Here is a 57,671-nt window from a genome sequence, read left to right on the forward strand (position 1 = left end):
CCGACAGCAGCGTGCTCATCAGCTCCTCTCGCTACCTGAATGATGCGCGCGTCCGGGATTGGGTGGCGACACATTTGTTACGGCGGAACGGGCCTGATGTGCCGACCCCTTCGGATTCCATCCAGCTCGTCCAGATTCTGCGCGAGGTGCAGGACATCGACCATATCAACGCCCTGTTCGCGGCGGAGAGGCAGAAGAATCCGGCCCTCGACGCATGGTTCCGTGAAGGCTTCGTCTCAACCTTTGGGCGGGACGACCTCAAACATTATGAGCCGGACACGGTAGGCGGCATCTTCTACGCGCAACTGACGGGCAATGACCTTCAGGTCGATATCGTACCGCCATTTACCCCACGCAATGATTTCGAATATTTCCAGCTACGCGCCGGGCAGACCCACGATTTCGAACATATATTGGGCGGCGGGGGTTTCGATTTCATCGGAGAGCTGGTGCCTTATTATATGCGGCTCACCAATTTGTTCATGCACATGAGTCCGGAGTTGGCGGGCGAGCTTTCGGTATTCTCCATTCTCGGTTCGACGCGCATTATTACGCGCGCGGTTCTCCATTATCCTCAGACCTGGTTGGTGGTGCAGAATGCTGTGGAACGAGGCGCCAAGGTTGGCCGCGAGTCGGAGCCGATCTACATGATGCACTACGAAGATGTATTGGCGTTGACGCCCGACCAAGCCCGAAGGAAATTGGGGATTAACGGCGTACAAATCGCTGATACTGCGGAAGCGTCAATGCAGTGGCAATGAAATCACGGGATTATCGATCAGCAGCCCGTTCCGCCTGGCGGTCAGCGTTGAGGGGGCGGACGGGCCGCCCCCAAGCTTGAGCCTCAATAGGTGGATAATTTTATGCGAAGGAGCGCGGGCTCTTCGTTGAAATTGAAGCCGTAGGAAATCTGGTCGCCGTTCCAGCGCCGCCGTGCTTCCCACTGGCCGTTCACGAACGTCCCTTCTTCCGCGCTGAGGACCTGCCCGTTGACAGCCGAATCCGTCGGCGTGAACTGGAACCGGCTATATTGTCCCGCGACCAAAAATTCGTTGGGAGCCAACTGAGCAACGACCCCTCCGCCGACCGGTTCCTTGGCCCAGGGCGGCGGTTCCATGCCTGGCCAGGCGGGCACGTCGAAGTTGTTGTGACCGTAGGTCACCGAAATCTTCCAGCTGCCCATAGTGGTGGAGTCTTCGCCCGCGCTATTCTTCGCAGTGCCCCAAGTGGACCTTTTGCTGGCGATCGCCGCCCAATCGCTCGCGATTGGACGGAACAGGCGATAGGGCGCGGCAAAGGCTTCGATCGTGGCTGCGTCCAGCTTCCGTGCACCCAGCGGATAGTTTGAATAGCTGGTCGCATCCATGCCGAACGGCGCGTAGCCAATAGCTCCACGACCTAGTGCCGACCAGAAGTAGCGCGCTGCCCAAGTCGCGTTGCTCGTTTCCGGAACGAATAGTGCATTGTCAGGGCGGGTATAACGATCCAGCAGGCCTAGATAGGTCTTCTCCAAGGGCAGATAGAGATCAGGACCTATGAGGTCTAGCGCGGGCGCAACGGTTTTCCATATGGGCAACACATTCCAATTGGGGCCTCCGCTCGCAACCTGAGCCGCCATGGCCGTCCCCGTGGCGTCGAACACTGCTGCGTTCGTGTAGAGGGGAAGGTTCTTCTCGGCCTTGCCCGCGACGGCAACCTGCTGGACGAAGCGCGCATAGGTCCATGCCGCAAATGCCTGATCCGCCTCCTTGCCGAAGGCTTCCGCCCAAGTGCCCGCAGGCTTGCCGGACGCGACGCGGACATCTTCAGGCACTGGCTGCGCGAACAGTTGCTCTGCTGCGGCCGAATAGTCACGCGCGACCCCATGGCTGCCGATCTCATTTTCGACCTGGACCATGATCACAGTGTGCTTGGCGTCCGCCTCACGCAAGTGCCGCATCAGTGCCGTGAAGGCCTTGCGATCCGCCTTGAGCGTCTCTTCGCCCAACGGCGACAAGGTCATTGTCGGGCGGCCATCGCGGCGCATCAGGCGGGGGAAGCGCTTGGTATCGTTCTTCACCCATTCCGGCGTGTAGGTCGATTCTCCATTCTTCCAGCTGCCAAACCATAGCAGCACGACGCGCATGTCGTTCTGGCGGGCCTGGGTCAGCAGCGTATCGACCCAGCTATAATCGAATTTGCCTTCGGTCGGTTCGAACTGTTCCCAGGCGACCGGAATCTCGATCGTGTTGGCGCTCAACGCCTGCATCACCGGCCACACCTGCGGGAGTACCGAAGGATAATTGCTGGAATTATGAACCTGCGCGCCCAGCATCAGATAGGGCTTGCCGTCAACCATCAGCGCATGGCGGCCATTTTCCGTGCGCAGGCGCGGTATTTCACCAGCGGTAGCCTGTCCAGCGAGCGTAACGCCGCAAAGCATGAGCGTCAGATAACGGAAGGGGTGGCGCACGTGATCTCCTCGTCGACTTTCATTAGGCCCGTTTCAGGCAAGACCATTCGTAGGCCTTGCTACTTACCACGGGGCCAGGCGTGACAGGCCTTGTCCGGTCGTCGGCATGGCGAGCGCAGCCCTGTAAGCTACATCATTAGGGGCGGTTTTAGTGTGCGAGGTCGATAATGTAAACAACTACGTTTCATTTATGAACGCGAGTCACATGTCCTCGTTCTGGCTACCCGATAGAATGATCATCCCTCTCCCGGCCTGATCGCCGTTGCAGAGGGCTATGATGCGCGGAGCATATTGCCGCAGGGGCTGGGCAATGGGTGGTGGGGAAGGGGCGTGGCATTCGGGAAGAATGCGCCGCCATCGGGAAGGAAACCGCGGTCCTTATGCTCATCCCCTTTGGGAGGAGATGTTGCCGCCATCGACGACAATTTCCGACGCGGTGATATAGCTTGCCTCATCGGACAAAAGGAAGCGTACAACCCGCGCCACTTCCTCTGGATCGCCAAGACGATTGAGCAGGATGCGCTTTTCAAAATGTCCGTGGGGCAGGGCTTCGACTGCGGGACGCATCATGGGCGTCATGATCTGGCCCGGTGATACCGAATTGATGCGGACGCCATCTTGGGCCAGCCGATCGGCCAGTGATCTTACGAGCGACAATATTCCGCCTTTCGCCGCGCTATAGATCGGGTTCATGGCATTGCCGAGAGTTGCGTTGATGGAAGCTATCGCCACGATTGCGGAGCCCGGCTGCGCCGCCAGATCCTGATGGAGCGCCTGAACGATGAAAGCGAGGGAACGGAGATGAATCGCGATCCCGCTGTCCCAGCTTTCCGCCGTCAGCCCGTCCAGCGATGCTGTATCAACAACGCCAGCAGCATGGACCAGTCCGCCCGGCCTGCCGATCGCTTTCCGCGTCGCCGCCAAGGCAGCTTCGATGCCACCAAGTTCACGCAGATCAATCGCAATGCCCGTGGACGCCGTGCCATGTTCCGCCACGATGGCGCGGGCCGCTGCCGACGCCTTGTCGCCGTCGATGTCCCACAGAGCAACAGGGCGGCCAATGACGGCCAGCGCATGAGCGGACGCAAGACCTATTCCCGATGCGCCACCGGTGATGATGACGGGAGAGGAAGGGGAGGCAATGGCGGGGGCGAGTGACATGCAAGAGAATTCCTTTAACCGAGCGACGAACCTGGTTTGTCTAAAAAGCTGACGAGACGGACGTTGCTAATTCGCAGCGGGCCGTCCGGCAGTGGATGGTTCCATATGCCGGTGAGTCCATAATGAGAGATGGATAGTTGTTCGCAACCAACGTTGCCGACAAGCTCCATCGGAAACACTGCCAATGTCGAAAATTTTTCACAGATTGAATTGGCATTTCATCGACGGCGCCCGCATGTCTAACGTGAAGTTACCATATGGGCTCACCAATTGATCCGACACGGAAAATGGCGATGGAGCTTTTGTTGGCACCAGCCTGGGTGCGGCATCGCTATTTTTGGCGCAACGTCCCCATGAATGGTGAGACGAAGCCCTCGGTGAGGTTCAGCGGGGGATGATCCTGGGCGGATCGCCAAATGACTTCGGGGAATGTCATTGACCAATTACACACTAATGTGTAATATATTCTCATCGAGTCCGAAAGCGGGCGCATATGAGGAGAAACGGGATGCACGAACGGGTGCTGGACATGAATGCCAGGGTCGATGCCGCGATCGATGCGCTGGACCCCACCATGGCGCTGATGGCGTTGATCCAGATGACCGGCAATCGGACGCTGCTGAACCACTATTGGGATGCGATCGACGGCCGCCAGGAAGAGCTGGTCGAGACGTTCGTCGATATCCATGCGCATGAAGAACGGCCTGCCATCGATCCGGCCGTGGTCGCCGAGATCCGCGATCGCCTGCGCGTGGCGGTAAAGGCCGGGAAGCCTCCGGTCATGCCGCAACTGGACCGGCCGATGTTCAAGCGGATGAGCCGTTTGCTGCTGGGTCAGGACCTTCCCGAAATGTCGGTGGATGTCGCGTTCCAGCATGCCGGGTTCACCACCGACACGCGCATTCGCAAGGCGGCCGATGTCCCGCCCGCCGATTTCAAGGTGCTGGTTGTGGGCGCGGGCATGATGGGCATCAACGCGGCCATCAAATTGCAGCAGGCGGGATTTGACTTCACCGTGCTGGAGGCGATGGACACGGTTGGCGGCAACTGGCTGACCAACACCTATCCGGGCGCGGCGGTCGATACGCCGAGCCGCATCTATTCCTTCTCCTTCGAGCCCAATGCTTCCTGGACGCAATTCTACCCGCGCGGCCAGGAATTCCTGTCCTATTTGGATCGCGTCACCGACAAATATGGCCTTCGCGACCGGATCCGGTTCGGCACCTGGGTCGAGGGTGCGGAATGGGACGAGAAGCGCAAGATCTGGACGGTGAAGGCGATCCGGAACGGCAAGCCGGAAAGCCATGAGTGCAACGTCCTCATCATGGCGGTGGGACCCAACAACAATCCCAATTATCCCAAGGTGAAGCATCTCGACAGCTTCAAGGGGCCGGTCATTCATTCGGCCGCCTGGGACCATTCGGTCGATCTGACGGGCAAGAAGGTCGTCCTGGTCGGCACGGGCTGTTCGGGCGTACAGGTGGCGACGGCCATTGCCGACAAGGTCGGCGAGCTGGTGATCGTGCAGCGCCAGCCGGAACATATCATCCCCAATCCGCAGGCCCATGCGCCGGTGGCGGAACTCGAGCGCTGGGCGATGGAATATGTGCCCTTCGTCGCGCAGTGGAAGCGGCTGCAAAGCCTGCACAGCCAGATGCGCGACATGCACGGCATGATCATGAAGGATGAGGACTATGCCGCGAAGACGGGCGGTTTTGGCCCGATCAACGACGGCATGCGCATGATGTGCGAAGGCTATCTGAAGAGTCATTTCCCGGACGATCCGGAGATGGTGGAATTGCTGACACCCAACTTCCCGGTGTTCGCCAAGCGGCCGATCCTGGATTGCGGCTTTTACGACACGCTCAAAAAGCCCAATGTGTCGATCGTGCGCGGCGAATTGGCCGAGGCCGAGCAGGACGCGGTGATCCTGGCCGATGGCACGCGGATCGAATGCGATGTGCTGCTGCTGTCGACCGGCTATAATCTGCATTTCGGGCGGCAGTTCGACATTCGCGGCGTCGGCGGCGAAACTTTGACGGACGCGTTCGACCCGCATCCCTTCTCCTATGAAGGCATGCTGATCACCGGCTTCCCCAACTTCGTCTTCATGGGCGCGCCCTACAGCTATCTGGTCGCCAACCATGCGGTGGTGAGCGAGCAGCAGGTCCATTATATCATCGAACTGCTGCAATGGATGGTGGACGATCATCTGTCATCCTTCGATGTGTCGCCAGAGGCGACGCAGGCGTTCATCGACGATGTCGATGCGAACCTGGCCAAGACCGCCTGGGTCCAGTGCGGCAGCGCCCATGGCTATTATCGCGACAAGGGCGCCGACGGGCAGAAGAAGGTCATCCTCGCCATCCCGCGCCACAACTCGCGCATCTGGCATGTCCTGCGCTCGCCCCGCGAAGAAGACTTCAACGTCACGCGCGCCGATGACGCCGCCAAGCCCGCACCGCGCGAAATGGAAATGCTGACCATCTGATCAGGGACAGTGGCGGACTCAAACAAGGAGAGATGTAATGGAACTTCCTTTCGGTGCGGAGCAAGATATCGACTTCATGTTCACGAAGTTGATCGTTCACGACATAGAAAAGTCTGACGCCTTCTATAAATCCGTGTTCGGGCTCGTCGAAATGAACCGAATGGAAGCGAATATCGCTGGTCGGGCGGTTGTGGAGATCGTCTACCAGCCGACTTACAAGGGCGGCCCGCTGCTCATTCTGGCGAGCTTTCCCGACGACACGCAACCTGCTCGCAATGAATCGATCATCGGCTTTGCGAGCGGAGATTTCGACGCTTGCTTGCAGCGCATCGAGAAGGCTGGCGGAACCGTGTTGGAAGATCGATCGATTCCTGACGTGGGGCGTCACGCTTTTGTGAAGGATCTTGAAGGGCATCTCCTTCAGATCAGTCAGCGGCACGGCTGAGTGGTTATGCAGGGAAATATGCTGATGCACCGTAGATCGCTGCCTGATCGCAAGCTGTTCGACCAATTGCACCGGACGGTTGCGCCGGGCGATCATTATGGTCTTGCATTCCCCATCTCTCCAGAAATGCTGGCGGAATTCGGTGCGGCGTTTCTGACAGAGGCCTTCCGGGCTTCGGGGGTCATGTCCGCCGACAATGAAGTCACGGCAATAGTCGCGCTGAATCCGATCAGTGTTCCGGGAGCATCCGAGCGAGCGCTTCTTACCGTAGCCTATGCGCGGGACGAAGAAGGATTGCACACCGAACTGTTCGCCAAGTTTCCACCGGCGGATGCTGATCATAAATTTGGCCTAATCCGCCTGGGTAGCGGCGAGATCGACATGCAGCGCCTTGCGCTTGAAGTTGATCTTCCGGTCACGACGGCGAAATATTATTTCGGTGACTATTCTGGCAGCACGACCAATTATATCCTGATTACAGAGCGTATCGCCTTCGGCGTGGCGCCGATCGAGCCGGCTCACCGCAAAGGATATGATCACGAGATCCGCAATGTCGAGGATCATTATGTGCTGCTCGCACGATCGTTGGCACATTTGGTGGCGGCGCAAAAACGCGGCGCGCTCGGGTCGGACATCGAGAAAATATTTCCCTTTGGAGAAGCCGCGCGCGACTTCGACCCGATACCGGATGTCACTGCCAAGATCGCAACGCTCGAGAAATTCGTCACACGCACCGCGCCACATCTATTTATAGATGAGGTGTCCGATCCAGACTTCATGGCACGTTGGCGAGAGGATGTGCTGTTCGGGCTGGAGCATAAGGACGCGGTTATTGCTTACCTGCACGAGGACCGCGATTATACTGGCCTTTGCCATCCAAATCTGAACGTGGATAACGCTTGGTATTGGCGCGAACCATCGGGAGAGCTCAAGGTTGGGTTGCTCGATTGGGGAGGCGCGGGCCAAATGAGCATCGCGCAGGCGTTGAGCGGCATGATGATGATGCCGGAGCCGGAAAGATACCGGGAACTGGTCGACCTGGTCTTTCGGACCTTCACGGCTGAACTGGAGGAAAAGTCCGGAGTCCTGTTGGATCCCGTCGAACTACGCCTGCAATATAAGGCCTCGCTCTATTCTACAGCGATCTGCACGATCCTGGACATAATCGCCGGTGTCCTTGATCAGGTTCCGGCAGATGTCTGGGCATCCATGCATAACCGTTCGGATCAGGCATTGAGGGATAGTGGACTGCTACCCGCGATAATCTGGGTCGACAATATTCTGCGCGAATGGTGCGAAGACATCACTCCTGGAGATGCATGCCGTCAGATCGTTGCGCCGCTCCAATCCGCGAAGACTTCATCCGGTCAAGGTTGCTGACGGCATCGACCTTGATCTGTCTGTAGGCCCGAGCCTGAGCTGCTGTATATGGGCGGGCATGGAGGATGCCGGTCAACCGACGGCACAAGAAGCCATGACGGTCGGAGCCGACTGCATCGGGCTTTGATCCCGGTGCAGCGTGGAGAGTTTACTTGTGATGATGGTTCGAAAGGACATAAGGGGCATAGAGTTTAAGCTTTGGGTGGAACATGCCGCTTACGGGAAAGACGACAGAAAAGGCGGATTCCGCTGAGGCAAAGGCCGCCGATCGGCTGACGCCCAATCGCCGAACCGGTCGACCGCCTAATAAAAAGGCGGGCCAGATCGATGAGGCGATCTTGAGCGCGGCGCGGGATCTGTTCTTGTCGGTCGGATATGAGGCGACGACCATGGAGGCGGTAGCGCAGGGGGCAGGGGTTTCCAAAAGAACCCTGTATGCGCGCCATTCGACCAAGGAAGCGCTCATGAAAGCGGTTGTGGAAGACCGTGTGCGTAGATGGTCGAATGAAGCAAGCGCCAATAATGTCGATCTTCCGCAGGAATTTTCCGAACGCCTGAAACATCATGTCCGGACTGCGATGGCTTCATTGGGAAACCCGGAAATTCAGCAGTTCGATCGACTGATCCTGGCAACAGCTTCGCGGTTTCCCGAAATCGCCGAAACCTTTTACAAGATCGGATATTGTTACGAACTTCAGTTCCTGACCGACGAAATTACCGAGGGAACGAAGAACGACCCGGTTCCCGCCGCAAATCCACAGCGCGTCGCCCGGCAATTGCTGAGCATGATCCAGGGATGGCGCCGGACGGAGGAAACGATACGGGTCTTGAGCCTGGAAGAAGCAGCGAGTTTCGCTGACGATGCCGTCGATGTCCTGTTACGGGGGCGGGATAGCTGGTAATCGTCTACCCACAGCGGGAGCGCTCAGAACTGGATGATAATGAACTGGCCGGGGCTGATAATCCCGGCCAGTAGCATTTTCCGTCTTATTTCTTTGGGAGCTTTGCCAGATCTGAGTCAATGTCGGCGAGAACCTTGTCCGTGATCGCATCAGGCGAATATTGCTGAATATCCTTGAGGGTCATCGCGCGGGCCATGTCGATCTGATCGCTGGTCGTCATTTCGGGAATGTGCTTTGCCAGCACTGCCTTGGCTGCGGGATCATCGAGCAAGGTGCCGATTTCCGTCGTAGAGGAGGAATAGGCCGTCTGCGCCAAGGCAGGCATAGGCGACATGGCAATCAAGGCGGCGACGATCATCCAATTCTTCATCATACTCTCCGTTTGTAAGCCACTTGGGGGTAATGCACCTTTGTAAAAATGCAACGCATATGTTTACTTCGCCACGGATATACGGGTATGCCTTGCTCGCTGCTGAACAACCAGGCCCCACGGATGTATACCGGCCTGACCGATGTCGCGGCGGCGCGGCTGATTGGCCAGATCATGTTTCGAGACGTCCGGCGTTGATATTTAAAAGGGGGGAGAGAAGTTGATGGCGAGGGGCAAGAGCATGGCGATGCGCGTCCTCAAATGGCTGGTGGCGTTCATCGTCCTGGCGGTGATCGCGCTGGCGGTCATGTTCACGATGGCAGTGGGGCCGGGCAATGCGGGCCGCCTCGTCTTCGGCATTGGCGCGAGCTATGACAAGACCCCGCCGCAGCTGCCTGCCAAGCTTTCCGGCAACGCCATCCTCATCTTTTCGAAGACGAACGGCTTTCGCGACGACGAGCAGATCGTTGCTGCAAATCGCGCGTTGGAGGAGATTGCCCAGGCGCGTGGCTGGACCAGCTACACGACGGAAAATGCCGCCATATTCAATCCGGCGCAGCTCGCCCGGTTCAAGGCGGTGGTGTGGAACAGCGTCAGCGGTGACGTGCTGACGCCGGAGCAGCGCAGCGCCTTTCGCGCGTGGTTGGAAAAGGGCGGCGGCTTCGTTGGTTTGCATGGGGCAGGTGGCGATCCGCAATATGCGTGGCGCTGGTATGTCGATGATTTGATCGGCGCGCAGTTTATCGGCCATATCATGGACCCGCAATTTCAGGCGGCGAACCTGAATGTCGAGGATCGCGATCATCCCGCGACCCGCGATTTGCCCAAGGTCTGGCGACGGACGGACGAATGGTATTCCTTCGCGTCAAATCCTCGGGACAAGGGCTACCGCATCCTCGTCACCATCGACGAGAAAAGCTACAGCCCGTTTGAAAAGCTGCTCCCCTTCACCAAGCCCAAGGATATCCGTATGGGCGCCGACCATCCGATGGTGTGGACTCATTGCGTGGGCGATGGACGCGCATTCTATTCCGCGCTGGGTCATGCCGCGTCCACCTATGGCGAGCCGCTACATCGCAAGATGATCGGCGGAGCTATCGCCTGGGCGGCGGGGCTGGAAGGACCGCGCTGTGTGGGTGGCGAGCTTTCGAAATAAGGGGTCAGGCGGCGTGTAGACGTCGCAATTCGGAAGAAAAACGGCGCAGGGTTTCGCTCGCTTCAACCCGTCCACTGCTTGCCGGGTCGATCAATATCCCGATCTTGCGACGTTGATCGAAGCCGGAAAGCGCGGGCATCGCTATGCCGGGTTGCAGGAAACAACGGGGCATGACGGTGATGCCGAGCCCGGCGCGGAGGAAGGCGATCGCGCGGTCGTCGCTAACCGTGCGGGCGGTGAAGAAGGGGCGGACGCCGCGCTGTGTGAAGAAGCGGCTGACTGCGGCAAGCGCTTCGCAATTGCGGCGGACGATCATGTCCATGCCTGCGACCTCATCCGCGTCCAGCCTTTCTCGATCGGCCAGTGGATGCCTGCCCGACAGGGCGAGGGCGTAGCCTTCCTCGAACAGGGTTTCTCGGGCGCGCGCATCATTGTCCAGCACGCCAATGACGGCATCGATCCGGCCACGTTCAAGGCGCGGCAGCAATTCCCGCATGCGTCCTTCGACGATTTCCAGCCTTTCGCCTTTCGCCTCACAGGCGTGCCGAGTGGCTTGTTCGATCCAATGGGACGGCAATGTCGATATTATGCCGAGGCGAATGAGCTTGCTGCTGTCATTTTCCGCCATTGCCTGCTGGGCGCGGGCGAACTCTGCTTCTATGCGGCGGGCATGAGCGGCAAACCGGCTGCCTGCTGGAGTCAGTTCCACGCGGCGATTGGTGCGATGGAACAGGACGTGCCCGATCTGCGCTTCCAGCTTGGCGATGCCCACGGACAAGGTGGGTTGCGACACGCCGCATTGTTGGGCCGCGCGGGAGAAGTTGCCGTGATCCACCACTGCCAGAAAATAGTGGATGAGGTAGCGTTCAATCATAGACCGTATCTATGATATCATTAGTGTCTGGTCAATTTTCCAGCCGTCCGAGGGCATGATAAAAGGGCGCAAGATATTCAGGAGAGGCCATGACGCCCGATTTCGATTTCGCTCTGGGTGACAATGCCCAGATGATCCGGGAAACGACCCACCGCTTCGCGACGGATTTGATCGCGCCACTGGCCGTGCGGATCGATGCGGAGGATTGGTTTCCGCGCGACGAACTGTGGCCCGCGATGGGCGCGCTTGGCCTGCACGGCATTACCGTTGCGGAAGAAGATGGGGGCCTTGGCCTCGGCTATCTGGAGCATGTGGTCGCGCAGGAGGAAGTGGCGCGGGCCTCTGCCTCCATCGGGCTCAGCTATGGCGCGCATTCCAACCTGTGCGTCAATCAAATCCGCCGCTGGGGCAATGCGGAGCAGAAAGCGCGCTATCTGCCCAAGCTGATATCCGGCGAGCATGTCGGCAGCCTGGCCATGTCGGAAGCGGGTGCGGGATCAGATGTCATTTCGATGAAGCTGAAGGCGGAAAGGAAGGGCGACCGCTATATCCTGAATGGCACCAAATATTGGATCACCAACGCGACCTATGCCGATACGCTGGTTGTTTATGCCAGGACGGGAGAGGGGTCGAAGGGGATAACGACCTTCCTGATCGAAAAGGGCTTCAAGGGCTTTTCGATCGGGCAGAAGATCGACAAGGTCGGCATGCGTGGTTCACCAACGGCGGAGCTGGTGTTCGAGGATTGCGAAGTCCCGGAAGAGAATGTCATGGGTCCGCTGAATGGCGGCGCTGGCGTGCTGATGTCGGGTCTGGATTATGAGCGCACTGTGCTGGCGGGCATCCAGCTTGGGATCATGCAGGCATGCCTCGACACGGTGGTGCCCTATGTTCGGGAGCGCCAGCAGTTCGGCAAGCCGATCGGCGCGTTCCAGTTGATGCAGGCGAAGGTGGCAGACATGTATGTCGCGCTCAATTCGGCGCGTGCCTATGTCTATGCGGTGGCGCGGGCATGTGACGCGGGCAGGACGACGCGGTTCGACGCAGCGGGTGCCATATTGCTGGCGAGCGAGAATGCGGTGCGGGTATCGCTGGAGGCGGTGCAGGCGCTAGGCGGTGCGGGCTATACGAAGGATTGGCCGGTGGAGCGCTATATGCGCGACGCCAAGCTGCTGGATATTGGCGCTGGAACCAATGAGATTCGCCGCATGCTGATCGGCCGGGAGCTGATCGGGGCATGAGCGGGCCAGCGCTCGACACCAAGCTGTCATCGCAGGCGGATGGGTTTCGCACCAATGCTGCCCATAATCGGGCGTTGGTGGAGGAGTTGCGGGCGAAAGTTGCCGCTGCGGCAATCGGTGGACCGGCCAAGGCCCGGGACAAGCATGTCGGGCGCGGCAAGCTGTTGCCCCGCGAACGGGTGGAGCGGCTGCTGGACCCCGGCAGTCCTTTTCTGGAGATCGGGCAACTCGCGGCCAATGGTATGTATCATGGCGAGGTGCCGGGCGCTGGGCTTATCACTGGGATAGGCCGCGTCGAGGGGCGGCAGGTGATGATCGTCTGCAATGATGCGACGGTGAAGGGCGGCACCTATTTTCCTCTGACGGTCAAGAAGCATCTGCGCGCGCAGGAGATCGCGCTCGAAAACCGGCTGCCCTGCGTCTATCTGGTCGATAGCGGCGGCGCGAACCTGCCCAATCAGGCCGAAGTATTTCCCGACCGGGAGCATTTTGGGCGCATCTTCTACAATCAGGCGCAGATGTCCGCACGGGGCATTCCGCAAATTGCCTGCGTCATGGGCAGCTGTACGGCGGGTGGGGCCTATGTTCCCGCAATGTCGGATGAGACGGTGATCGTGCGCAATCAGGGGACGATCTTCCTTGCCGGGCCGCCGCTGGTGCAAGCCGCGACGGGAGAGGTCATCAGCGCGGAGGATCTGGGTGGCGGCGACCTGCATGGCCGCAAGTCCGGTGTGGTGGATCATGTCGCGGAAAATGACGAGCATGCGCTGAGCATCGTGCGGGACATCGTATCGACGCTTCAGCCCGCACCCGCGATCGACGTTAACATGCGCGAGCCGGTGCCGCCGAGATTTGATCCGCAGGAACTCTACGGCATCGTGCCGCAGGACGTCCGCGCGCCCTATGATGTGCGCGAGGTCATCGCGCGCATCGTTGATGGCAGCGAATTTCATGAGTTCAAGGCGCTGTATGGGACGACGCTGGTCTGCGGCTTTGCGCATATCTGGGGCATGCCGGTTGCCATCCTTGCCAATAATGGCGTGCTGTTCAGCGAGAGCGCGGTCAAGGGCGCGCATTTCATCGAACTGGCGTGCCAGCGGCGGATACCGCTGCTGTTCCTGCAAAATATCTCCGGCTTCATGGTGGGTGGGAAATATGAGGCTGAGGGCATCGCCAAAAATGGCGCGAAGCTGGTGACGGCGGTTGCCACCGCGAGCGTGCCGAAAATCACCCTGTTGATCGGCGGCAGCTTTGGCGCGGGCAATTATGGCATGTGCGGCAGGGCCTATAGCCCTCGCTTCCTGTTCACCTGGCCCAACAGTCGAATATCGGTGATGGGCGGCGAGCAGGCGGCCAGCGTGCTGGCGACGGTGCATCGGGATGCGGAGAAATGGACGGCGGAGGAGGCGGAAGCCTTCAAGGCGCCGATCCGCCAGAAATATGAGGATGAAGGCAATCCCTATCACGCAACCGCGCGGCTGTGGGATGATGGCGTCATCGATCCGGCGCAGACGCGCGATGTGCTGGGCCTCGCCTTTGCGGCGACGCTGAACGCTCCTGTAGCCGAGCGCCCGTCGTTCGGCGTTTTCCGGATGTGATGACGATGATCCAGTCCCTTCTCATCGCCAATCGTGGCGAGATCGCATGCCGGATCATCCGTACCGCGCGGCGGCTCGGTATTCGTACCGTCGCCGTCTATTCGGACGCGGATGCCGATGCGCTGCACGTCCGTTCTGCTGATGAGGCGGTGCATATTGGTGCGTCGCCGGTGCGCGAAAGCTATCTGTTGGCGGAGCGCATTATCGATGCGGCTCGGCAGACGGGTGCGCAGGCCATTCACCCCGGCTATGGCTTCCTGTCGGAAAATGCCGAGTTCGCGCAGGCTGTGATCGACGCTGGGTTGATCTGGGTCGGGCCGAATCCCGCTAGCATCACGGCCATGGGTCTCAAGGATGCAGCCAAGAAGCTGATGAGCCAAGCCGGGGTGCCGACGACGCCGGGCTATTTGGGTGAGGATCAGAGCCCCGACCGGCTGCAAGCGGAGGCGGACGCTATCGGCTATCCCGTGCTGATCAAGGCAGTCGCTGGCGGTGGCGGCAAGGGGATGCGCAAGGTCGATAGCGCGGCGGACTTTGCCGATGCGCTACTGTCCTGCCAGCGTGAGGCGGCGTCTTCCTTTGGCAATGATCAGGTGCTGCTGGAAAAATGGGTAACGAACCCGCGCCATATCGAGGTGCAGATATTCGGCGATCGCCACGGCAATGTAGTCCACCTGTTCGAACGCGACTGCTCGCTTCAGCGGCGGCATCAGAAGGTTATCGAGGAAGCGCCCGCGCCGGGCATGGATGAACGGACGCGGGAGGCGATCTGCCAGGCGGCGGTGCGCGCTGCCAAGGCGGTGGATTATGTCGGGGCGGGGACGATCGAGTTCATCGCGGACGGCTCCGAAGGGCTTAGGGCCGACCGCATCTGGTTCATGGAAATGAACACCCGCCTTCAGGTCGAGCATCCGGTGACGGAGGAGATTACCGGGCAGGACCTGGTCGAATGGCAGTTGCGGGTGGCGTCGGGCGAGCCTTTGCCCAAGGCGCAGGATGAACTGTCGATCAGCGGTTGGGCGATGGAAGCGCGCCTTTATGCCGAGGACCCGGCGAAGGGCTTCCTGCCTTCGATCGGCAGGCTCGACCGCTTCGATGTCGGACCATGTTATCGTGTCGATACCGGAGTGGAGCAGGGGGCGGAGATATCGTCCTTCTACGATCCGATGATCGCGAAGCTGATCGCCTGGGGTTCAGATCGCGACGCCGCGCGGCTGGGCTTGTCGCAAACGCTGGAGGAGACGGTCATATGGCCGCTCAAGACCAATGCTGGCTTTCTGGCGAAGGCGCTCCAACATCCCGATTTCGCTGACGGCCGGGTAGATACCGGACTGATCGGGCGTGAGGGGGAGGCGCTGTTGCCGTCTGCCTTGCCCTCAACGGCGGCTTTGGAAGATGCGGCGTTCAAGCTCGCGGCGCCGGGGCCGATGGCTGGCTTTCGCCTGAATGCGGAGGCGCGGCGCGACGGCTGGTTCCTGCTGGATGGAGCGCCGGTGAAGGTTGCGCTGGCGGTTTCGAGCGGGGCCAGGACTGGACGTAGCGTGATCGTCGCGGAGGGCGGCCAGAGTTGGCAGCTGACGCCTTGGCGAACTGGCGGGCTGGGAGGCGGTGAGGCGTCCGATGGCGCGATCCTCTCGCCGATGCCGGGGCGGATCATTTCCGTGTCCGTCGCGGCGGGAGACAAGGTGACGAAGGGGCAGAAGCTGTTGACGTTGGAGGCCATGAAGATGGAACATGGCCTTGTCGCGCCGTTCGATGGGGAAGTCGTTGAACTGCACGGCGTCGAAGGCGGACAGGTGAGTGAAGGCACGCTGCTCGTCAAAATAGCAAAAGCGGAGGCAGGTTGATGGCGGGGAAGTTTTTCGAACAATGGGAAGTGGGGCAGACCCTTGTTCACGAAATCCGGCGGACGGTTACGGAAACCGATAACCTGCTTTTTTCGACGATGACGCATAATCCGCAGCCGCTGCATCTGGATGTCGAAGCGGCCAAGGCGAGCGAATTTGGCCAGATACTGGTCAACGGCACCTTCACCTTTGCATTGATGATCGGCCTGTCCGTGGGCGACACGACGCTGGGGACGCTGATCGCCAATCTGGGCTATGACAAGCTCGTCATGCCCAAGCCCGTATTCCTGGGCGACACGTTGCGCGCCGAAACCGAAGTCATGGAGTTGCGACCGAGCAAATCCCGGCCGGGTTCGGGCGTCGTCACCTTTTCGCACCGGCTGCTGAACCAGCGGGACGAGCTGGTATGCCAGTGTTTGCGCATGACGTTGATCAAGGGCGGCGGTGCATGATCATAGGCGCGCACCTATATGATTTTATCTGCAGTAGCGGCGTTGTGCCAACCCTAGCTGGCTTTTGAAGGAAGTTGTCATGCAGAATGATCCTGTTGTCATCGCCGGTTATGCCCGCACGCCCATGGGTGGGTTTCAGGGGATATTCTCCCCTTTAAAGGCGACCGATCTGGGCGCGGCTGCGGTCAAGGCGGCGGTCGAGCGCGCGGGTGCGCCTGTGGATGCGATCGACCGTATCTACATGGGCTGCGTCCTGCCAGCGGGCTTGGGGCAGGCGCCCGCGCGGCAGGCGGCGTTGGGCGCGGGCCTTGGCCTCAACACGCAGGCGACCACCGTGAACAAGATGTGTGGTTCGGGCATGCAGGCCGCCATCATGGCGCAGGAGGCGTTGCAGGCGGGCGCGGCCGACTTGATCGTGGCGGGTGGCATGGAAAGCATGACGAACGCGCCCTATGCGCTGCCCAAGCACCGGTCCGGCGCACGCATTGGTCACGACCGGATCATTGACACGATGATGATGGACGGGCTGGAAGATGCCTATCAGCCCGGCAAGGCAATGGGTGTCTTTGCTGAAGAGGCGGTGCGTGATTATCAGTTCACGCGCGCGGAGCAGGACGGCTATGCGGTGCGATCGCTGGAGCGGGCGCAGGCGGCCATCGCGAGCGGCGCTTTCCGGCGCGAAATCGCGGGCGTGACGGTGCCCGGGCGTGGCGGCGATACGCTGGTGGATACTGACGAGCAGCCGGGTAAGGCCCGTCCGGACAAGATACCCTCGCTAAGGCCCGCTTTCGTCCCCGATGGCACCATCACGGCGGCGAACAGTTCGTCCATCTCCGATGGCGCAGCGGCACTGGTTATGACGCGGCGCAGTGTGGCGGAACGTCTGGGCCTGCCGGTGATTGCCACAGTGGTGGCCAGCGCCGCGCACGCCCATGAACCGGCGCGCTTTACCACAGCGCCCGTTCCGGCGATGCGCAAGTTATTGGCCAAGGCTGGCTGGTCTGTGGCTGACGTCGATCTGTTTGAGGTGAACGAAGCCTTCGCCGTCGTTGCGATGATCGCGGCCAAGGATCTTGGCATCCCCGCCGACAAGTTGAACGTGAACGGGGGCGCGACTGCGCTGGGGCATCCTATCGGGGCTTCGGGCGCGCGGATCATTGCCACTCTGCTGGGTGCGCTGGAGGAGCGCGGTCTCAAGCGCGGCGTGGCGAGCCTGTGCATCGGCGGTGGCGAAGCGACAGCGATGGCGTTTGAGCTCGCCTGACGCATTGGCACCTTTCCTTTTCAGCCGGGCAACAATAAGCCTCTCGCCCTGAGATCAACTATCGAGAGGCAGGCGCTGGATGAAGGCGGTGGGATTCAAAGAGGGCGGCCCGCTGGAGCGGGAGGACTCGCTGATCGACATTGAGGTCGCCGATCCGTCGCCTGGCCCTCGCGATCTGCTCGTTCGTGTGCGTGCTGTGTCCGTCAATCCGGTCGACACGAAAGTGCGCGGCGGCGCCAAGCCCGCTGAGGAGCCGATGGTTCTGGGCTATGACGCGGCGGGCGTGGTGGAAGCCGTCGGCGCTGACGTCACGCTTTTCGCGCCGGGTGACGAAGTCTTCTATGCTGGCACCATCAAGCGGCCGGGGACCAATTCGGAACTGCACGTCGTCGATGAGCGGATTGTCGGTCCAAAGCCGCGTTCCTTCGATTTCGCGCAGGCGGCCGCGCTCCCGCTGACCGGGCTTACGGCATGGGAGCTGTTGTTCGATCGTCTGCGCGTGCCGCGGGGCGGGGGTGAAGGACAGGCGATCCTGATCGTCAACGGCGCTGGCGGCGTCGGATCGATGCTGGTGCAGTTCGCGCGGCAGCTGACCAAGCTGCGCGTGATCGCTACCGCTTCGCGCCCGGAAACCATCGCCTGGGTGAAGCAGATGGGCGCGCATGATGTGATCGACCACCGAAAGCCCTTGAACGAAGGGCTAGCCGCGATCGGCGTCAAGGCGGTCAACTTCGTGGCAAGTCTGGCTGGGAGCGAACAGCATCTGCCAGCCTATGCCCGCATCATCGCGCCTCAAGGAAGCCTGGCGGTTATCGACGACGTAAAGAGTTTCGACATCGTGGCCCTCCGGCAAAAGTCGATCACGGTCGCGTGGGAGGGTGTTTTCACGCGCTCCATCTACGAAACCCCGGACATGATCGAACAGCATCGCATATTGTCCGAGATTGCGCGGCTGGTGGATGAAGGGGTTTTGCAGGGGACGATGACGCGCGATCTAGGATTGATGAGTGCCGCCACCCTTAAGGCCGCGCATGAGCTGGTCGAAACGGGCGCATCCATCGGGAAGGTCGTTCTGCGGGCGTAGGTTTTTTCACGGGCTGCTTCAGCCATGCTGCCGCAGCCTTGACCTTCCCCTCCCAAGATATGCAGAGACGCAAGACGATCAAGCAGAAGAAAAAAGCATGGGACGAGGGGATGAGGGGTTGAGCCACGAACAGTCTGCCGCTGCGGGCGGCAGGGCCGCTCTGCGGCAAGGCCATGTTGCGCTCGGCATATTTCTCGTCGCCTACATCCTTTCCTTCGTCGACCGGCAGATATTGAGCCTGATGGTCGAGCCGATCAAACAGGATCTGGGCCTTAGCGATTTGCAGGTCGGGTTGCTTCAGGGATTGGCCTTTGCCCTGCTCTATGCAGTGGTCGGCATTCCCATCGGAATGCTGGCCGATCGGATCAGCCGCCGCCGGATCATCGCCGTGGGCGTCCTGTTCTGGAGCGCCTGCACCGCACTTTGCGGCTTTGCGGGCAGCTATGCGCATCTGTTCGTCGCGCGCATGGGCGTCGGTTTGGGGGAGGCATCGCTATCCCCTTCGGCTCACAGCTGGCTAAGTGATGCCTACCCGCCAGCCCAGCTTTCGCGGGCGATGGCGATCTATAATCTGGGCATCACCATTGGTGGTGGGCTGGCGCTGCTGGTCGGGGGCGCTGTTGTCGATATGGTCGCGGCGCAGGGTGCGCTGGTGCTGCCCGGCATCGGGCCGATGCCTACCTGGCGGGCGGCATTCCTGCTGGTGGCTTTACCCGGCCTGTTGGTGACGGCGCTGGTTTTCGTGGCCCGTGAACCGGCACGCCGCGCGGGGTGGGTGAAGGCGGGTATGCCGTTTCGCGCGGCGCTCTCGCACCTGCGCGCGCATTGGCGGACATTCGCGGCGATCTATGCCAATTCCACATTGCTGGGGACCATGGGTTATGGCCTGTCGGCATGGTATCCGACATTACTCATCCGGACCTTCGACATGACGCCCGGGCAGGCTTCGCTCCGTCTGGGATTGATCTATCTGCTGCTTGGGAGCTTGGGTTCCTTGGCGGGCGGTTTCGCGGCGGAGAGGCTTTCGCTGAAAGGCGTGCGCGATGCCAATTTGAGGATGGCGATGATCCTCGCCTTTCTGTGCGTTATTCCGGCGACGCTTGCGCCGGTCATGCCTTCCTCAACGCTGCTGCTGTTGCTCTTTTCAATCCTGACCTTCTGCTTCAATGGCTATTTCGGTTGCTCGCTGGCTGCGATCCAACTCGCGACGCCGCCCAGCATGCGGGCAACCGGAGCCGCGCTGTTCCTTTTGGCGAACAGTCTCGTAGGCTTGTCGCTCGGAACAGCGATCGTGCCGTTGATCGACAACGCCTTGTTCGATGGCCGTGGTCAGATCGGCCCCGCGCTGGCGACCGTGGGCCTATGCGCATCGCTAACCGCTGCCCTCGCCGCATGGTCCGGATTGCGCAGCTATGCCGCGACCAATCAGGCGGTGGCACGCGGCTGAGCGCAGAAAAGGTCAGCGAACGGCATGATATTTCTGATTATAGCGTTTGTTATACCTTGCGTGAAACGCCCGAGTTTTCGGGACAATTCAAAGGTGTGGAACCAATGCGGAAGTTTTGCGGGCGGTTCGCAGCCGGAACCGTAGCCTGCAAAGCTGGTTAGCTGAGAGCAGGTTATCCTGCAGTGCGACCCAAACTGCCCTGCCTTCTTTTTCGGAGGTGGGGCTTTTTGCGGTTGAGATCAGATGCTTTGGTTCAGGCGACTGGCCGCAGATATTCCGGTAGTTCATCGGCAGCATGATTACGGCACTCGATCCGTGGTGACGAACTGTAGGTGCTGAAGTGTTCAAGGGGCATGGCCGATCCGCAGAAACTGCATTCGGCGGTCATGCGCCCTATGATCCAATGTTGCCTGTCACATCCGGGACAATGATTGGGCTCATCCTCCCGATATAGTGGGGAGTAGCTGTAGGTTGCCGACCAGCCCGTCGCGCTTTCCGTCCGCATTGAATTGCCTCACTTTTTTACGACCTATCCTTGTTAACGGAAGGCGAGGCGTTCAGTTTCATCGGCATCGGCATCGCCGCTTGGCTTGGCGGCTGCGTGACTTACATGCTGATCAGGACAGGAATTTGATGATCGAGGAGAAATCCTGACTAGTTTCGCCCTTATTGGCCAGCAACTGATAAAGGCTTTCCGCCTGCGCGCCCATGGGTACGCTGGCGTTGACGGAAGCCGCCGCTTCCAGCGCGAGTTTCAGGTCCTTCAGCATCAGGGCAACGGCAAAGCCGCCGCTATAGCCGTTGTCCGCAGGGGATTGCGGACCAACGCCGGGCACGGGGCAGTAGCTTGTCATGGACCAGCTTTGTCCCGACGAAACGCTGGAAATGTCGTAGAAGGTCTGGGCGTCGAGCCCGATCTTCTCCGCCATGGCAAAGGCTTCGCACGTTGCGACCATGGTCGCGCCCAGCAGCATGTTGTTGCAGATCTTGGCCGCCTGGCCGTTGCCGTCACTACCGGCGTGGATTACGGCCTTGCCCATGGCGGACAGGATGGGCTTTGCCTTGGCGAAGGCTTCATCGTCGCCGCCCACCATGAAGGTTAGCGATCCCCCATTTGCAGCGGCGATTCCCCCAGAAACCGGCGCGTCGGCCATCAGGAAACCCTTCGCCTTCGCCGCAGCGATGACGCGGCGAGCGGTCGCGACGTCGATGGTCGAACAGTCGAGGAACAGCGCTCCTGCCTTTGCCGTGCCGAAAACCTCATCATTATAGACCGCTTCGACATGCTTGCCAGCTGGTAGCATCGTCACCACTGCATCGGCCCCCGCGACGGCTTCGGCCGCGCTGCTGACGCGGGTCGCGCCAGCCGCCTCGGCCTTGGCGAGGGCCGCGTCGGAAAGATCGAAGGCGCGCACGGCAAAGCCGTTCTTGACGAGATTGGCGGCCATTCCGCCACCCATGTTGCCCAAGCCGATGAAGGCGATAGTCTCAGTCATGCCGACTTCCTTCTGTTGATTGTCTGGCCGCCTTCATGGACGCAGCAGGTCGCGCGCGACGATCATGCGCATCACCTGGTTCGTGCCTTCCAGGATCGAATGCACGCGTAGGTCGCGCCAGAAGCGTTCGATCGGATAGTCCATCAGATAACCATAGCCGCCATGCAGTTGCAGCGCGCGGTCGGCGATAGCGGACCCAGCGTCGGTGGCGAGGCGCTTTGCCATGGCGGCGAAGCGGGTCTTGTCGGGCGCGTTCTCGGTCACCTTGACCGCCGCCATGTAGAGCAGCGCGCGCGCCGCCTGAAGTTCGGTTTCCATGTCGGCAAGGGTGAACTGCGTGTTCTGGAAATCAGCGATGGCCTGGCCGAACTGCTTGCGATCCTTGCTATAGGCGACTGCTTCATCGAGGCAGCGCTGCGCCCCGCCAAGCGAGCAGGCGCCGATGTTGAGCCGTCCGCCGTCAAGGCCCATCATCGCGATGCGAAAGCCTTCGCCCTCTGCTCCCACAAGATTTTCCGCAGGCACGCGGACATTGTCGAAATTGACCTGTGCGGTCGGTTGCGAATGCCAGCCAAGCTTGCGCTCCTGCGCGCCGAAGCTGACGCCGGGCATATCCTTTTCGATGACGAGGCAGCTTATGCCCTTGGGGCCATCCTCGCCCGTGCGGACCATGGTGACATAGATATCGTTTTCGCCGCCGCCGGAGATGAACTGCTTCGATCCGGTTACGAGATAGTCGCTGCCGTTCTTCACGGCGCGTGTCTTGAGCGCGGCGGCGTCTGATCCCGATCCCGCCTCGGTCAGGCAATAGCTGCCCATCCGCTCCATCGGCACCATCGAGGGCAGATATTTGTCCTTGACCGGATGCGCGCCGAAACGGTCGATCATCCAGGCGGCCATGTTGTGGATCGATATGAACGCGCTGGTCGATGGGCAGCCATAGGCCATGGCCTCCATGATCAGCGCGGCTTCCAGACGGCCAAGGCCGATGCCGCCCGACTCTTCCGACACATAGATGCCGCCAAAGCCCAGCTCCGCCGCCGCGCGGATCGTGTCGCGCGGGAAGATATGCTTTTCATCCCACTCGGCCGCGTGCGGCGTGATCGCATCGGCGGTGAAGCGCCGCGCCATGTCCTGAATCTGGCGTTGGTCGTCGGTAAGGTCGAACTGGGTCATCATGCATCCTGTTGCGGCGATGGCGTGCCGCTGGCGTGTGAGGGAGAGCATGCGCTCTCCCCTCGCGGCTGTCACCCCATGGTGGGGATGACGAAGGCGCTGTCGCCGGACGCGCCGCCATCGGGCCAGCGCTGGGTGATGGTCTTCACCTTCGTCCAGAATTTGATGCCTTCCATGCCGTGCTGGTTCGTGTCGCCAAAGGCAGACCGCTTCCAGCCGCCGAATGTGTGATACGCTACAGGCACCGGGATCGGCACGTTGATGCCGACCATGCCGACATTCACCCGCGCGGCAAATTCCCGTGCGGCGTGGCCGTTACGAGTGAAGATCGCGACGCCATTGCCATATTGATGCTGGCTGGGCAGGGCGAGCGCGTCCTCGAAGCTTTCGGCACGCACCATTTGCAGAACGGGGCCGAAAATCTCTTCCTGATAAGTCCGCATGCTGGGCTTGACCTGATCAAACAGTGTCGGGCCGACGAAGAAGCCCTGCTCATGCCCTTGCAGGGTGAAGCCTCGGCCATCGACGACCAACTCGGCACCTTCATCGATACCCATCTGGATATAGTTTTCGATCTTCGCCTTGTGCGCGGCGGTGACAACCGGGCCATAATGCGCTTCGGGATCGGTCGAAACGCCGACGCGCAGCGCTTGAATGGCGGGGATCAGCTTTTCGCGCAGGGCGAGGGCAGTCTTCTCGCCCACCGGCACCACGACGGGCAGCGCCATGCAGCGTTCGCCAGCCGAACCGAACGCCGCGCCAGACAAATCGTTGACGACCTGATCGAGATCGGCATCCGGCATGACGATGCCGTGGTTCTTCGCGCCGCCCATCGCCTGGACGCGCTTGCCGTTGTCGACGCCGCGCTTGTAGACATAATGGGCGATGTCCGACGAGCCGACGAAGCTGATCGCGCCAATGTCCGGGTGATCGAGGATGGCATCGACCATCTCCTTGTCACCCTGCACGACCTGCAAAATGCCTGCGGGTAGACCGGCTTCGAGGAAAAGTTCGGCGAGGCGCACGGGAACGGAAGGATCGCGTTCGGAAGGCTTCATGATGAACGCATTGCCCGTCGCGATCGCCACGCCTGACATCCACAGCGGGATCATGGCGGGGAAGTTGAAGGGCGTGATACCCGCGCCGATGCCGATCGGTTGACGCATGGAATAGACGTCGATGCCCGGACCTGCGCCCTGCGTATATTCGCCCTTCAGCGCATGGGGGATGCCGCAGCAAAATTCGATGACTTCCAGCCCGCGCTGGATATCGCCGCGCGAATCCGCGATCACCTTGCCATGTTCGGACGAAAGCAGATGCGCCAGCTCGTCCATATTCTTCTCGACCAGTGTCTTGAAGTTGAACATGACGCGGGCGCGCCGCTGCGGATTGACTGCCGCCCAAGCGGGCTGCGCCGCCTTCGCCGCCTCTACCGCACGGTCGAGCAGGGCACGGTCGCCCAGGGCCACACGGGCCTGAACCTGACCGTCATTGGGATTGAACACATCACTGTAGCGCGGCGCTTCGCTGTCATAAGCAAAGGCGAGCTTGTGGAAAATTTCGCGCATGGCATCCTCTCGATGAGATTTGCCTTATCATGCCGAAAGGCGATAATGCATTCAATTCCCCTTTGTTGCAGAGTTGATCTGCATTTTTGCATGGATGGCGCCTGATGTTCGATTGGGATGATTTGCGAATATTCTTGACGGTTGCGCGGCTGAAGAAGGTGGCTCCGGCGGCGCGGGCGCTCGGCATTGATGCGACGACGATTTCCCGGCGTTTGGGGCGATTGTCGCAGGCGTTAGACGCGCAACTGTTCGAGCAGACTGGCGCGGAGAGGGCGCTGACGGAACATGGCGCCGCCTTGCTCCGCCATGCCGAAAGCATCGAAAGCGCGGCGATGTCGGCGATCGTCGATGTGAAGGGGGAAAGGCACAGTCTGAACGGGCAAGTGCGGCTGTCGGTTGCCGAGGGTTTTGGCCGGTGGATATTGGCCCCTGCGATCCCCGAATTTCACGCCTGCCATCCGGGTATCCGACTGGACGTGATTACCGCGTCGGGATTCCTAAATCCGTCGAAACGGGAAGCGGACATGGCGGTCATGTTGGCGCGGCCGCAGCGGGGGCATTTGGCGGTGCGAAAGCTGGCTGATTACAAGCTGCACCTTTATGCGTCGCCCGGCTATCTCGCGGCGCGGGGTGCTCCAGTGTCGCGCGAGCGGCTGCATGAGCATGTGCTGATCGGCTACGTGCCTGAGTTTCTCTTTTCGCCGGAACTCGACTATCTGGACGAGGTCTATGCGGGACTGGAAGCGTCGCTCCGGTCGAGCAGCATCGGCATGCAGCGCCAGCTGATACTGGATGGCGCCGGGATTGGCGTGCTGCCGGACTTCATCGTCGCCGATGATGAGAAGCTGGTGCGGCTTTTCCCGGAAGAGGTGGAGATTGCGCGATCCTTCTGGCTGGTGACGCATCCGGAAATGACGAAGCTCGCCCGCATCCTCGCCGTGTCCGACATGCTGCGGGAAAGATCGGAAGAGCTGCTAGGCGGGGGCGCTCCGATCAGTTGAACGCCCCCGATCCAGTCGAGGACGTCAGGCGACCAGTCGTGGCTCGACCGGGTCCTGCGGCACGCCCTTGGGCGTTCCCACATCATAAACTCGGGTCAGCAGGCGAATGAAATTGGTGTCGTGCAGCGGATCGCTCGGCATCTCGAAGATCTCGCCCCGCGCGCGCAGGTCCTTCACGAATATCTCGAACGCCATGTCGGTCGTGATGTCGTCGCTATGGTCGCGCGAAATTCGCAGGTCGTTGAGGTCGGTGTAAACCTGCGCATTCCAATGGAGTAGCAGGCGAAATTCCTGCTCGGAGATCTTGGCCACGACATCGTCGCCGGTCATGATCCGCCATCCGGCAGCCACATCGGGATCGGCCGACATGGTCGAATTGATCGCGAGGCCCGCAGGTTTGCGCTGATCGACCGGTCCGCAGCCCTGCGCGGTGTGGAACATCATTTCATTTTCGACCACGACGCCGCGTCCCCACATCGGCGCTTCGAGGCAGACCGGATCATTTTGCGGCCCGTTCGGCCAATAGTGGAAGCCGCCGCCGATCGAACCCTGATAGTACCAGGCGATGACCTGCGCCTTTTTCGCCTGCCAGCGCCGGAACAGCCCGGACTTGGCCATGATGTTCAGCAGCCAGATCGGGCAGTTGACTTCGTATAGTCCGCGAAAATGCGTGCCATCGACATGTGGCGATCCGCCGGCCGAGCTTGGACCCTGAAGGTTGAACATTAGCTGGTCACATTCGACATAGGGCGTGTTCCAATAAGCGCGCGCCATGTCGAGGAACTTCTTGTTATAGAAGCAATCGTCCAGTTCCGGATAGCGATTGACGCCATTGTCGGCGAGGTAGCCCCGGAAAACCGGGTTCATGAACATCTCCCAGGTCGGCGTGAAGCCTTCTGGAATGGAGCCGGTGGATGTCGCGATCACCTCCTCGGGCGAAGCGAAATATTGCGCCAGGATCAGCGACCAGGGGCCTTCCCGGCGGACGACGTCCAGAACCCGCTGATGTTGGTCTTCGGTATAAAGATTGTCGACGATCCTGGGCGGCGCGACGGGCAGGAAAGTGGAAGCGACATCGGCGGGCATAGGCTCTCTCCAGCAAGCAATTTCCCGGCGCGAACGGCAGGGTCTGAAGACGGGAATATCCCATCACCGCTTCGCTGGCAATAATTTCCGAAAATATGTTCGACTATTCGCCGCGCCGTGCGGCCACTCCGTCGAGCGCCAGCGCCAATGTGGTGCGCCAGCGGGGGAGGGCGGTGTCGGCATAACGGTCAGGATGCGCGGCGATGACCGGTACGTCTTCCGCCGAACGCTGCCTGATCGAGGAGCGCACGGCTTCGCGATATTCCGCTTCGCCGCCCGCAACCGCGCGGGCATAGGAGGAGAGGAACGCGCCCCCGAGCACGATCAGGTCGATGGAGCGCAGCAGGTCCAGCGCCTCGGGCAGGTCGAACCCGCGTGCTAGCATGGCTTGCAGCCATTGTTCGGAACTGTCGATCTCGACCGCTGGTCCCAAATTGCCGCTGACGAGGGTGGAGACGAGCTGCCCTTCCTCTACCAGCTTGTGCAGCGCTTCGGCATATTGGGTGGCATATTCGCGCCAGGATTGGCCCTCATCCTCCGGGAAGGTGGCGGCCCCCGAAGCACGCTGCGCTGCAAGTCGCACCAATTCCTTGCGGCCGGTGACATAGGTGTACAGCACCGCCGGGCGGACGCCGAGCCGATCGGCGAGCGTCGCGATCCTGAGGCCATCGAGCCCCATGTCGATCGCGGCGTCGAGGATTTGAGCCAAGGTCAACCGGCGCGGCCGCCCGACAGTGCGGGGAGTGGGTGGCGGCCCCTCCACCTCAACAGAGGAAGATTCAAGATTGTCGCTGCTCATGGCCCGACCCATAGCGTTGGAAGGATCAGCCGTCGATCCGGCTCCCTGAGGCAACACAGCCGACGAGGACGATCGATCCGCATAATTATGCGCGTTTCACGACATAAAATGGGGCTGATGACGCACCGGCGCATAGGGTAGGAATCGGTGGGCATGCGCATCTAACGTCGATGCTACGGGCGATGACTTCAATGGCCTCCAATTCTTATCGACATCTTCTTTCCCCCGGCCGGATCGACGGCATGGAATTGCGCAACCGCATCGTCGTGACGGCCATGGGCGCGAGCCTTGCCGAAGCCGATGGCCACTGCGGTGAGCGGATCATTCGCTATCATGAGGAGCAGGCGAAGGGCGGCGTTGGCCTCATCATCACCGGCGTCGCGGGCGTGGCTTGGCCGGTGGGCGGCAATCAGGTCAACCAGATCGCGATTTCCGATGATCGTTTCCTGCCGGGACTGACTGCGCTCGCGGAGGCGGTCCACAAACATGGGGCCAAGATCGCCCCGCAAATCCACCATGGCGGCCTTGTTGCGATGGAGGACATGCTTAACGGACGCCCGGTCTGGTGCCCGTCGCTGCCCGAGGCGCCGGAAGGCGACTTTACCGAGGCGTTCCTTCTTGAAGAACTCGCCGTCGCGCCGTTCAGCAAGATCCAGGGCGTCAGCTTCAAGGAAATGACGCTTGAGGACGTTCAGACGGTCGTTGACCAGTTCGCCGCTGCGGCAGACCGGGCGAAGCGCGCCGGGTTCGATGGCGTCGAAATCCATGGCGGGCATGGCTATCTTCTGTCCTCCTTCATCTCGCCCAAATCGAACCGGCGGACGGACGCCTATGGCGGACCGCTGGAACACCGAGTCCGCATCCTGATCGAGGTCATTCAGGCGGTGCGGCAGGCCGTGGGTCCCGACTTCCCCGTCTGGTGCAAGCTGGATTCACGCGAGGTCGGGAAGAAGGGCGGTTTGACGATCGAAGACGCGGCCCAGGTCGCGCGCATGGCCGAAGCGGCGGGCGCCGACGCGATTACGGTGACGGCCTATCACGACACGGCGCAGGGTAAGCTCCATTCAGGATCGCATACGCCGCACGAACCGGCGGTGAACCTTCCCTATGCCGCGCAGATCAAGGCTGCGGTCGGCATTCCGGTCATCGCGTCCGGCCGGATCGAGCCTGAGGTCGGCGACAAGGCGATCGCGAACCGGCAGATCGACTTTGTCTCCATGGGCCGCAAGTTGCTGGCTGATCCGCATCTGCCGCGCAAGCTGAAGGAAGGGCGGGCGGCAGATGTTCTACCGTGCGTCTATTGCTATACCTGCATCAGCGCCATCTATGTGTGCGATCCGCTGCGTTGCGCGGTCAATCCCGAGACGGGCTTTGAATATCTGCGTTCAGACGCGCCATCGTCTGGTGGCAAGCGCGTCGTCGTTATCGGCGGCGGTCCGGGCGGCATGGAAGCGGCGCGCAGGCTGGACGCCTTGGGACATCAGGTTATCCTGCTCGAACAAGGCGAATTGCTGGGCGGAACGTTGCGTTTCGCGGCGCTGGCCTATCCGGCGAATGAGCGGTTGCTCGATTGGCTGCAACGGCAGATCGCCTCGTCCAAGGTCGATGTGCGGTTGAGTACGCAGGCGACGCTGGAGCTGTTGAAAACGCTTCAGCCTGATGCGGTCGTCGTGGCCACGGGGGCGGTGCGCGGCATGCCGGACATTCCTGGCAATGATCTGAGCCATGTCTTCTCCGGCGATGACATGCGGCGGATGGTGCTTGGCCAAAGTTCCGATGAACTCAAGCGCAAGACCGGGTTGCTGACCCGAGCGGCGACGAAGCTCGGCTCCATAACGGGCATGACCGCCAATCTCGATTTCGTGCGCAAGGCGACGCACCAATGGATGCCGCTCGGCAAGCGGGTGGTGATCATCGGCGGCGAACTGGTCGGTCTGGAGCTGGCAGAGTTTCTGAATGAACGTGGACGCCAGGTGGTAGTGGTGGACGATGCGCCGCGATTTGGCGCGGGTCTGACGATCGTTCGCCGAATGCGGTTGCTTGCAGAAATGAAGGAACATGGCGTTCAGCTCTATCCGGCGTCGAGCGCCATCCGGATCGAGCGCGACGCTGTCCGTTTCATGAACAAGGGCGGAGCGGAGCAGGCTGTCGCCGCCGACCATGTGATCGTCGCGAAAGGCGCGACGGGTGACCTGACGCTCGCCGATCAGTTGCAGGCGCAGGGCTTTACTGTTCACGTCGTCGGCGATGCCAAAGGGGTTGGTTATATCGAAGGCGCAATGCGCGGCGCTGCACAGGCGGTGGAGGCGATAGCCGGGTGAAGGCCGGTCTGTTTTCAAACGGAGCCAGCGGAGGGATGCGCGCTGTGGTCCGCAAACATCGATGATCGAGGCCATATGAACCAGACTGATACACGCTTTTCCTTTCAGGATGCAGAGCCTGCCTTGTCAGGCGGCGGCAACGGGACGCGCGGGAAGAAGCGCCGCCGTGGATGGCGTCGCACTGTCCTAATGGCTGCTGGCGCCATCGCGATCCTGGGCGGGGGATATTGGGCCTATAGCGGGAACCTGTTCCGCCCTGCGCCAGCGATCGATTATTCCGGGCCGACGGCGGGCTGGAGCTTTTATGGCGGGGACGCGGGCGGGACGCGCTACTCGCCGCTGACGCAGATCACGCCTGACAATGTCTGGGCGCTGAAGCCTGCCTGGACCTATCATATCGGCATGGTCACGGCGCCGGAGCCGCTTTCCCCGACATTCCAGGCGACGCCGATCATTGCGGAAAACCGGCTTTATCTCTGCTCCGGCAATGGCCGCATCGCGGCGGTAGACCCGGAAACCGGCAAGCAAATCTGGGTGAAGCAGCCAAGCTCGGACAATTTCAGCACCTACCTGCTGAATTGCCGTGGCGTCACCTATGCGCGTGACGAGAGCGTGCCAGCAGGCGCTGAATGCGCGGGACGGATTTTTGCCGGGACGCTGGACGGGCGGCTGGTGGCGCTCGATTCTGCCACGGGTCGCGAGTGCCGCTCCTTCGGGCACAATTCCGTGGTCGATCTGAAGCCGGGTCTGGGCAAGATAGAGCGGGGCGACTTATCGATCTCTTCACCGCCCGTCGTGATCGGCAATGCCATCGTCGTGAATGGACGGCTTACCGACAATATGCGGGTCGACATGCCGGCTGGAGCGATCCGGGCGTTCGACATTCATTCTGGCAAACCGCTCTGGTCCTGGAATGGCCTGCCCCCGGGGATGAGCGATGCGCAGAACGCGCCGAAGGGCGAGCAATTCGTGCGGAGGACGCCCAATAGCTGGGCGCCGATGGCGGTCGATCCCAAGCTTAACCTTGTCTATGTGCCCATGGGCAACGCGCCGCCCGACCACTATGCCGCCAACCGGGCGGGCCTCGATTATTATGCAAGTTCGGTCGTGGCGCTCGATGGGACGACAGGTCAGGTCAAGTGGCGGTTCCAGACGGTTCATAACGACGTGTGGGATTATGACATTCCCGCGCAGCCGGTGTTGTTCGACCTGCCCACGGCGGACGGGCCTGTCCCCGCGCTCGCGCAGACCACGAAGGTCGGGCATATCTTCATCCTTGACCGGCGCACGGGCAAGCCGATCTTCCCCGTGGTCGAACGCCCTGTGCCGCAGGAAGGCAAGGTGCCGGGCGAAAAGCTGTCGCCCACACAACCATTCCCCGCCAATCCGGCGTTCATCATCCGCGATCCGGACCTGCGCGAAGAAGATATGTGGGGCTTTACCCCCTATGACAAATATAAGTGCCGGGAACTGTTCCGCTCCGTGAACTATAAGGGGGTCTTTACGCCGCCTTCGACACGGGGATGGCTGCAATGGCCAAGTTTTGAGGGCGCGTCCAACTGGGGTGGCGTGACCGTCGATCCGCAGCGCGGCATCTTGATCGCCAATACCACGCAGGTGGGCGCGATCATGAAGCTGATCCCGCAGGCCGAAATCGCGTCCCGCACCGCGGTCGGAGAAGCCATCCTGCCGACCAAGGGCGCGCCCTATGGCCTGCAGATGAAGCCCATGCTGTCTCCCTTTGGCGCGCCATGCAACCGGCCGCCTTGGGGCCGCCTGACCGCGATCGACCTGAAGGCTGGCAAGACGCTGTGGAACGTGCCGCTTGGCACCACGCGCGACCAGGCGCCGCCGCCCATGTGGCTGAAGCTTGGCGTGCCGAACCTTGGCGGCAGCGTCGCCACGGCTTCGGGACTGGTGTTCCTTGGCGCGACCACGGACAATTATCTGCGGGCCTATGACATTAGGTCCGGCAAGGTCGTCTGGCGCGTTCGTCTGCCTGCGGGCGGGCAGGCCACGCCCATGACCTACCGCCTGAAGAAGGATGGCCGCCAATATGTCGTGATTGCCGCTGGCGGGCATAAATTCCTCGGTACGAAGCTGGGCGATTCCCTCGTCGCCTACGCTTTGCCGAAATAAGCTCGGGCGGGCGGCGGCCGATCAATCTTGTCGCCGCCGCCGCGTCTTTCCCATAAGAGAGGGGGAAGACTCGCCACGCATATGGCGCGGCGCATGGAGAGCGCAGCAGTGCACGAATATGTCACCTGGACAGAGGAGCGTCTTGCCACGTCTCGCATTCCGGGGGTCGTCGTTCGGCTGAACCTTCCGCACGGGGGGAGTTTTCCACAGCATCTCGCAGGACGGGAGCCTACTCATCAGGTCGGCATGTGGACGTCGAGCATCTACAGGCCGCGCGGCCGATTTCGCTACGCCACCCAGTCCCACTATCAGGAATTGAAGCAGGCCACCTTTGTCCCCGCCGATATCGACTGGATCGCCGAAGTCGAAAATTCCGGTCCCCTGAAGCCCGCAATCTTCTGCGATTTCGAAAAGGAATATTTCAACGAGACCACGGGTATAGAGCCGCTCAACCATGTTGAGCAGCTGCTATATTGCGAGAATGGGAATGTCTCTCAACAGGCGTTGAAGCTTCTTGCAGATGAGCTTCGCGCGCCCGGTTTTTCCCATGCCGTGAAGGTGGATTCCCTGTGCCGGTTGATCCTCGTGGAATTGGTGCGGCAGCTTGACGATACGCACACCAATGCGCGCGCTGGCGAGGGTGGTAAGCTCGCCTCATGGCAGCTGCGCCGGATCCGCGATATTGTGGAAACCGTCGAAGGACGGCCGATCACCGTCCGCCAATTGGCCGACGAATGCGGTATCAGCGCGCCGCATTTGCGTCGCCTGTTCAAGGCCAGCACGGGAACTTCCGTCAGCGCCTATGTCGATGGCATTCGGCTCGAAAGGGCAAAGATGCTCCTCGCCGACCGATCGCTTCCCTTGAAAGGGATAGCGCACCGTCTGGGCTTCGCGAATGCCAGTGCCTTTTCAGCGGCATTCAAGCGTGAGGCCGGAAGCAGTCCGAACCGATATCGTCAACAGATCGCGTCCTGACGTCGCCAGTTGTCGAACGGCCTGTCGGCGCCGTCAGCGCAACGGGTCCAAAAATGCTGTGCAGCCTCCCGTGGTAAGAAGGAACGCCTGGACCGAAGGCGCGTTTGCGTCCTGAATTTCAGGGAGAATGAAAATGGCGCGTATCACGTCGATGGTCCTGGCCGCAGGATTGACGCTGGCGGCCTGTAATCAGGCGAGTGAGCAGCGCAATGCCGACGCATTGAATGCGGCGAAGAACGTTGCTGAAAATGCTGGCGACAGGGTCGAGAAGGCGGCGGAGAACGCAATCGATGCATTGAAACCAACCCCTGATGCGCAGGATTTCGTGAACCTCGCAGCCAGGAGCGATGCGTTCGAGATTGCGGCTGCGAAGCTGGCTTCCGCCAACGCCACGTCCGCTGAGGTAAAGGCCTTCGCCGTTCAGATGATCAAGGCCCATTCAGAGTCCACCGCGAAGATCAAGTTGGCAGCGGGCAAGGCACGGCCTGCCGTTATACCGAACCCTGACCTTACCGCTGGGCAGAAGAAGGATTTGGACGAACTGCGTCGGAAGAAGGGCGCGGCGTTTGACGAGGAATATATCGATGGCCAGGTCGATGCGCATGAAGACGCTCTTGCGCTGATGCGTTCCTACGTGTCGGGCGGGACGGACGCGGCGTTGAAGGCGGCAGCGGGCGAGATCGCTCCGGTGGTAGAGGGGCATCTGAAAATGGCACGGGCGCTGGAGAGCAAGACTGATAAGTGATCGCCGCTATTGGTTAAGGCGCAGCCTTCGTTCAAACCACGATCATCAGTAAACAGGGGCGGACTGTTGCCCGCCCCTTGCACTTTAGAGTCCATCGAGGCCTTTGCTGACGAGCACATTGACCGCGACGCGGCGGTTCTGCGCCTTGCCTTCGGCCGTGTCGTTGCTGCTGAGCGGGTCTGCTTCGGCCATGCCGGTGGGGGTCAGCATGCGATAGGGCTTCCAACCGCAGGTCTGCTGCAGATAGTTGACGACCCGACTGGCCCGCTTTTCGCTAAGCTCCTGATTGAAGTCGTCGCTGCCGGTGGAATCGGTATAGCCAACGACGAGCAACAGGGCGTTGTTCATGCCATCGGCCGCTGACGCAGTTGCGCACAGGTCGCTCTTCGCCTGATCGGACAATACCGCCTTGCCGATGTCGAAGTTCACGTTGGTCGTGCTTTTGACATTATATTTATCGATGTCGCCGACGCGGCTGCGCAAGGCTTCGGTCGCGGCGGTCTGTTCGGCAAACCCCTGGGCAGTGCCGCTGCGGATCATCGACGCGGTCTTCAGATCCTTGCTCTTTAGATCTATCTGACTGGCGATCAGGTCAGCACCCGACTGAAGCGTCTTGATGGAAACCGGCAGGCCGTTCAGCAGCGAGGCTGTGGCAAGCTTGCTGCGGCTAAGGCCAAGGAAACCGCCGCTGGACTTGACACGGGTCGCGTCATTGATGGTGACGACAGTGTTGGTGCCGTCGGCCGCGGTAACCTGCAATTTATCGCCGGTGCGCGCGGAAATAAGGCCTTCGACCTCAGGCCCTTCGGCCAGTTGCGCCGCTTCGGGCGCAGGGGCGCTGTAGGTCGCCGACAGATTGGCGTCAGGCGCCTCCTGCTGCGCTTCCTGCGCGAAACCGGCTGAAGCGGTCCCGGCCGCCACGGACAACAGTAAGAAAAGTTTCGGGCTTTTTAAAATGTTACTCATTGCGCTACTCCTTCAAACTCGATCGGGCGGGCCTGCGTGATCGCAGCTTCTCGTCCGACCGCCGCATCCGTGATGTCGTAACGGCTGTCAGAACCCCCTCCATGTAGTCTCATTATGACGCGCGGTATTCGGCCGCACCTGAACAGCATGGGCGTCCTGCCTGTTCAGCCCAACCTTTCGCGGAGATGAACGCGTCCGGTCGCGCTCCGCTGCTGGGGCTGGTAAGACTGCTTCATGCGACGAACCGATGTCGGCGGAGTAAGTTTATTAACCCGAAAGTTAAGATTAAGCAATTTCCCCTCGATGCCGTGGTCGCCGCGAGGATCAGCCGCGTGACTCGGACGGCTAGAATGCCACTGGAGCTGCCAAGGATTTTCGGGCATGCTGGCGCATGCTGACGTAGGGGGCTTACGCGGTTGAAATATCTTGATTTCATCTCGTCTGTTCCTCCGCCTGCATTGCCGATCGGTGCTTAGGGCTATCTTCTGATGGTTTCCGATTCCAGTGCGCCCAAGATCCACAGGGTGGAATGGAATCACCCAGCCGCTGAACAGGGGGAATAAACCATGTCCGAACGGCAGTTGAAAGCGTGGCAGGACGCAGGGCTGATCGACGCCGATGTTGCCGAACGTATCCGCGCGTGGGAGTTGGCCCATAGTCGGCCTGTTGGATTGTGGGCGATCGTCGGCCTGGGTGCGTTGACGATCGGGTTGGGGATCATCTCCGTCGTCGCCGCGAATTGGGACGCGATACCCGGTGAGACGCGTCTGGCGATCCACTTCGCCCTGATGACCGGCTTTGCGGGGCTGCTATGGTGGTATCTGCCGAGGGCAGCGGCGAAGAACAATTATTTCAGCGATGGATTACTGTTCGTGGCTGCGGTTCTGGGTCTCGCCTTCTTTGGCCATGTCGGGCAGGTGTATCAGACCTCCTCGCCGCTCTGGCAGCCGCTGCTGGCATGGCTGGTTATTTTTTCGCCGCTGCTGCTCCTGTTTGGAAGAGGCTGGCCGATCGCGGGCCTTTGGCTGGCAGCGGTAGTCGGCACGGCATGGTCTCACGCCGACGAATATGGTCATGCGTGGGCATGGGGGCAGCATGTGCCCCAACCCGCCTTTCCAACACTCTATTGGGGCCTGATCGTTTGCCCGCCCATGGTAGTGGCTGCCTTCGCCGCGTTCATGCGGGACCGGAGCGACCGGCCCGCCTTCTGGCGCTTGCTGGAACAATTGGCGATCAGCGTGATCCTTGCGGGCATCAGCATCGCCATCATAGCGGGCGGCTGGGGCAGCCGAACCCACGCTGCCCTCGGCAGCATCGCCATACAGAGTCTGGCCCTGATCGGTGCCGCCGCGATCATATTCCGCGTCACGCCCACACGATCCGGAACAGCGACGGCGGGGATATTGGCCGCTGGGGCGCTGCTGCATTTGGCGCAGGCCTTGCTGGTCGATCTGCACGGCCCGATCCGCAGCCCTTGGATCGGAGCGTCATTCTTCGTCATGCTGTGGGGTGCCGTGGCCGCAGCGGCCATCTTCGCCCACTGGCGGCGGCTGTTCCAGGGGGCGATCGCGCTGGTAGCCTTGCGCATCATCATCCTTAGCTTCGAACTTAATGACAGCCTGCTTGAAAGCGGGGCGGGCCTTATATTTTCCGGGGCTTTCGCCATTGCGGTGGCGTGGTCGACTGTCCGTATCTCGAAACGCTATGCACCGGCGGGAGGGATGGCGGCATGAAAAGGCTTGCGGCATCGCCCCGCCTTCTGCTCGCTGCCGCCCTGCTGCTGCCGATCATGGCCTTGGCTTACAGTTGGATCGCGACCTATCGCCTTGCGCAGCAAGGGCAAGAATGGCTCATTCCTATTCGGGGTTATGATCCAAGGGATTTGCTGCGCGGGCATTATATTCAATATCAATATGACTGGCCCGTGGATACTTCGCGCGACGGTCACAACGGCGACAAGGCTTCCTTTGATGCATCGCTTGCACCTGAATTATGCATTCAGGGCACCGCGCCGCATATTGCCAGGGTTCGCCAATTAAATCCCATTCCAGGTCGTCCCGATGCTCAGCAAATAACGGGGTGCGCGATTATCGTTCGTGCTTCGATTGGCACGCGGCGCGAGGTGCGGGGATTGGATTCCGGCATATTGTTCACGTCGCAAGCTAATGTGATGTCTTTGTCGCGCCGATTGGCGGACGCGGACGCGCAAGGTCTGGTGCGCGTCAGGATCAGGCCGGATGGGGTCATGCGGCCGGTAAGTCTGGAATTCGGAAAGCGTCAGCACCCAGATTGATCATTCTTCCTGCAATAGTGACAAAAGTGCATCACAATTGTGCATTGCTCAATTGCGTAGTTTGTTTCCATATTCTACTCTGAAGATCGACCGCCTGAACAAAGGCGGCGAACTAAAATAGGAGGGGATTTTGAAGAAGCATTCCGCACTGCTTTTCAACAGCGTAGCATCATGCGCGGTTCTGATAGCCACACCTGCCTTGGCGCAGGACGCGTCAGGCACCCAACTCGGTGCAACCGCCGACATCATCGTGACGGCTCAACGCCGCGCCGAACGTGCGCAGGATGTGCCCATCGCGATTACGGCTTTTTCGCCCGAACGCCTTCAGCAACAAAACATCACCCAGTCGCAGGATCTGAACGCCAGCGTCCCGTCGCTGGTCGTCGGGTCCGCAGGGCAGGGTTCACGCGACTCCCAAACATTTACGCTGCGCGGTCAGGGGGCCACGTTCCAGGCGTCGCCAGGCGTCGTCCTTTACCTGAACGAAGTGCCGCTACCTGCGCCGATCACACTCAGCCAGCAGGGCGGACCCGGCAACTTCGTCGATCTTGAAAATCTTCAGGTGCTCGCCGGCCCGCAGGGCACGTTGTTCGGCCGTAACACGACTGGTGGCGCGATCCTTCTCGTGCCGCACAAGCCGACGAACGACTTTTCCGGCTCGCTGCTTGCGAAATATGGTAATTACGACGCCAAGGAGATTGAGGGCGTTATCAACGTGCCCGTGGTCGAGGACAAGCTGCTCGTTCGCGTCGTCGGCGCCTATCATGATCGCGACGGCTATACCCATGACGTGATCTGGAACAAGGATCGCGACGATACGCATTGGTATTCGGGACGCATCGGTATCACCTTCCGCCCGACCGAGCGCATCGAAAATTACCTGATGGCCTATGGCTCCCACTCGCGCTTCAACGGCACGGGGCTTATCCATAAAGGATTCAATATCGACGGCACCGCCGGTCTGGCTCAGTTGCAGCTCTGCTCCAACACGCCGATCGCGACAAGCGGGCCATTTTCGTGCGACGTCTATCGCGCGGCCACGGCTCAGGCCGACGCGCTCGGCCCTCGCCAGACCGCACACGGCATTGATGATTATCAGAAGACCAAGACTTGGGGCATCACGGATACCCTGTCCTTCGACCTCAACGACGAACTCGTCCTGCGCAACATCGTCAGCTATCAGAAGTTCAAGAGCTTCTACCGTTATGACGGCGACGGCACCGTCTTGCAGCAATATGATGTCGATCCCTACAAGCTGCCCGCGCCGGGACAGGTTACGCTTCCGGGCGTAGGCACGCCGGTCGTCTATAATAATACGTCGCCTGTCACGCTCCCGCGGGACAGCTACAAGCAGTTTACCGAAGAATTCCAGATCCAGGGCACCTACCTGGACAACAAGCTGACCTTCACGGCGGGCGGCTTCTACTACAGCCAGAAGCCTGACGGCGATCAGGCAGGCAGCGCCATCAACTATTGTCCGGCGGGTCTGACTGGCACCCCTCTTCCGGGTATCCCGCCCGCCTGCGTAGCCAACGCAACACCGGGCTATGTCGCGACGACCTCAAAGGCGCTCTATGCGCAGGGCACGTTCGATTTCGGGGCGATGACGCCGTCTCTTGACAGCCTGCGGCTTACCGGCGGTTTCCGCTATACCTGGGACAAGATCAAAGGCTTCTCGCAAAGCTATACTCCGACGCTCACCGGACAGTTTATCTGCTCGGCGGACTCGACGTTGGTGGACGCGATTTCGGATTGCAACTTCACCGCTTCGCTGAAGAGCAAGGCGGCCACCTGGCTCGTCGGGCTGGATTACAAGCCGGTTCGCGACCTGATGGTGTTTGCCAAGGTCAGCCGTGGCTACAAGGCAGGCGGGTTCAATCCTTACGCGGTTCGCGAGACCACCCGTACCTTCGAACCGGAAAAGGTCACTTCCTATGAGGCGGGGTTCAAATCGGACTTTCGGATCGCCAGCGTGCCTGCCCGGTTGAATGCTTCCTATTATTACCTGAATTACCAGAATATCCAGAAGGCAACCGGGGATTTCAATCCCGTAACCTTGGCCAGCGGCGCGCGGATCAACGCGGCGAAGGCCCATGTTTCAGGTGTCGAGGTCGACGCGTCCATCCGGCCGTGGAAGCCGATCGAGATCGGTGGCAATTTCAGCTATACGCGCTTTAAATATACCGAATATACTTTGCCATCGAACGGCTTCCTGGCGGATTGTTCCGGCACGGCGCTGCCGCCCGGGACGCCCACGGACCTGACCTGCCTGCCCGGTCAGTATGTCGTGCCCTACATCTACAGCTTCCACGTGGCGGTGAACCTGCCCATCGCGGAAAGGCTGGGAGACCTCTCGTTCTTCGTGAACTATGCGCATAATTCGTCGCAACATACCGAAGCAACGGTCGTTGCGCCGCAGCAGCCGGGCGAGAAGCTGGACGCCTTCGGCTTGCTGAACATGTCGCTGGATTGGAACAACATCGCAGGTTCCGGCCTGGATGCAGGCTTGTACGTCACCAATGCCACGAACAAGCTCTACCGGATCAGCAACACGGACGTCTACCAGGGCGGCTCGTTGCTGTCCTGGGCAACGATCTACGGTGAGCCGCGCATGTATGGCCTCAAGCTTCGCTATCGTTTCGGCGGAGAATAAGGCTTAAAAAATGGGACGGCGGCCATGACGGCCGCCCCCATTCAGTATCCCCGGCCGGTTCAACAGCGTTTGCGTTGGACCGGCCGATCTGTTCCGGCAACAGTTGCCTTAGGGGATGTGGCCCATGGCGCCGGAAGCCCCGATCAGTGTTCGCTAGCGGCGAAGGCGCCGATGCCGGTCTCGGCCCGTACACGCTGCGCCGCATAGCCAGCCCTGTCGATCGCCCCGCGTGATGAACGATCGAAGTGCGAGATCAGCCAGATAGCAAGGAAGCCGGCCGGCACGGAAAATATCGCAGCAGAGCTGTACGGGAAAGGAGCCGGACCAAGGTTGAAGGTGCTTGTCCAGACCGTCGGCGACAGCAACGTGAGGATGAAAGCGGTAAGCAGGCCAATCGTGCCGCCCATTGCCGCACCACGCGTGGTGCAGCCATTCCAGAGAAGGGAAAGGATCAGGACGGGGAAATTACCCGACGCGGCCAATGCGAAGGCCAGGCTGACCATGAAGGCCACATTCTGCTTTTCGAACAGGAGACCGAGCAACACCGCCAACGCGCCCAGCGCGAGCGTGGTCAAACGCGACACGCGCAATTCGTCAGCCGGGTTCGCCTCGCCATATTTCAGCACGGTTGCATATAGGTCATGGCTGATCGCGGAGGCAGCCGACAGGGTCAGCCCCGCGACCACCGCAAGAATAGTCGCAAAGGCGACCGCAGATATGAAGCCGAGGAAGAGATTCCCGCCGATCGCATGGCCAAGATGGATCGCCGCCATATTGCCTCCACCCCGCAGCGCGCCTCCGGCATCCAGATAGGCAGGCTGCGTCCCGACTAGCACGATCGCACCAAAGCCGATGATGAAGGTGAGGATATAGAAATATCCGATCCAGCCGGTCGCCCACAGCACGGATTTGCGCGCTTCCTTTGCATCAGGCACTGTGAAGAAGCGCATCAATATGTGAGGCAAGCCCGCCGTTCCCAGCATCAGCGCGAGGCCGAAGGAAATCGCGGACACTGGGTCCTTGATGAAGTTGCCCGGCGCCATGATCGAACGCCCTTTATCAGCAGCATCGGCAGCGCTGACGCCCGCATCGAATGCCCCAGTCGTCTTGACCTCAACGGCCCTAGCGAAGAGCGCCTCCAACGAGAAGCCGAACCGCGCCAGCACCATCACGGCCATGAAGGTGGCGCCGCCCAGCAGCAGCACGGCCTTGATTATCTGGACCCAGGTGGTCGCGCGCATGCCACCGAACAGGACGTAGAGCATCATCAGCGTGCCAACGATCACCACTGCAACCGCATAAGGCAGGCCGAACAGCAATTTGATGAGCTGTCCTGCCCCCACCATCTGTGCGATCAGGTAGAAGCTGACGACGAGAAGCGTGCTGACCGCTGCAAAGCTGCGCACCGGCGGCTGGGCAAAGCGGTAGGAGGCTACATCGGCGAAGGTAAAGCGTCCGAGGTTGCGCAGCCGCTCCGCCATCAGGAACAACAGGATCGGCCAGCCCACCAGAAAGCCGGTGGAATAGATGAGCCCGTCATATCCGTCCAAGTAGATCTGTGCTGAAATGCCGAGGAAGGACGCGGCCGACATATAATCGCCCGCCATCGCGAGGCCGTTCTGAAAGCCGCTAATGCCTCCGCCCGCCGTGTAGAAGTCCGAAGCTGTGCGTGTGCGCGCAGCCGCCACCTTCGTGATCCACAACGTCAGCCCGACGAAGGCGACGAACATGCAGATCGCGATCCAGTTGACGGGTTGGCGTTGAGCCTGTCCTTCCAGCGCGGCCGCAAAAGCGGGGAGCGGGGCCAGCGTTATCGAAGCCAGGGCGATCGCTAACAAACTCCCCATCACGCGCTATGGTCCTTTCGGCGGTGTTCCTGAAGAATTGCAGCCATTTGTTCGTCATGATGACGATTGGCGTACGCGACGTAGATTCCGGTAAGCGCGATCGCCAGAAGGATGAGGCCAAGGCCGACGGGTATTCCGACCGACGTCACGCCACCAGCAATCGGTGCGCCAAGCGCTGCCTTGTCGAAGGCGATCAGCAGCAGATAGCCGACAAACGCAAGGAAGATGATGGCGGACAGCCACCAGCCAAGACGCGAGCGCCTTGCTACCAGGTCAACATAACGCTGATCGGCCGCCACACTGGCGACCAAGGCATCCTCTCGCGCATTCATCACACTGCTCCCCCCTGCAATATCATCATGCTAGGCGCGGCGTCCATGATTGCAATAGCGTCTGCCCAATTTGGAAGACCTTCACGAAGCGCGGGAGTCCGCCGCTTGGAGCGTGAAAGCAGCCTCACCCGTCATCTGCTAGCTGGAGCAATTTGCGGCGGAATTCGGTTGGGGCCATGCCAGTCCATTCGCGACAGGCACGACGCAGCGCGTTGGAATCGCACAGGTCGAGCCGTTCGGCGATGTCCTCTATCGACAAGCGGCTGTTGGTCAGCATGTCGACGGCCATTTCGTGACGCAGTTCGTCCCGGATCGCACGGAAGGAGGTGCCAGCGCTATGCAGCCTGCGCCGCAGCGTCATCGCCCCCACGGCCAGGTGCCGCGCCAGTTCTTCGAGTGAGGGGAGCTTGCGCCTTTCCCGCAATGACATCGCCATGAAGTGACGCGAACGGCGAACGATTTCCAGCGGATCCTCACCCGACCGCAACCCGAACAGGAAATTGAGCGTCGGCAACGCTTCGCAATCGGCCATTGTGCGGATAACCGGCTGATCGAGGAGGGAAGCCGCAAAGCGCATTTCCAGCTGGTCTGCGTCCAGCAGCAGATCGAACGGCAGTAGTTGGCCGTCCAGATGCCGTCGGGCGAATTCAGGGAAATCGAGAGCCAGTGTGCCTTCCAACGGCTTGCCGATGAGCCAGCTGAAAATGGAGTGGAACATCAATTGGCCGTGCAGAATGACGATGAAGTCCATTTCTTCATCATCGCTGCGCGCACCCGTATATGACAGGCAGGCCTGTCCGCCTGTCCGCTTCAACGTCATGTTGCCCATGCGCCCGTCGATCGCCAGCAGCAATTCCTCCGTTCGCATGATGGCTTCGCGCAGGGTGCGGCTACCGACCAGGCAGTAGAAAAGCAGGCGCCAGTCGCCACCGCGAAATGGGAGCCGTCCGGTGGCGTAGGCCTGCATATCGGACAGTTCCACGCTGGCACGGGACGACAGCTTTTGCAGGCTGGCGATGTCCAGCGACGGGAGGGTGGCGATCAGAAACCGGTCGAGCGGCTCGTCAAACCCGTTGACCCTCAAGACGCCGACCGCATTTCCCCCGCGTCGTGCGATAAGGCGAAGAAGGCGCGCCACGATGTGATGGCCTGGCTGCCCGATGTCGCTTGAAAGCGGGCCACGGCCTTGATCGCATCCTCCTCGGGGCGCGGCTTCGTGCACGACGATCTTGTCCATCATCCTCTCTTCTCGCCGCCAAGAAAATCTAACGATGTAAGGGAGTCAATGAGGGGCATGGTCGTGCCTGTTCCACATCATGGAATTGGACAGCGAAATATTTGATCTACCCACCGGATTCGGTGTGAAGATGAGCCGTGCTTTAAAGGGGGCGTAGCGCCCGGATAGATTCCGGGCGCTACTGCGCGCGGTGGCAGACGACTGACCAACCGCCTTTCCGAGCGCTCAACCCGAAAGATCATCGGCGCACTTCAATGCGTGAATTCGCAAATGTTGCGTGGGAGGTCTTAAACAAAAAAGGTTCAGCGCGGCGTCGCTGAACCCTGAGTTTGGGGGAGACGTAGGCAGTCGCGACCGGGGGATCGCCTTAAGCAATCCCCCGGCCAGTCGATCACCAGTTGAAGCGCAATGTCGCACCAAATTCGCGCGGCGCCGTGATGTTCGCCACGCGATAACCGGAGTCGAACGGTAGGGTGCCGAACGATTCCAAGCCAGGCAACGCGCCGGTTGCGACCTGGAAGTTTCCTTGCGACACGCGCTGTGCGCGGGTCTGATCGAGCAGGTTCTTCACGAATAGGTTCAGTTCCCAGCGATCTTCGCCGCGCAGGCCGACGAACAAATCGATCTTGGTGAAGTCCCGATAGGTGTAGTTGCTGTTTTCTGACTTGAACCCCGGACGATAGGACAGGAGCCCGCGAATGAACGGGGTTAGCGAGCCCATACCGAACCGGACTTCGCCATTGCTGGACAGGCTGAACTTCGGAACGTCCGCGATACGATCGTTACGAGCGCAGACCGCGACTTGCTCGGTCCCAGGAACGCTGGGCGTGCCGATCGAATCCGGGACGCCGTCGCCATTATAATCGTTACAATAGAGCTGGGCTTTGTCGTAATGCGCATCAGCATAAGTGGCGTTCACGTTAAAATCGACCCACTGCGAAGGTTGAAAGCCGAGTTGGACCTCAACGCCCTTGCTGATGGCATCGCCAAAGGTTGGTAGTGGCGCCGTCGCTGTATCAACAGCACCGGGGACACGGGACGAGTTGGTCGTAAGGCCCGGTGCAAAGTCCACATAATTTTTGAACTTCTGGTAGAACGCCGCGATGTTCAGCGTAACTTTACGGTCGAACAGGCTGGATTTCAGGCCGACTTCAAAACCATCCGACGTTTCGTCAGGGGTTTGAAGATATTGCGGATCAAGCGGTGTCGAAACGCCCGTTGCTGCAACCCCCGGACGGAAGGACCGGCCGTAATTTGCATAGACATTCAGATCCGGATTGACCTTCCAGCTGATAGATGCCCCCCCTGTCAAGGCACTTGGCCTCACCACGCTTGGAGTGGTGGTGTCGACGCCAATGGCCGGGATGATCAGCCGCTGCGAACGCGTCGTCTTGCCCCAGCTCTGGCGCAGGCCTCCGGTGATGGTTAAGCCATCGACCACCTCATAGCCCAGCAGACCGGACACCGCATAGGACTTGCTGAGGATCGGCAAGATTACGGATACATCGACAGGGAACACGAAGATTTGCGGAGGCACTGGGCCGGGGCCGGTCATGCCGGGGAAGATTGAGCCGAACGGATCGGTGAAGAACGCGTCGTTGCTCTGATTGACGCGCACATCGTTGAACTTTGAATAATCGTAGTTCGCCGCAATTGCCCAATTCAGGCGTGAGCCGTTAGGTGATTGGAGGCGAAGCTCCGTCGTCCATAGATCGTAAGGCGTGTGTACATGCTGGTTCAGCTGATAACCGGGAACCGCATTGCCTTCGTCCTGGTCGCGTTGCTGTTCCAATCGCGTCTTCTGGTAGCCACCATTGAATACCAGTTCACCCCAGCTAAAATCATAACTGGTGTTGAGCGTGAAGAGGTGTGTTTCGTTGGTAAACCGCAGCGCACCTTCGCTGACTGCTAGACGATCATTCAGGCTGATCGCGGGGCCGCTGCGCAGCGGGAAGAAGCTATTTGGGCTGGGTTGATTGCCTGGGCCGAATACCGCGCGGAACGGCCGTGTGTCCGTCCAGAGATACTGATAGACAAGGTCCGCGCGGAAGTCGGATGACGGCTCCCAGGCGAGTGAAATACGGCCGCTCATCGTTTCGTTGTACGATTTGCGTCCGTCGATATTCTTCACCTGGCCGCCACGGTTGCGGTCATAGAGAAGCGCGCCGCGGATAGCGAGGCTGTCCTGAATAATAGGCACGGAAGCCGCACCCTGGAAGTTGGTTGCGTGCAGATCACTGGCCGCGGCCTGCGCATAACCGGTCGGCTTGCTCAGGTCTGGACGGGCGGAGCCGATAACGATTGAGCCTGCAGGTGAAACCTTGCCGCGGAATAGGCCTTGGGGACCACGAAGAACCTGAATCTGGCCGATGTCGTAGATTGCGCTGAAGAAAGTGTTGGGATCGACGTCGATTTCATTGAAATAGACTTGGACCGCGTCGCTCGACCCGCTGTCAGGATTGAACGAAATGCCGCGCAAGGTCGCGATATTGCTGCGTCCGTCCCCATTTTCCAGCGTAAGGCCGGGAACAATGTTCTGAATTTCCTTGACGTCGAACAGGTTGAGCTTGGCGACGTCCTGTCCCGACACGACATTCACCGCCAACGGCGTTTGCTGTAACGTCTCGCTACGACGTGTCGCTGTGACGATGATCTCGGCAGCACTTGGTTCGGCAGCGCCTTGCTCAGCTTGCTGCGCAGCGGCGCCGCTGGCAATGGCCAGCCCGCAAGCGCAACTCAACAGCTGTATAAGATGACGACCTCTTGATCTCTTCATAGTCCCCTCCATTTTCACCCCGAAACCTTTTGTTCGGACATTGAGCGATTCAGGGTTATATAAGAGCGAGAACATCCCCAGAAGTGGCCATTCCACCATGTGGAACGGAATCACGAATTCTAATCATCTTCAGTTCTTGCCGAACGTTCCGATATAGAGTCCCGCCTGATGGCCCGACTTTCCGGAGGGGTCCTTGATCGCGAAGGCAATGCGGCGGCCGTCGGGGGACACCGTCGATTGATGCGCCTGCGCGCCGGACGGGCTGATGTTGGTCAGCGCCCGGCGTGATTTGCCATCCATGGTGATGACGAAGATATCGAAGCCCTTGCCGGAATTCGCCGCGGCGATCTCCGCTGCACGGCTTTCGCCCTTGAAGCGCAAAATCTGCTCGACGCCCGGCCTGATATGCCCGCTTATTCCGCGATAGGGGCCATCCGGATCGGAATGAATATTCGCTTCCTCCAGGCCATAGCGTTCGTCGGGAAATACGTGGGTTTCGTTATGGGAGGGAGTGGCATAGACCTTGCTCACTGCCTTGGTCGCGATGTCGACCTTATACATTTCGCTGTCCAGCGCCGCCATTTCGGTGGTCCAGAACATGACGCTGCGCCCGCCATCGATGAAGTCATAGGCCTCGGGGAAGCTTGCCGGGCCGGGCTGGCCGGGGCGGTAGCTATAGGCGGCCTGCATGTCGGCAAGCCGCGCGGTCCTGCCGTCACGAACCAGCCGGGCCACGGTCAGGTCCAGGCCAGTCGCCGAAGGACGCGACCAGGATAGGTTGATCGATCCATCGGCGTTGGGTTCACGCGCTATGGCGATGTCGCCCATCGCCCCACTGTTGAGCGAAACCGGACGGGCCAGCGACTTCGACATCCAGAACAGCTGGGTCCGGGTGGCATCGGCCGCGCCGCCGCTGCCCCCCTTCATGCCCGGCGCCGCTTCGATCAGGAAGCTGTTGTCGGGCAGATAAAATATGCGGGTGACGAACTGCGTTTCACCGAATTTACAGGTGAGGCAACGCACTTTTTTCGTGCGTACGTTGATTTCATACGCCGGGCTGTCGACCAGATCGTCTTTGGTGAAGGCAATGCGACGGCCATCGGGCGACCAGTTGGGCCGGTTGCCCCAGTCCAGGAGGCGTTCCTGATGGAAGAGGGCAGTCAGATAGTCGATTTTCGTATCCTTGGCCGTGGCGGCAGGCGCTGCCGTCAGCGGCAGGACAGCGGTCAACAGCGCCGCGCTCAGAAGTTGAGCAGCAATGCTGGACTTCCTGCGCTTGATAAGGTTCGTCACGTTCAGGCTCCTTGAGTTCAATATTCTAGCTGGTGTGTGCAATGGCCGTATCCAGACCATGCAGCACGGCAATGCGATCCGGGATGGAGGCCGCCGCGCCGAGTGACTGAACGGCGATCGATGCCGCCATGTTCGCCTCCGCCGCAGCATGTTCGATGCAATCGCCCCGCGCGAGACCGGCGGCGAGATAACCACAGAAACAGTCGCCTGCCCCGGTTGTATCGACCACAGCCGTAGGCCGTCCCGCGATGCGCTGGACGCCGCTGGCCGCAACGATCGCCACGCCGTCCGCGCCCAATGTCACCAGCAGCGTCTGGCGATGTTCCAAGCCAAGCAAGGTTTTGCTTGAAAGCAATCCTGCGTTGTCCAGCACGGGGATGCTCCCAGCACCCGTCAGCAAGGCCAACTCGCTTTCATTGACAATCAGCAGATCGCAGAGCGGCAGCAGCTGGCGCGCAGCGGTTGATGCGGGCGCAGCGTTGAGGATGGTGCTGGCTCCAGTGGCGCGAGCATACTGAAACAGCGCTAACGTAGCGGGAACGGGCGTTTCCATCTGGGCGAGGCAGACATCATCCGGGCCAAGATCAATCTCGGCGAAGGTGGCATCGACATCCGCATTTGCCCCGGCGACATGAATGATCTGATTGTCCTGCGGCGATGTCGCCACCAGCGCGCAACCGGTGGGGGAGGAAGTGGTGCGCACCCGGCTCACATCGATGCCATGATCGGCAAGCGCCGCGACCATCTGCGCGCCGTCCTCGTCCGCCCCGACCGCGCCCAACAGGATGCAATGCGCACCCGCACGCGCTGCGCCGACGGCCTGGTTCGCCCCTTTGCCGCCCAGTTGACGCGTCAGATTTGTCCCCGACACCGTTTCACCCGCGCAGGGCAGACGCGGAGCGGTGATCAGAAGGTCGAGATTGACGCTGCCCAGCACCACGACCTTGCCCGCGCGCGCCGTCGTCATCCGCCTTGCTCCAGCGATGCGAGCTTCGCGACGCGGCGGCGGAAATGTTCTTCGTCGCTGAACTGCGCGGCCAGGAAATGGCGGATGATGTCGAGGGCTATCTGCGGGCCGGTGATCCACGCGCCGATGCACAATACATTGACGTCGTCATGCACCACCGCCTGCCGCGCGACATAGGTGTCGTGCGCGACAGCGGCTCGGATGCCGCGAACCTTGTTAGCGGCGATGCATGCCCCAGCGCCCGTGCCGCACAGCAGGATGACGCGATCGGTCTCCCCATCCAGGATGGTTTGTACCGCCCGGCGGGTAATGTCGGGAAAGTCGACAGGCTCTTCCGACTGCGCGCCGACGTCGATGATGCGGCCGCTGTGGCGGCCTAGCAGGTCCAGCACTGGCGGGCGCAGCGGGAAACCGGCATGGTCGTTGGCAAAGCCGATGACGTCCCGGAAAGGTATATGCTGTTCGTCCCCCGACAATGTTTCTGGCTTCTGCATCGATCCCCCGAATTCCCCGCCAGTGCCGCTTTCGCAGCATTTCACCGACAGAATCGAACCTGCCCACTGGCGCTTTGATTGCACTGTGGTATTACCAGTTTGGAATCCGATCAAGGGGGAGGACCGAATGACGCGTGGCAGGGAGGAAGCGATGGGGCGTGGAAGGTTGGCCGCCTTTTGCGTCACCGCGCTCGCGATCCAGGCTTACGCGACGCTGGTCACGGTGTTCCTGCCCGAATTCTACGCCAATGCGCTGGCTCTGCCGGTCGGTGCGGTCGGCACCGCCTTCATGACGGTGCGGGTGCTGGACCTGATGATCGATCCGCTGCTGGGCGGTATGATGGATGCGACGCGATCGCGCTGGGGGCGCTACCGTCCCTGGCTGGCGGCGAGCGCGCCAATTCTGATGCTGTCGACTTATGCCCTGTTTCAGGCGGAGCGAGGGGTCGGCATGGCTTATCTTTGGGTGTGGCTGTTCATCGCCTTCATCGGCTTTTCGATGATCGTGCTGTCGCATCTGGCCTGGACGGCGACCCTGTCCACAGGATCCACGGAGCGGACGCGCATTTTCGCCTGGTGGCAGGTTTTCGCGACGGCAGGGCAGTTTTCGATCCTCGCCATATTGCCGGTGGTCGCCAGTGCCTATCCCGGCGATCCAGGGGCCGGCATGCACGCGGCGGGATGGGTCATGATCGTGTTGATCCCCGGCGCGATCTTGCTGGCGCTGCGGACCACGCCGGAAAAGCCACCTGCGGCAGGTGCTCAGGCCGCGCTCGCGATACGGGATTATATCGCGTTATTCTCGCAAGGGCCGGTCGTTCGACTGGTGCTGGCCGATCTGCTGATCGCCTTGTCCACGGGCGTCGCCAATGCGGTGGCATTGTTCTTCTACATGGGGCAGCTTGGTTTCGATCGGGCAGCGGCCAGCACCCTGATCCTCATCGCCTATGCCGCCGCCTTTGCCGGGACGCCATTGTTCGCCAAGCTGGCCGGGCGGATCGGCAAGGCGCGGGCGTTGCAGGCGGGAGCGTTGATCCAGGCGTTGCTGCAATTGGGGATGGCGATGCAGCCCGCCAATTCCTTCTGGCTGACGGCGGCCAATGTCGCGGCGCTCGGCCTGTGCATCCCGATCGCCTGGTTCCTGCCCCGTGCGTTGATGGCGGACGTTGCCGATGCCACCCGTGCGCGCTTCGGGGTCGACCGTACCGGGCTGCTCTATGCGACGCTCAATGGATCGATGAAGCTGGCGTTGGGGCTGGCGGTGGGCCTAGCCTTCCTGTTGCTCGCCTGGCTCGGCTTCGATCCTGGCCATGCCGGTGACCCGCGCAACGCCCTGCCGCTGCGTAGCTTGATCGGCATCGTGCCAGCGCTCTTTTCGCTGGGCGTAGTCCTGTGCATGATGCGCTACCCTGAAACATCCCTGCGAGAGGCGAGCCGCCAGGCCGCGCTCGCCTGAAACTTCGAAAAGCTGAAAGAGATTGCCAATGAACCGTCGCGACCTGCTCAAATCCTCCGCCCTGTTGATGCTCGCCGCTGCGGTTCCTGCTGCCGCGCGACGGAAATCTGCCTCGCTACTGGGGGAAGATGGTCCGGGCGTGCAGCTCTATATGTTCGAACCCGACCTGCACCGTGACCTTGACGGTACGCTTGCCGCGATCGCTGCGGCAGGTGTGCGATCGGTGGAGCTTGCCTCGCTGCACCGTAATACACCGACACAGTTCCGCGCCGCCCTGGACAAGGCAGGTTTGAAATGCCGCAGCGCCCATGTCGCTGCTTCATCGTCGGTGCCCGGCGCGAGCGGGCTAAACTTCGACAATATGGACAAGCTGGTCGAGGATCTGAACATATTGGGATCACGCAATGCCGTGCTGCCGTTGTTCCAGTTCCCCAAGGACCCGAAATGGGGTCCGCCGGTGTCCTTCATGTCGCTGATGAAGCCGGGCGGCCCGCCGGTGCCAGCCGAGCGCTATGAACGCATGGCCGACTTCCTCAATGAAAAGGGTTCCGTCCTCAAGAAGCATGGCATTCGCATCGGCTATCACAATCATAATGGCGAGTTGGCTCCGCTCAGGGAGAAGACCGGCCTTCAGATCCTGCTGGAAAAGACCGACCCGCGCATCGTCGATTTCGAAATGGATGCGGGCTGGCTGGCGGCGGGCGGGCAGGACCCGGTCGCCTGGCTCAAACGCTATCGCGGGCGCTTCACCCAAATGCATGTGAAGGACATCGCGGCGGGAACCGAGGTTAATTATCATATGCAACAGAAGCCGACGGAGGTGGGATCAGGCACGATGGATTGGCCCGCCATCCTGAAGGCGGCGCAGACTGCGGGCGTGCGCAACTTCTTTGTCGAGCAGGAGCCCCCATTCTCCGGCGCGCGCATCGACTCGCTGAAGAAGAGCCTTGCCTACCTTCACACGCTGGAGACTGCACGATGAACTGCCGCCTGATGACCCGCACGGCAATCTTCGCCTCACTGATCGCCGCAGCTGTGCCGGGACAGGCGCAGGATGATGCGGCGTCAGCCCGGCTGTTCGACGATGTGACTGACACGCATGTGCCCGTTTCCAAATATCTCCACGCGCTGGACGTCGCGCTGGTGGATGTGGATGGCGATGGCGATCTGGACGCGGCGATCGCGGTCGAAATGGGTGCGAACCGGCTCTACATCAATGGTGGGCAGGGCCACTTCACCTGGAAGCAGGGCGCGCTCGGCACCAAGGCGCATGATACGGAACATGTGCTGTCCGCCGACTTCAACCGTGATGGCTGTCCCGACCTGATCTTCGTCGCGGAAGAGGACCATGCGCACCAGCTGTTTTTAGGCGGACCGGGGGGCGAATTTACCGACGCGTCGGATCGGCTGCCGAAAATGAGCGAGGGCAATGGTCTTGCGGTGGGCGATGTCAATGGTGACGGCCTGCCGGATATCGTGATCGGCAATTCGGGGGAGGAGCGCTGGAACAAGCCGCGCGCGTCGGGGCAAAACTTCCTGTGGCTGAACGATCCCAGACAGCCCGGCACTTTCATTGATGCGACGGCGACGAACCTGCCCGCTTATGAAGACGATACGCAGGACATCGCGCTGGCCGACCTGGACGGTGACGGCGACCTCGACATGGTGGTCGCGAACGAAAGCCCGCCCAACCGCGTGCTCATGAACGATGGCAAGGGGCATTTTCGCGAGGCGCCCAAGGCGCTTCAGCTTCTCACCCCGCTGGAAACGCGCGAAGTGCATGTGTTCGACGCCAATGGCGACAAGCGTCCGGACATTCTGCTCCTGAACCTGACCAGCAACAACAAAAAGTGGGACAAGGATCCGCAGGCGCGGTTGCTGATCAACAAGGGGCGGGGCAAGTTCCGTGACGAAACCAAGGCGCGCCTGCCTGCCAACCGCTTTTCCAGCTGGGGCGGGATGGTGATGGATTTCAATCATGACGGCCATCCCGACCTGATCGTTGGCGCGATCGACGTGCCGGGGTTCAAGCCGTTGCAGCTGCGCGCCTATGCCAATGACGGGAAGGGCCGCTTCACCGACGTGACGGCTTCGGTCATGCCTGCCGCGACCGTCGCGCGCAGTTGGAGCATGGCTAAAGGCGACGTCAACGGAGACGGCGTGGAGGACTTGTTCGTTGGCAGCTGGGGCACGCAGGCGCGCCTGCTGCTGGGCAAGCGCAAATAAGGGGTGGCCGCCTTCCTGTTCCGCCAGGCGGAATTGCAGTTTCCGTGTAAGTTGTAAATTGCAGCTTTCATTGCCGATTTGTAAGTCCAGTGCAGAACGGCGGCGAGGGAACAGGTTTTGGCGGACGACGGGGAGATGAAAGAGGCGCGGATCGCGCTGGCGCGGGAGATGTTCGACGTCGCGCTGTCCGCAGTATCTGCGGAGCGATGCCTGCCTTCGCATATGCCATCCCCGCCGAAAGGACGGCGGCTGGTGCTTGCCGTGGGCAAGGCGGGCGCGGCGATGGCGGATGTCGCGCTTCGCCACTCTCCACAGGGGACGCAAGCGATCATCCTTACGCCCTACGGCCACGGCCTGCCGCCAGGAACCTTCCCCGCCGACGCCCTCGTGATCGAGGCCGGGCACCCCTTGCCCGACGAGCATGGTCAGCGCGCGGCGCAGATGATCCAGGAAGCCGTGCGAGACCTTGGCGAAGAGGATCAATTGCTGGCGCTGATCTCTGGCGGTGGCTCTGCGTTGTTGGCATTGCCGGTCGATGGTGTATCGCTGGATGATAAGCGCCGCGTGACGCGCGAGCTGCTGTTTTGCGGCGCTACCATATCGCAGATAAACTGCGTGCGCACGCATCTGTCGCAGGTCAAGGGCGGGCGTCTGGCTGCGCTGGCGCATCCCGCGGAGGTCGTCACATTGGCCTTTTCCGACGTGCCGGGCGACGATCCGGCCCTGATCGCTTCAGGTCCCACCGTTGCCGACCGGACGACACTGGCAGACGCGCGGCGGGTGATCGAACGCTATCGCATCACCGTTCCAGACAATGTGATGACAGTGTTGAGCGACGACCGCCACGCCACGCCGCGTCCGGGGTCGCCCGAACTCGCGCGGGCCGATACGCGGATCGTCGCGCGCAACCGCATGGCGCTGGAAGCCGCAGGGGAAGTCGCCAGGGCGGCGGGATACAAGCCCGTCTATTTGGGTGACGATCTGGAAGGGGACGCGACCGAACTCGGCATCGTCCACGCTGCGCTCGCCCTGCATCATCAGCGGAAGGGCGGACGCTGGGCGCTGATATCTGGTGGCGAAACCACCGTGCTGGTCGGCAATCCGTCAGGTAGTGGCGGGCGCAACAGCGAATATATGCTGAGCCTCGCCATGTCGCTGGACGCCGCGCCGGGCATATCGGCGCTGGCGTGCGATACCGATGGCATCGATGGCGTGGGCGGCCATGCGGGGGCCATCGTAGATGAAAGCACTTTGGCGCGGGCTCGTGCCGCGGGCATGTCGGCCAGCGGTATGCTGCGCGAAAATAACAGCTTCGGATTCTTCAGTGCGTTGGAGGATCTGGTGTTTACCGGGCCGACGCGCACCAACGTCAATGATTTTCGCGCTATCCTGATCGACGGGTGAGCCCACATGCGGAACGTCAGTCGGCGGGAGCCCCATGAATTTTCCAGGCCGCGCCGATAGCGAAATGGCTGAGGATCAAGTCGTCCGCCATCAGCGCGTCGCCCGCGCGGACAGCTTCATAGATGCGGCGGTGATGATCAACCAGATATTCCCGCGCCATCGGGCTGTCCGCAATGCGTTGGCGCCGTTCGACATGGGATCGTTCCAGCAGGTGCGTGATCGTGCCGTAGACGGTAGACAGCGCAGGTGAGTGCGCAGCCGCGACCAGCTGCGTATGGAAATTGAGGTCGGCATGACCACCTTTGGCGACATCGCCGATCGTCGCTTCTATATCCTCCAGTGCCTGTTCAAGGTTTTGGCGATCTTCTTCCGTAGCGCGGGCGCAGGCCAGCCGTAGCGCCTGCCGTTCGAGCGCGATCCGCACCTCGACAATATCGTCGATGATTGCCGGTTGCTGCGCCAGAGCGAGCGAGAAAAACTCGCCCAGCACCGATGCATCGGGAACGCGCACGGTGCTGGCGCGGCCGTGGCGTGTTTCCAGCACGCCGATCATCTCCATCGCCCGCACAGCTTCGCGCACGGCCGGGCGGCTTACCCCTAGGCTGAGCGCGAGTTCCCGCTCGCCCGGCAGGCGGTGACCGGTCTGGACGCCGCCATTCACCAGCAGATCGCGCAAATGGGCAAGCACCCGGCGATATCCGGAACTTTCTGGCTCTGAGGCTAGAGTGGCGCACTCCATGGTCATCGTGCGGCTTTATCGCCCGCAAGCGCTGCTGACCAGTGGTTAGTCTGGCTGTCCACATAGTGAAACGGCAACAGGCCCTGCTTGACTTATTACGACCATCACGTTGCTTGCGCAGGGACAAGGAGACAGATCGATGAAGGCAAAATATCTCTCGTTATCCGTCATGCTCGCGGTGCTGCCCCTGTCTGCGCTTCCCGCGCAGACCTTTACGCGGGGCGAGGCCGTTCCTGCTGCGATGCCGCTGGGGAACAAGCCGGGCAATCCAATTCAGGACATGCCGCCTGGTCAACGGCTGATTTCAGCCTTCGGGGAGCGGCCGGTCTTTTCACCCAAGGGCGACAAGCTGGCTTTCATTGGCAAATCCTACGGTGACGCTTTCGAATATGACATGACGACGGGGCATACCCGCAACTTGACAGGCCATGCGCCGAGCGAAGGTTATTTGCGGGTGCATTATCTTGCTGATGGCAGCTACGCGCTGCTCGGTCCCCGTATATTGGGAAAGACAAGGGAAGAGACGCGCCACGGCCGCATCGAACTATTCTGGATGGACCCGCAGGCGATGCGCGCACCAGTGCCACTGGGCATCACGGTGTTCGAAGGGATAGCGCTCAGCCCACGCAGCAACATGATCGCCTGGAGCCAGGTAAAGCCTGCAGCAGGTGGCAAACCAGCATCGACCACCATTTATACGGGGCGCGTTGCCGTTAACGCGCAATCAGCGAAGTTGGAAGATGTACGGGAAATCGTGACAACGACTGAATGCTTCGTCGAAGCGCAAGACTTCCTGCCGGGCGATAAGGGGCTGGTCATGCCCTGCTATGGTTTTGGCAAGGGGCCGACGGGCGTGGAGACAAAGGTGTTGTCCGTAGATTTCGCGACCAAAAAGATCACCGAATATCCGACGCCTTCCACCCTTTATGGCGAGGTCGAAGGCATCTTCCCGGATGGTAAGCGGACATTGGTGGAATGCGCACAGGACCGCGCTAAAGGCATGGATCTGTGCGTCCTTGATCTTGATCCAAAGAAGCCGCGCTACACGCGCATGACGAACATCGTGCAATATGGCGGATGGAAATATGGCAATCCGGTCGTGCGGCCCGATGGCCGGATGATCGCTGCCCAAGTGGGATCTGCGGACGTGATCGACGCGGGCGTGGGGCAGGGCATCGTATTGATGGACCTGGCGCCGGACTTTTGATCGTAGCGGGTTGGGGAGGAACTGAGAGTTGCCTCCCCAACCCCGCAATCAAGCAAGCGTCAACTGCACCGCTTCGAACGTATCGATCGGCGGCAGATCGAACCACAGATGGTCGCCATCTCCATTCCGTCGCTTACCCTTTCCCGATTTTCCCGCCACCAGCATTTGCGCCGTGCTGCCCACTGATCCGCGCACGCCCAGCTTCAGGCCGTGGGCGATGACGGGATCGCCATAATGGGTGTTGCGCTGGCCCGAATAGTTGATGACATGCACCAGCATCTTGCCCGTCGCGAGCTGCTGCATCGCCATCATCTCCATCGGTCCCGGCCCTTCCAGCACCAATGGCGGTGGCGGTGCATAGCGGGCGATCAGGCTTTCAAACAGCACCCGATGTGCATCCAGCCCATCGCGATAATAAAGCAAGTCGGGCAGCCAGGGGATGTGCACATGGTGCCCCTTGCCATAGGCCATGACCAGCGCGCCAGCGTCGGCGCGCGCCGCTTCGCCCGGTCGCGCATAGGAAAATTCGGGCGGGCCGAAACGCTGATCGGGCGCGAAGGGGATCAGGCTCGACGCGCCGCTGCGCGCTGTGACGGGGAAGAAGTCCGCATCGATCGGCATGCGGCCGGGTCCCATGGGGATGGCGGCCTTGCTCATGTCGAGCGACCAGCCATGGCCATCGCGCGGCTGACCGAAGCTGCTCACCGGGCTGGACTTCATCGCCGAGCCGGAGCGCGGCTTTCCCCCTTGCCCCTGTGCGCCGGTATAGCCGGTCGCGATGAGCAGGCCGCCGGCCTCGACGAAGGCGTCGAGCGCATCGGCATCCTCATCGCTCAAGGTCATGATATGCGGCATGATGATGACGTCATAGGCTTTGTCGCGCGTCGCGTTGCGCACCTGCATTCCGTTAGTCATCCAGAAGGGGAGGCGGGCATCGACCAGCGCCTGATAGGCCCCGCGCTGCGCACCGGTGCCATAGCGCGCCAGCCCGGCGCCGGGGGACTGGAAGATTGATCCCATATTGTAGATTGCGACGCGGGCAGCCGGGGTCAGCCCGGCATAATGCTGTTCATTGGCGGCGTGCCAGTGGAAAAGGCGCGAGACGGGAGGCAGAAACCGAGGATCGTCCTGATCGTTGAGCGTCCCCATTAGATAAAGGTCGAGCTTGGCGCCCGTGCCAAGCGCCTGCGCGAAACGCAGCATGTGGTTTTCGGTGCTTTCCGTCACCTGCCGCCAAGGATAGTCGATATGCGCAGTGGAGGTTGCGGAAAAGGCCTTGCCCGGCGCAAGCGCCATGAGCGCCCGTGTCTGTTCGCCCATGGCGTATGGCCATTCGGGCGCCTTGCGCGACACCCGGCGCTGCACCTCTCCGCGCGCAACGACGCCGCCGAAAAAATCCATCAGTGGCACATGGGGCCGTGCCGCCTCGATGACTGCGCGTGCTTTTGCGGAAAGCTCGGTCATGACGCGTGTTTGAAACTGCTGATAAGCATCCCAATTGGGATCGGTGCCGTCTTCGGTTTCGGGCAGGTCCAGCTTATACAGGTCCCGAAATCGTCGCTTGCAATTGTCGCATACGCAAATGCCATGATCGACATCGGAATAGTCGGTGCGGACGAAGCCGGTCATGTTGAAGAACATGCCGTCTACATCATGGCGTTCGACCCCTTCCTTCAATATCTGAAGGCTGTAATCCTGCGCCCAACCGCCATTGGGGCAGGCTTGGTAGGTCCCGGCATATTCACGCGGACTGCCATCGCGGTTGCGCATGAACCATTCGGGATGTGCGTCATAGGCAGGCCTCATCGCCTTGGACAGGTCGAAGCGGCCGATATAGGCCAGCCCTTCAGCATGGGCGGCGGCGACCATCTCGCCTGCGAAATCGTTTCTCAGATAGGGGTTGCGATAGTGGAGCGGCAGCTCAGTGGGGTAGAAGGCAACGATCCCGCCGATGTTCGACACGATCATGTTCGCACCGAAGGCGCGGGTTTGCCGGGCGATCTCTCGCGGATCTTCCAGGGCGTCGATTTCGCGCAGGTTGGTTTGGACTATGCGATATTCATGCTTCCACCATTCGCGCCGATTAAAGCCGCCGATGTTCAGGGCGGACCAGGCCGGGCCGGGAATGGCGCTCATCATAGCTGCCGTCGGCAAGGCGCGTACGAGATCGCGGCGCGAGATCCCGCCGTTCGCTTTCAAGTCCATCCTCCTCAAGCTCCTGAATTGACAGATTGGAAGGTTCAGTCTGCACCGGCGTGCCTGGATGGACAATGATGCCACCGACGCCGTTCCGCGATATGGAACGGCACGC

The 57,671-nt window shown here is 60.9% G+C and carries 46 protein-coding genes (1 of these 46 cut by a window edge); 26 read left to right on the plus strand and 20 right to left on the minus strand.

The genetic code is table 11. The features are described from left to right. Nucleotides 1-761: the 3' portion of a Coq4 family protein gene (locus tag ACYU81_RS17675; RefSeq protein ID WP_460989008.1), read on the plus strand. Its footprint begins 46 nt before the window's first position; only the last 761 of its 807 coding nucleotides appear in the window; its start codon lies beyond the left edge, outside the window; it ends in the stop codon at nt 759-761. Nucleotides 762-844: 83 nt separating this feature from the next. Here ACYU81_RS17675 and ACYU81_RS17680 read toward each other — a convergent pair whose 3' ends face one another. Continuing rightward, a complete protein-coding gene (locus ACYU81_RS17680; protein WP_460989009.1) occupies nt 845-2,452 on the minus strand; it encodes a DUF5597 domain-containing protein in 1,608 nt (535 codons plus the stop codon). Between the two features lie 384 nt (nt 2,453-2,836). Then, nucleotides 2,837-3,613, minus strand: coding sequence for an SDR family NAD(P)-dependent oxidoreductase (locus ACYU81_RS17685; protein WP_460989010.1), 777 nt, complete (start codon nt 3,611-3,613; stop codon nt 2,837-2,839). A 508-nt stretch (nt 3,614-4,121) separates the two neighbouring features. On the opposite strand from ACYU81_RS17685, the gene ACYU81_RS17690 reads away from it, so the two are divergent. From ACYU81_RS17690 to ACYU81_RS17705, 4 genes are all read left to right on the plus strand, one after another. Then, entirely contained in the window at nt 4,122-6,104 is a 1,983-nt protein-coding gene (locus ACYU81_RS17690; RefSeq protein WP_460988393.1) for a flavin-containing monooxygenase, read from the plus strand. A gap of 37 nt (nt 6,105-6,141) precedes the next feature. Further along, on the plus strand, nt 6,142-6,549 hold the full coding sequence (locus tag ACYU81_RS17695) for a VOC family protein (RefSeq protein WP_449469402.1): 408 nt from the start codon (nt 6,142-6,144) through the stop codon (nt 6,547-6,549). A gap of 24 nt (nt 6,550-6,573) precedes the next feature. Further along, nucleotides 6,574-7,929, plus strand: a complete 1,356-nt coding sequence (locus tag ACYU81_RS17700; protein ID WP_460989011.1) for a hypothetical protein — start codon at nt 6,574-6,576, stop codon at nt 7,927-7,929. Between the two features lie 209 nt (nt 7,930-8,138). Beyond that, the gene (locus ACYU81_RS17705) at nt 8,139-8,831 is read left to right on the plus strand and encodes a TetR/AcrR family transcriptional regulator (RefSeq protein WP_460989012.1); all 693 of its coding nucleotides are present in this window, start codon (nt 8,139-8,141) and stop codon (nt 8,829-8,831) included. An 85-nt stretch (nt 8,832-8,916) separates the two neighbouring features. Here the strand turns inward: ACYU81_RS17705 and ACYU81_RS17710 are convergent, their stop codons facing one another. Next, on the minus strand, nt 8,917-9,201 hold the full coding sequence (locus tag ACYU81_RS17710; RefSeq protein WP_460989013.1) for a hypothetical protein: 285 nt from the start codon (nt 9,199-9,201) through the stop codon (nt 8,917-8,919). A 223-nt stretch (nt 9,202-9,424) separates the two neighbouring features. Between ACYU81_RS17710 and ACYU81_RS17715 the strand changes: the two genes are divergently transcribed. Continuing rightward, complete coding sequence (locus ACYU81_RS17715; RefSeq protein WP_460989014.1) at nt 9,425-10,357, plus strand: ThuA domain-containing protein; 933 nt, start codon at nt 9,425-9,427, stop codon at nt 10,355-10,357. A gap of 4 nt (nt 10,358-10,361) precedes the next feature. On the opposite strand, the gene ACYU81_RS17720 is transcribed toward ACYU81_RS17715, so the two are convergent. Beyond that, on the minus strand, nt 10,362-11,231 hold the full coding sequence (locus tag ACYU81_RS17720; RefSeq protein WP_460989015.1) for a LysR family transcriptional regulator: 870 nt from the start codon (nt 11,229-11,231) through the stop codon (nt 10,362-10,364). 89 nt (nt 11,232-11,320) lie between these two features. Here ACYU81_RS17720 and ACYU81_RS17725 point away from each other — a divergent pair, with 89 nt between their 5' ends. The 7 genes from ACYU81_RS17725 (at nt 11,321) to ACYU81_RS17755 (ending at nt 20,164) form a co-directional block, all read left to right on the plus strand. Continuing rightward, complete coding sequence (locus ACYU81_RS17725) at nt 11,321-12,472, plus strand: acyl-CoA dehydrogenase family protein (protein ID WP_460989016.1); 1,152 nt, start codon at nt 11,321-11,323, stop codon at nt 12,470-12,472. Next, on the plus strand, nt 12,469-14,070 hold the full coding sequence (locus ACYU81_RS17730) for a carboxyl transferase domain-containing protein (protein WP_460989017.1): 1,602 nt from the start codon (nt 12,469-12,471) through the stop codon (nt 14,068-14,070). The genes ACYU81_RS17725 and ACYU81_RS17730 overlap by 4 nt, the downstream gene beginning before the upstream one ends. Before the next feature lie 5 nt (nt 14,071-14,075). Beyond that, on the plus strand, nt 14,076-15,917 hold the full coding sequence (locus ACYU81_RS17735; protein WP_460989018.1) for an acetyl/propionyl/methylcrotonyl-CoA carboxylase subunit alpha: 1,842 nt from the start codon (nt 14,076-14,078) through the stop codon (nt 15,915-15,917). Next, nucleotides 15,917-16,369 carry a MaoC family dehydratase gene (locus tag ACYU81_RS17740; protein WP_460989019.1) on the plus strand — a complete coding sequence of 151 codons (453 nt, stop codon included), beginning with the start codon at nt 15,917-15,919 and terminating at the stop codon, nt 16,367-16,369. Before ACYU81_RS17735 ends, ACYU81_RS17740 begins: the two co-directional genes overlap by 1 nt. Before the next feature lie 79 nt (nt 16,370-16,448). Next, nucleotides 16,449-17,633, plus strand: coding sequence for an acetyl-CoA C-acyltransferase (locus tag ACYU81_RS17745; RefSeq protein WP_460989020.1), 1,185 nt, complete (start codon nt 16,449-16,451; stop codon nt 17,631-17,633). A 79-nt stretch (nt 17,634-17,712) separates the two neighbouring features. Beyond that, complete coding sequence (locus ACYU81_RS17750; RefSeq protein WP_460989021.1) at nt 17,713-18,717, plus strand: zinc-binding alcohol dehydrogenase family protein; 1,005 nt, start codon at nt 17,713-17,715, stop codon at nt 18,715-18,717. A gap of 118 nt (nt 18,718-18,835) precedes the next feature. After that, a complete protein-coding gene (locus ACYU81_RS17755) occupies nt 18,836-20,164 on the plus strand; it encodes an MFS transporter (protein ID WP_460989022.1) in 1,329 nt (442 codons plus the stop codon). 253 nt (nt 20,165-20,417) lie between these two features. Here ACYU81_RS17755 and ACYU81_RS17760 read toward each other — a convergent pair whose 3' ends face one another. The 4 genes from ACYU81_RS17760 to ACYU81_RS17775 form a co-directional block, all read right to left on the minus strand. Continuing rightward, complete coding sequence (locus ACYU81_RS17760) at nt 20,418-20,669, minus strand: hypothetical protein (RefSeq protein WP_460989023.1); 252 nt, start codon at nt 20,667-20,669, stop codon at nt 20,418-20,420. Between the two features lie 112 nt (nt 20,670-20,781). After that, the gene (gene mmsB, locus ACYU81_RS17765; protein WP_460989024.1) at nt 20,782-21,660 is read right to left on the minus strand and encodes a 3-hydroxyisobutyrate dehydrogenase; all 879 of its coding nucleotides are present in this window, start codon (nt 21,658-21,660) and stop codon (nt 20,782-20,784) included. Nucleotides 21,661-21,693: 33 nt separating this feature from the next. Continuing rightward, nucleotides 21,694-22,839, minus strand: coding sequence for an acyl-CoA dehydrogenase family protein (locus ACYU81_RS17770; RefSeq protein ID WP_460989126.1), 1,146 nt, complete (start codon nt 22,837-22,839; stop codon nt 21,694-21,696). Between the two features lie 68 nt (nt 22,840-22,907). Next, on the minus strand, nt 22,908-24,404 hold the full coding sequence (locus ACYU81_RS17775) for a CoA-acylating methylmalonate-semialdehyde dehydrogenase (protein WP_460989025.1): 1,497 nt from the start codon (nt 24,402-24,404) through the stop codon (nt 22,908-22,910). Between the two features lie 104 nt (nt 24,405-24,508). On the opposite strand from ACYU81_RS17775, the gene ACYU81_RS17780 reads away from it, so the two are divergent. Then, nucleotides 24,509-25,405: a LysR family transcriptional regulator gene (locus tag ACYU81_RS17780; protein WP_460989026.1), complete on the plus strand. Its 897-nt coding sequence runs from the start codon at nt 24,509-24,511 to the stop codon at nt 25,403-25,405. Nucleotides 25,406-25,429: 24 nt separating this feature from the next. Here ACYU81_RS17780 and ACYU81_RS17785 read toward each other — a convergent pair whose 3' ends face one another. Together ACYU81_RS17785 and ACYU81_RS17790 are read right to left on the minus strand one after the other, a co-directional pair. Then, nucleotides 25,430-26,491: a hypothetical protein gene (locus ACYU81_RS17785; RefSeq protein ID WP_460989027.1), complete on the minus strand. Its 1,062-nt coding sequence runs from the start codon at nt 26,489-26,491 to the stop codon at nt 25,430-25,432. Nucleotides 26,492-26,594: 103 nt separating this feature from the next. Then, entirely contained in the window at nt 26,595-27,290 is a 696-nt protein-coding gene (locus tag ACYU81_RS17790) for a TetR family transcriptional regulator (protein WP_460989028.1), read from the minus strand. A 191-nt stretch (nt 27,291-27,481) separates the two neighbouring features. Between ACYU81_RS17790 and ACYU81_RS17795 the strand changes: the two genes are divergently transcribed. From ACYU81_RS17795 to ACYU81_RS17810, 4 genes are all read left to right on the plus strand, one after another. After that, on the plus strand, nt 27,482-29,611 hold the full coding sequence (locus ACYU81_RS17795; protein ID WP_460989029.1) for an oxidoreductase: 2,130 nt from the start codon (nt 27,482-27,484) through the stop codon (nt 29,609-29,611). 75 nt (nt 29,612-29,686) lie between these two features. After that, nucleotides 29,687-31,750, plus strand: coding sequence for a pyrroloquinoline quinone-dependent dehydrogenase (locus ACYU81_RS17800; RefSeq protein ID WP_460989030.1), 2,064 nt, complete (start codon nt 29,687-29,689; stop codon nt 31,748-31,750). A gap of 81 nt (nt 31,751-31,831) precedes the next feature. Next, nucleotides 31,832-32,725 carry a helix-turn-helix domain-containing protein gene (locus tag ACYU81_RS17805; RefSeq protein ID WP_460989031.1) on the plus strand — a complete coding sequence of 298 codons (894 nt, stop codon included), beginning with the start codon at nt 31,832-31,834 and terminating at the stop codon, nt 32,723-32,725. A gap of 133 nt (nt 32,726-32,858) precedes the next feature. After that, nucleotides 32,859-33,470: a DUF4142 domain-containing protein gene (locus ACYU81_RS17810; RefSeq protein WP_460989032.1), complete on the plus strand. Its 612-nt coding sequence runs from the start codon at nt 32,859-32,861 to the stop codon at nt 33,468-33,470. A gap of 84 nt (nt 33,471-33,554) precedes the next feature. On the opposite strand, the gene ACYU81_RS17815 is transcribed toward ACYU81_RS17810, so the two are convergent. After that, a complete protein-coding gene (locus ACYU81_RS17815; protein ID WP_460989033.1) occupies nt 33,555-34,436 on the minus strand; it encodes an OmpA family protein in 882 nt (293 codons plus the stop codon). A 566-nt stretch (nt 34,437-35,002) separates the two neighbouring features. On the opposite strand from ACYU81_RS17815, the gene ACYU81_RS17820 reads away from it, so the two are divergent. From ACYU81_RS17820 to ACYU81_RS17830, 3 genes are all read left to right on the plus strand, one after another. Then, the gene (locus tag ACYU81_RS17820) at nt 35,003-36,169 is read left to right on the plus strand and encodes a DUF2157 domain-containing protein (RefSeq protein ID WP_460989034.1); all 1,167 of its coding nucleotides are present in this window, start codon (nt 35,003-35,005) and stop codon (nt 36,167-36,169) included. Further along, nucleotides 36,166-36,729, plus strand: coding sequence for a GDYXXLXY domain-containing protein (locus tag ACYU81_RS17825; protein WP_460989035.1), 564 nt, complete (start codon nt 36,166-36,168; stop codon nt 36,727-36,729). Before ACYU81_RS17820 ends, ACYU81_RS17825 begins: the two co-directional genes overlap by 4 nt. A 130-nt stretch (nt 36,730-36,859) precedes the next feature. Continuing rightward, nucleotides 36,860-39,382 carry a TonB-dependent receptor gene (locus tag ACYU81_RS17830; RefSeq protein ID WP_460989036.1) on the plus strand — a complete coding sequence of 841 codons (2,523 nt, stop codon included), beginning with the start codon at nt 36,860-36,862 and terminating at the stop codon, nt 39,380-39,382. A gap of 143 nt (nt 39,383-39,525) precedes the next feature. Here the strand turns inward: ACYU81_RS17830 and ACYU81_RS17835 are convergent, their stop codons facing one another. From ACYU81_RS17835 to ACYU81_RS17865, 7 genes are all read right to left on the minus strand, one after another. Then, nucleotides 39,526-41,229, minus strand: coding sequence for a cation acetate symporter (locus tag ACYU81_RS17835; protein ID WP_460989127.1), 1,704 nt, complete (start codon nt 41,227-41,229; stop codon nt 39,526-39,528). Next, on the minus strand, nt 41,229-41,561 hold the full coding sequence (locus ACYU81_RS17840; RefSeq protein WP_449469843.1) for a DUF485 domain-containing protein: 333 nt from the start codon (nt 41,559-41,561) through the stop codon (nt 41,229-41,231). Before ACYU81_RS17840 ends, ACYU81_RS17835 begins: the two co-directional genes overlap by 1 nt. 124 nt (nt 41,562-41,685) lie before the next feature. After that, nucleotides 41,686-42,699 (minus strand): helix-turn-helix transcriptional regulator, encoded by a 1,014-nt coding sequence (locus tag ACYU81_RS17845; RefSeq protein WP_460989037.1) that lies wholly within the window; start codon nt 42,697-42,699, stop codon nt 41,686-41,688. Nucleotides 42,700-43,189: 490 nt separating this feature from the next. Next, a complete protein-coding gene (locus ACYU81_RS17850; RefSeq protein WP_460989038.1) occupies nt 43,190-45,673 on the minus strand; it encodes a TonB-dependent receptor in 2,484 nt (827 codons plus the stop codon). 30 nt (nt 45,674-45,703) lie between these two features. Next, on the minus strand, nt 45,704-46,867 hold the full coding sequence (locus ACYU81_RS17855; RefSeq protein WP_460989039.1) for a hypothetical protein: 1,164 nt from the start codon (nt 46,865-46,867) through the stop codon (nt 45,704-45,706). A gap of 25 nt (nt 46,868-46,892) precedes the next feature. Further along, complete coding sequence (locus ACYU81_RS17860; RefSeq protein WP_460989040.1) at nt 46,893-47,834, minus strand: ribokinase; 942 nt, start codon at nt 47,832-47,834, stop codon at nt 46,893-46,895. Continuing rightward, a complete protein-coding gene (locus ACYU81_RS17865; RefSeq protein WP_460989041.1) occupies nt 47,831-48,328 on the minus strand; it encodes an RpiB/LacA/LacB family sugar-phosphate isomerase in 498 nt (165 codons plus the stop codon). The genes ACYU81_RS17860 and ACYU81_RS17865 overlap by 4 nt, the downstream gene beginning before the upstream one ends. A 127-nt stretch (nt 48,329-48,455) precedes the next feature. On the opposite strand from ACYU81_RS17865, the gene ACYU81_RS17870 reads away from it, so the two are divergent. The 4 genes from ACYU81_RS17870 (at nt 48,456) to ACYU81_RS17885 (ending at nt 53,414) form a co-directional block, all read left to right on the plus strand. Beyond that, complete coding sequence (locus ACYU81_RS17870) at nt 48,456-49,784, plus strand: MFS transporter (protein ID WP_460989042.1); 1,329 nt, start codon at nt 48,456-48,458, stop codon at nt 49,782-49,784. A 28-nt stretch (nt 49,785-49,812) separates the two neighbouring features. Continuing rightward, complete coding sequence (locus ACYU81_RS17875) at nt 49,813-50,766, plus strand: sugar phosphate isomerase/epimerase family protein (protein WP_460989043.1); 954 nt, start codon at nt 49,813-49,815, stop codon at nt 50,764-50,766. After that, on the plus strand, nt 50,763-52,010 hold the full coding sequence (locus ACYU81_RS17880; RefSeq protein WP_460989044.1) for an FG-GAP repeat domain-containing protein: 1,248 nt from the start codon (nt 50,763-50,765) through the stop codon (nt 52,008-52,010). Before ACYU81_RS17875 ends, ACYU81_RS17880 begins: the two co-directional genes overlap by 4 nt. Nucleotides 52,011-52,127: 117 nt before the next feature. Continuing rightward, the gene (locus ACYU81_RS17885; protein ID WP_460989045.1) at nt 52,128-53,414 is read left to right on the plus strand and encodes a glycerate kinase type-2 family protein; all 1,287 of its coding nucleotides are present in this window, start codon (nt 52,128-52,130) and stop codon (nt 53,412-53,414) included. Between the two features lie 16 nt (nt 53,415-53,430). Here ACYU81_RS17885 and ACYU81_RS17890 read toward each other — a convergent pair whose 3' ends face one another. Next, nucleotides 53,431-54,102: a FadR/GntR family transcriptional regulator gene (locus tag ACYU81_RS17890; protein WP_460989046.1), complete on the minus strand. Its 672-nt coding sequence runs from the start codon at nt 54,100-54,102 to the stop codon at nt 53,431-53,433. Nucleotides 54,103-54,292: 190 nt separating this feature from the next. Here ACYU81_RS17890 and ACYU81_RS17895 point away from each other — a divergent pair, with 190 nt between their 5' ends. Next, nucleotides 54,293-55,360: a TolB-like translocation protein gene (locus tag ACYU81_RS17895; RefSeq protein WP_460989047.1), complete on the plus strand. Its 1,068-nt coding sequence runs from the start codon at nt 54,293-54,295 to the stop codon at nt 55,358-55,360. A gap of 48 nt (nt 55,361-55,408) precedes the next feature. On the opposite strand, the gene ACYU81_RS17900 is transcribed toward ACYU81_RS17895, so the two are convergent. Then, a complete protein-coding gene (locus ACYU81_RS17900; protein WP_460989048.1) occupies nt 55,409-57,565 on the minus strand; it encodes a beta-galactosidase trimerization domain-containing protein in 2,157 nt (718 codons plus the stop codon). Nucleotides 57,566-57,671: the final 106 nt, after the last annotated feature.

This window comes from Sphingobium sp. TomTYG75 (assembly GCF_054771635.1).

Excerpts from the sequence above, each read along its gene's own strand:
- ACYU81_RS17685 (WP_460989010.1), bottom strand. The coding sequence starts at position 3,613 with ATGTCACTCGCCCCCGCCATTGCCTCCCCTTCCTCTCCCGTCATCATC.
- ACYU81_RS17690 (WP_460988393.1), top strand. The coding sequence starts at position 4,122 with ATGCACGAACGGGTGCTGGACATGAATGCCAGGGTCGATGCCGCGATC.
- ACYU81_RS17695 (WP_449469402.1), top strand. The coding sequence starts at position 6,142 with ATGGAACTTCCTTTCGGTGCGGAGCAAGATATCGACTTCATGTTCACG.
- ACYU81_RS17700 (WP_460989011.1), top strand. The coding sequence starts at position 6,574 with ATGCACCGTAGATCGCTGCCTGATCGCAAGCTGTTCGACCAATTGCAC.
- ACYU81_RS17705 (WP_460989012.1), top strand. The coding sequence starts at position 8,139 with ATGCCGCTTACGGGAAAGACGACAGAAAAGGCGGATTCCGCTGAGGCA.
- ACYU81_RS17710 (WP_460989013.1), bottom strand. The coding sequence starts at position 9,201 with ATGAAGAATTGGATGATCGTCGCCGCCTTGATTGCCATGTCGCCTATG.
- ACYU81_RS17715 (WP_460989014.1), top strand. The coding sequence starts at position 9,425 with ATGGCGAGGGGCAAGAGCATGGCGATGCGCGTCCTCAAATGGCTGGTG.
- ACYU81_RS17720 (WP_460989015.1), bottom strand. The coding sequence starts at position 11,231 with ATGATTGAACGCTACCTCATCCACTATTTTCTGGCAGTGGTGGATCAC.
- ACYU81_RS17725 (WP_460989016.1), top strand. The coding sequence starts at position 11,321 with ATGACGCCCGATTTCGATTTCGCTCTGGGTGACAATGCCCAGATGATC.
- ACYU81_RS17730 (WP_460989017.1), top strand. The coding sequence starts at position 12,469 with ATGAGCGGGCCAGCGCTCGACACCAAGCTGTCATCGCAGGCGGATGGG.
- ACYU81_RS17735 (WP_460989018.1), top strand. The coding sequence starts at position 14,076 with ATGATCCAGTCCCTTCTCATCGCCAATCGTGGCGAGATCGCATGCCGG.
- ACYU81_RS17740 (WP_460989019.1), top strand. The coding sequence starts at position 15,917 with ATGGCGGGGAAGTTTTTCGAACAATGGGAAGTGGGGCAGACCCTTGTT.
- ACYU81_RS17745 (WP_460989020.1), top strand. The coding sequence starts at position 16,449 with ATGCAGAATGATCCTGTTGTCATCGCCGGTTATGCCCGCACGCCCATG.
- ACYU81_RS17750 (WP_460989021.1), top strand. The coding sequence starts at position 17,713 with ATGAAGGCGGTGGGATTCAAAGAGGGCGGCCCGCTGGAGCGGGAGGAC.
- ACYU81_RS17760 (WP_460989023.1), bottom strand. The coding sequence starts at position 20,669 with ATGCGGACGGAAAGCGCGACGGGCTGGTCGGCAACCTACAGCTACTCC.
- mmsB (WP_460989024.1), bottom strand. The coding sequence starts at position 21,660 with ATGACTGAGACTATCGCCTTCATCGGCTTGGGCAACATGGGTGGCGGA.
- ACYU81_RS17770 (WP_460989126.1), bottom strand. The coding sequence starts at position 22,839 with ATGATGACCCAGTTCGACCTTACCGACGACCAACGCCAGATTCAGGAC.
- ACYU81_RS17775 (WP_460989025.1), bottom strand. The coding sequence starts at position 24,404 with ATGCGCGAAATTTTCCACAAGCTCGCCTTTGCTTATGACAGCGAAGCG.
- ACYU81_RS17780 (WP_460989026.1), top strand. The coding sequence starts at position 24,509 with ATGTTCGATTGGGATGATTTGCGAATATTCTTGACGGTTGCGCGGCTG.
- ACYU81_RS17785 (WP_460989027.1), bottom strand. The coding sequence starts at position 26,491 with ATGCCCGCCGATGTCGCTTCCACTTTCCTGCCCGTCGCGCCGCCCAGG.
- ACYU81_RS17790 (WP_460989028.1), bottom strand. The coding sequence starts at position 27,290 with ATGAGCAGCGACAATCTTGAATCTTCCTCTGTTGAGGTGGAGGGGCCG.
- ACYU81_RS17795 (WP_460989029.1), top strand. The coding sequence starts at position 27,482 with ATGGCCTCCAATTCTTATCGACATCTTCTTTCCCCCGGCCGGATCGAC.
- ACYU81_RS17800 (WP_460989030.1), top strand. The coding sequence starts at position 29,687 with ATGAACCAGACTGATACACGCTTTTCCTTTCAGGATGCAGAGCCTGCC.
- ACYU81_RS17805 (WP_460989031.1), top strand. The coding sequence starts at position 31,832 with ATGGCGCGGCGCATGGAGAGCGCAGCAGTGCACGAATATGTCACCTGG.
- ACYU81_RS17810 (WP_460989032.1), top strand. The coding sequence starts at position 32,859 with ATGGCGCGTATCACGTCGATGGTCCTGGCCGCAGGATTGACGCTGGCG.
- ACYU81_RS17815 (WP_460989033.1), bottom strand. The coding sequence starts at position 34,436 with ATGAGTAACATTTTAAAAAGCCCGAAACTTTTCTTACTGTTGTCCGTG.
- ACYU81_RS17820 (WP_460989034.1), top strand. The coding sequence starts at position 35,003 with ATGTCCGAACGGCAGTTGAAAGCGTGGCAGGACGCAGGGCTGATCGAC.
- ACYU81_RS17825 (WP_460989035.1), top strand. The coding sequence starts at position 36,166 with ATGAAAAGGCTTGCGGCATCGCCCCGCCTTCTGCTCGCTGCCGCCCTG.
- ACYU81_RS17835 (WP_460989127.1), bottom strand. The coding sequence starts at position 41,229 with ATGGGGAGTTTGTTAGCGATCGCCCTGGCTTCGATAACGCTGGCCCCG.
- ACYU81_RS17840 (WP_449469843.1), bottom strand. The coding sequence starts at position 41,561 with ATGAATGCGCGAGAGGATGCCTTGGTCGCCAGTGTGGCGGCCGATCAG.
- ACYU81_RS17850 (WP_460989038.1), bottom strand. The coding sequence starts at position 45,673 with ATGGTGGAATGGCCACTTCTGGGGATGTTCTCGCTCTTATATAACCCT.
- ACYU81_RS17860 (WP_460989040.1), bottom strand. The coding sequence starts at position 47,834 with ATGACGACGGCGCGCGCGGGCAAGGTCGTGGTGCTGGGCAGCGTCAAT.
- ACYU81_RS17865 (WP_460989041.1), bottom strand. The coding sequence starts at position 48,328 with ATGCAGAAGCCAGAAACATTGTCGGGGGACGAACAGCATATACCTTTC.
- ACYU81_RS17870 (WP_460989042.1), top strand. The coding sequence starts at position 48,456 with ATGACGCGTGGCAGGGAGGAAGCGATGGGGCGTGGAAGGTTGGCCGCC.
- ACYU81_RS17875 (WP_460989043.1), top strand. The coding sequence starts at position 49,813 with ATGAACCGTCGCGACCTGCTCAAATCCTCCGCCCTGTTGATGCTCGCC.
- ACYU81_RS17880 (WP_460989044.1), top strand. The coding sequence starts at position 50,763 with ATGAACTGCCGCCTGATGACCCGCACGGCAATCTTCGCCTCACTGATC.
- ACYU81_RS17895 (WP_460989047.1), top strand. The coding sequence starts at position 54,293 with ATGAAGGCAAAATATCTCTCGTTATCCGTCATGCTCGCGGTGCTGCCC.
- ACYU81_RS17900 (WP_460989048.1), bottom strand. The coding sequence starts at position 57,565 with ATGGACTTGAAAGCGAACGGCGGGATCTCGCGCCGCGATCTCGTACGC.